General features: G+C 60.5%; 53 protein-coding genes. 22 read left to right on the top strand and 31 right to left on the bottom strand.

Going from position 1 to position 55,626, the window contains the following annotated elements; all coding sequences use genetic code 11:
• The first annotated feature begins 49 nt into the window (after positions 1-49).
• Entirely contained in the window at positions 50-916 is an 867-nt protein-coding gene (surE, locus tag I5L79_RS08225) for a 5'/3'-nucleotidase SurE (protein ID WP_196954559.1), read from the top strand.
• 26 nt (positions 917-942) lie between these two features.
• On the opposite strand, the gene I5L79_RS08220 is transcribed toward surE, so the two are convergent.
• From I5L79_RS08220 to I5L79_RS08205, 4 genes are all read right to left on the bottom strand, one after another.
• The gene (locus tag I5L79_RS08220; protein WP_196954558.1) at positions 943-1,152 is read right to left on the bottom strand and encodes a hypothetical protein; all 210 of its coding nucleotides are present in this window, start codon (positions 1,150-1,152) and stop codon (positions 943-945) included.
• Positions 1,153-1,221: 69 nt separating this feature from the next.
• A complete protein-coding gene (locus I5L79_RS23635) occupies positions 1,222-2,562 on the bottom strand; it encodes a sensor histidine kinase (protein ID WP_196954557.1) in 1,341 nt (446 codons plus the stop codon).
• A 97-nt stretch (positions 2,563-2,659) separates the two neighbouring features.
• Positions 2,660-4,255 carry a serine hydrolase gene (locus I5L79_RS08210; RefSeq protein WP_196954556.1) on the bottom strand — a complete coding sequence of 532 codons (1,596 nt, stop codon included), beginning with the start codon at positions 4,253-4,255 and terminating at the stop codon, positions 2,660-2,662.
• 220 nt (positions 4,256-4,475) lie between these two features.
• Entirely contained in the window at positions 4,476-5,159 is a 684-nt protein-coding gene (locus I5L79_RS08205) for a response regulator transcription factor (RefSeq protein ID WP_196954555.1), read from the bottom strand.
• Positions 5,160-5,306: 147 nt separating this feature from the next.
• On the opposite strand from I5L79_RS08205, the gene I5L79_RS08200 reads away from it, so the two are divergent.
• From I5L79_RS08200 to I5L79_RS08180, 5 genes are all read left to right on the top strand, one after another.
• Complete coding sequence (locus I5L79_RS08200) at positions 5,307-6,311, top strand: DUF1028 domain-containing protein (protein WP_196954554.1); 1,005 nt, start codon at positions 5,307-5,309, stop codon at positions 6,309-6,311.
• Positions 6,312-6,319: 8 nt separating this feature from the next.
• On the top strand, positions 6,320-6,865 hold the full coding sequence (locus tag I5L79_RS08195) for a histidine phosphatase family protein (protein ID WP_196954553.1): 546 nt from the start codon (positions 6,320-6,322) through the stop codon (positions 6,863-6,865).
• Positions 6,866-6,955: 90 nt separating this feature from the next.
• Entirely contained in the window at positions 6,956-8,341 is a 1,386-nt protein-coding gene (locus I5L79_RS08190) for a M28 family peptidase (RefSeq protein ID WP_196954842.1), read from the top strand.
• Between the two features lie 106 nt (positions 8,342-8,447).
• The gene (locus I5L79_RS08185; RefSeq protein WP_196954552.1) at positions 8,448-8,921 is read left to right on the top strand and encodes a hypothetical protein; all 474 of its coding nucleotides are present in this window, start codon (positions 8,448-8,450) and stop codon (positions 8,919-8,921) included.
• A 5-nt stretch (positions 8,922-8,926) separates the two neighbouring features.
• Positions 8,927-9,490 carry a 2'-5' RNA ligase family protein gene (locus tag I5L79_RS08180; protein WP_196954551.1) on the top strand — a complete coding sequence of 188 codons (564 nt, stop codon included), beginning with the start codon at positions 8,927-8,929 and terminating at the stop codon, positions 9,488-9,490.
• Positions 9,491-9,622: 132 nt separating this feature from the next.
• Here the strand turns inward: I5L79_RS08180 and I5L79_RS08175 are convergent, their stop codons facing one another.
• Together I5L79_RS08175 and I5L79_RS08170 are read right to left on the bottom strand one after the other, a co-directional pair.
• Positions 9,623-9,859 (bottom strand): hypothetical protein, encoded by a 237-nt coding sequence (locus I5L79_RS08175; RefSeq protein WP_196954550.1) that lies wholly within the window; start codon positions 9,857-9,859, stop codon positions 9,623-9,625.
• Between the two features lie 324 nt (positions 9,860-10,183).
• Positions 10,184-11,017 carry an OmpA family protein gene (locus I5L79_RS08170; protein WP_196954549.1) on the bottom strand — a complete coding sequence of 278 codons (834 nt, stop codon included), beginning with the start codon at positions 11,015-11,017 and terminating at the stop codon, positions 10,184-10,186.
• 211 nt (positions 11,018-11,228) lie between these two features.
• On the opposite strand from I5L79_RS08170, the gene I5L79_RS08165 reads away from it, so the two are divergent.
• The 3 genes from I5L79_RS08165 to I5L79_RS08155 all read left to right on the top strand — a co-directional run bounded on the left by I5L79_RS08165 (position 11,229) and on the right by I5L79_RS08155 (position 14,379).
• The gene (locus I5L79_RS08165; RefSeq protein ID WP_196954548.1) at positions 11,229-12,896 is read left to right on the top strand and encodes a S8 family serine peptidase; all 1,668 of its coding nucleotides are present in this window, start codon (positions 11,229-11,231) and stop codon (positions 12,894-12,896) included.
• On the top strand, positions 12,893-13,603 hold the full coding sequence (locus I5L79_RS08160; RefSeq protein WP_196954547.1) for a hypothetical protein: 711 nt from the start codon (positions 12,893-12,895) through the stop codon (positions 13,601-13,603). Before I5L79_RS08165 ends, I5L79_RS08160 begins: the two co-directional genes overlap by 4 nt.
• Positions 13,604-13,779: 176 nt before the next feature.
• Positions 13,780-14,379 (top strand): hypothetical protein, encoded by a 600-nt coding sequence (locus tag I5L79_RS08155; RefSeq protein ID WP_196954546.1) that lies wholly within the window; start codon positions 13,780-13,782, stop codon positions 14,377-14,379.
• Between the two features lie 205 nt (positions 14,380-14,584).
• On the opposite strand, the gene I5L79_RS08150 is transcribed toward I5L79_RS08155, so the two are convergent.
• A complete protein-coding gene (locus tag I5L79_RS08150) occupies positions 14,585-15,931 on the bottom strand; it encodes a M23 family metallopeptidase (RefSeq protein ID WP_196954545.1) in 1,347 nt (448 codons plus the stop codon).
• A 163-nt stretch (positions 15,932-16,094) separates the two neighbouring features.
• Between I5L79_RS08150 and I5L79_RS08145 the strand changes: the two genes are divergently transcribed.
• The 5 genes from I5L79_RS08145 to I5L79_RS08125 all read left to right on the top strand — a co-directional run bounded on the left by I5L79_RS08145 (position 16,095) and on the right by I5L79_RS08125 (position 20,237).
• Complete coding sequence (locus I5L79_RS08145) at positions 16,095-16,862, top strand: helix-turn-helix domain-containing protein (protein WP_196954544.1); 768 nt, start codon at positions 16,095-16,097, stop codon at positions 16,860-16,862.
• A gap of 124 nt (positions 16,863-16,986) precedes the next feature.
• Positions 16,987-17,964: a hypothetical protein gene (locus tag I5L79_RS08140; protein WP_196954543.1), complete on the top strand. Its 978-nt coding sequence runs from the start codon at positions 16,987-16,989 to the stop codon at positions 17,962-17,964.
• A gap of 72 nt (positions 17,965-18,036) precedes the next feature.
• A complete protein-coding gene (locus I5L79_RS08135) occupies positions 18,037-18,888 on the top strand; it encodes a hydroxymethylglutaryl-CoA lyase (protein WP_196954542.1) in 852 nt (283 codons plus the stop codon).
• Positions 18,888-19,472 carry a DUF3592 domain-containing protein gene (locus I5L79_RS08130; RefSeq protein WP_196954541.1) on the top strand — a complete coding sequence of 195 codons (585 nt, stop codon included), beginning with the start codon at positions 18,888-18,890 and terminating at the stop codon, positions 19,470-19,472. Before I5L79_RS08135 ends, I5L79_RS08130 begins: the two co-directional genes overlap by 1 nt.
• Positions 19,473-19,499: 27 nt before the next feature.
• Complete coding sequence (locus I5L79_RS08125; protein WP_196954540.1) at positions 19,500-20,237, top strand: (Fe-S)-binding protein; 738 nt, start codon at positions 19,500-19,502, stop codon at positions 20,235-20,237.
• A 129-nt stretch (positions 20,238-20,366) separates the two neighbouring features.
• Here the strand turns inward: I5L79_RS08125 and dapA are convergent, their stop codons facing one another.
• Positions 20,367-21,233: a 4-hydroxy-tetrahydrodipicolinate synthase gene (gene dapA, locus I5L79_RS08120; RefSeq protein WP_196954539.1), complete on the bottom strand. Its 867-nt coding sequence runs from the start codon at positions 21,231-21,233 to the stop codon at positions 20,367-20,369.
• A gap of 129 nt (positions 21,234-21,362) precedes the next feature.
• Between dapA and I5L79_RS08115 the strand changes: the two genes are divergently transcribed.
• Complete coding sequence (locus I5L79_RS08115; protein ID WP_196954538.1) at positions 21,363-22,280, top strand: polysaccharide deacetylase family protein; 918 nt, start codon at positions 21,363-21,365, stop codon at positions 22,278-22,280.
• 260 nt (positions 22,281-22,540) lie between these two features.
• On the opposite strand, the gene I5L79_RS08110 is transcribed toward I5L79_RS08115, so the two are convergent.
• From I5L79_RS08110 to I5L79_RS08095, 4 genes are all read right to left on the bottom strand, one after another.
• Entirely contained in the window at positions 22,541-22,936 is a 396-nt protein-coding gene (locus I5L79_RS08110) for a rhodanese-like domain-containing protein (RefSeq protein WP_196954537.1), read from the bottom strand.
• A 49-nt stretch (positions 22,937-22,985) separates the two neighbouring features.
• Entirely contained in the window at positions 22,986-25,130 is a 2,145-nt protein-coding gene (gene ligA, locus I5L79_RS08105; protein WP_196954536.1) for an NAD-dependent DNA ligase LigA, read from the bottom strand.
• A gap of 154 nt (positions 25,131-25,284) precedes the next feature.
• Positions 25,285-25,797: a DUF4920 domain-containing protein gene (locus I5L79_RS08100; RefSeq protein ID WP_196954535.1), complete on the bottom strand. Its 513-nt coding sequence runs from the start codon at positions 25,795-25,797 to the stop codon at positions 25,285-25,287.
• 63 nt (positions 25,798-25,860) lie between these two features.
• Positions 25,861-26,697 carry a TapB family protein gene (locus tag I5L79_RS08095; RefSeq protein ID WP_196954534.1) on the bottom strand — a complete coding sequence of 279 codons (837 nt, stop codon included), beginning with the start codon at positions 26,695-26,697 and terminating at the stop codon, positions 25,861-25,863.
• Positions 26,698-26,883: 186 nt separating this feature from the next.
• Here I5L79_RS08095 and I5L79_RS08090 point away from each other — a divergent pair, with 186 nt between their 5' ends.
• The 3 genes from I5L79_RS08090 (at position 26,884) to I5L79_RS08080 (ending at position 28,264) form a co-directional block, all read left to right on the top strand.
• Entirely contained in the window at positions 26,884-27,123 is a 240-nt protein-coding gene (locus I5L79_RS08090) for a hypothetical protein (protein ID WP_196954533.1), read from the top strand.
• Positions 27,116-27,454: a hypothetical protein gene (locus I5L79_RS08085; protein ID WP_196954532.1), complete on the top strand. Its 339-nt coding sequence runs from the start codon at positions 27,116-27,118 to the stop codon at positions 27,452-27,454. Before I5L79_RS08090 ends, I5L79_RS08085 begins: the two co-directional genes overlap by 8 nt.
• Positions 27,455-27,592: 138 nt before the next feature.
• Entirely contained in the window at positions 27,593-28,264 is a 672-nt protein-coding gene (locus I5L79_RS08080; RefSeq protein WP_196954531.1) for a cytochrome c oxidase subunit 3, read from the top strand.
• Between the two features lie 85 nt (positions 28,265-28,349).
• Here I5L79_RS08080 and I5L79_RS08075 read toward each other — a convergent pair whose 3' ends face one another.
• The gene (locus I5L79_RS08075; RefSeq protein WP_196954530.1) at positions 28,350-30,575 is read right to left on the bottom strand and encodes a gliding motility-associated C-terminal domain-containing protein; all 2,226 of its coding nucleotides are present in this window, start codon (positions 30,573-30,575) and stop codon (positions 28,350-28,352) included.
• A 138-nt stretch (positions 30,576-30,713) separates the two neighbouring features.
• Here I5L79_RS08075 and I5L79_RS08070 point away from each other — a divergent pair, with 138 nt between their 5' ends.
• Positions 30,714-32,729: a M1 family aminopeptidase gene (locus I5L79_RS08070; RefSeq protein ID WP_196954529.1), complete on the top strand. Its 2,016-nt coding sequence runs from the start codon at positions 30,714-30,716 to the stop codon at positions 32,727-32,729.
• Between the two features lie 65 nt (positions 32,730-32,794).
• Here the strand turns inward: I5L79_RS08070 and I5L79_RS08065 are convergent, their stop codons facing one another.
• Entirely contained in the window at positions 32,795-33,418 is a 624-nt protein-coding gene (locus tag I5L79_RS08065; protein ID WP_196954528.1) for a hypothetical protein, read from the bottom strand.
• A 121-nt stretch (positions 33,419-33,539) separates the two neighbouring features.
• Between I5L79_RS08065 and I5L79_RS08060 the strand changes: the two genes are divergently transcribed.
• Positions 33,540-34,013, top strand: a complete 474-nt coding sequence (locus I5L79_RS08060) for a hypothetical protein (protein ID WP_196954527.1) — start codon at positions 33,540-33,542, stop codon at positions 34,011-34,013.
• A 10-nt stretch (positions 34,014-34,023) separates the two neighbouring features.
• Here the strand turns inward: I5L79_RS08060 and I5L79_RS08055 are convergent, their stop codons facing one another.
• The 3 genes from I5L79_RS08055 to I5L79_RS08045 form a co-directional block, all read right to left on the bottom strand.
• Entirely contained in the window at positions 34,024-34,458 is a 435-nt protein-coding gene (locus I5L79_RS08055) for a DUF2147 domain-containing protein (protein ID WP_317191368.1), read from the bottom strand.
• A gap of 106 nt (positions 34,459-34,564) precedes the next feature.
• The gene (locus I5L79_RS08050) at positions 34,565-35,005 is read right to left on the bottom strand and encodes a DUF2147 domain-containing protein (RefSeq protein ID WP_196954526.1); all 441 of its coding nucleotides are present in this window, start codon (positions 35,003-35,005) and stop codon (positions 34,565-34,567) included.
• Between the two features lie 672 nt (positions 35,006-35,677).
• Positions 35,678-36,283, bottom strand: coding sequence for a C40 family peptidase (locus I5L79_RS08045; RefSeq protein WP_196954525.1), 606 nt, complete (start codon positions 36,281-36,283; stop codon positions 35,678-35,680).
• Between the two features lie 182 nt (positions 36,284-36,465).
• Between I5L79_RS08045 and I5L79_RS08040 the strand changes: the two genes are divergently transcribed.
• Positions 36,466-38,271, top strand: coding sequence for a M61 family metallopeptidase (locus I5L79_RS08040; protein WP_231402978.1), 1,806 nt, complete (start codon positions 36,466-36,468; stop codon positions 38,269-38,271).
• Positions 38,272-38,364: 93 nt separating this feature from the next.
• On the opposite strand, the gene I5L79_RS08035 is transcribed toward I5L79_RS08040, so the two are convergent.
• From I5L79_RS08035 to I5L79_RS07985, 11 genes are all read right to left on the bottom strand, one after another.
• Positions 38,365-40,302, bottom strand: a complete 1,938-nt coding sequence (locus I5L79_RS08035; protein ID WP_196954524.1) for a KUP/HAK/KT family potassium transporter — start codon at positions 40,300-40,302, stop codon at positions 38,365-38,367.
• 100 nt (positions 40,303-40,402) lie between these two features.
• A complete protein-coding gene (locus tag I5L79_RS08030; protein WP_196954523.1) occupies positions 40,403-40,915 on the bottom strand; it encodes a hypothetical protein in 513 nt (170 codons plus the stop codon).
• A gap of 83 nt (positions 40,916-40,998) precedes the next feature.
• Positions 40,999-41,634, bottom strand: coding sequence for an FKBP-type peptidyl-prolyl cis-trans isomerase (locus tag I5L79_RS08025; protein ID WP_196954522.1), 636 nt, complete (start codon positions 41,632-41,634; stop codon positions 40,999-41,001).
• A gap of 248 nt (positions 41,635-41,882) precedes the next feature.
• Positions 41,883-42,020, bottom strand: a complete 138-nt coding sequence (locus I5L79_RS08020; protein ID WP_196954521.1) for a hypothetical protein — start codon at positions 42,018-42,020, stop codon at positions 41,883-41,885.
• 164 nt (positions 42,021-42,184) lie between these two features.
• The gene (locus I5L79_RS08015) at positions 42,185-43,309 is read right to left on the bottom strand and encodes an OmpA family protein (RefSeq protein WP_196954520.1); all 1,125 of its coding nucleotides are present in this window, start codon (positions 43,307-43,309) and stop codon (positions 42,185-42,187) included.
• A 56-nt stretch (positions 43,310-43,365) separates the two neighbouring features.
• Positions 43,366-45,186: a peptidoglycan D,D-transpeptidase FtsI family protein gene (locus I5L79_RS08010; RefSeq protein ID WP_196954519.1), complete on the bottom strand. Its 1,821-nt coding sequence runs from the start codon at positions 45,184-45,186 to the stop codon at positions 43,366-43,368.
• Between the two features lie 141 nt (positions 45,187-45,327).
• Positions 45,328-45,783 (bottom strand): DinB family protein, encoded by a 456-nt coding sequence (locus I5L79_RS08005; RefSeq protein WP_196954518.1) that lies wholly within the window; start codon positions 45,781-45,783, stop codon positions 45,328-45,330.
• Positions 45,784-45,833: 50 nt separating this feature from the next.
• Complete coding sequence (locus I5L79_RS08000) at positions 45,834-46,904, bottom strand: DUF3667 domain-containing protein (protein WP_196954517.1); 1,071 nt, start codon at positions 46,902-46,904, stop codon at positions 45,834-45,836.
• Positions 46,905-46,991: 87 nt separating this feature from the next.
• On the bottom strand, positions 46,992-47,945 hold the full coding sequence (locus I5L79_RS07995; protein ID WP_196954516.1) for a hypothetical protein: 954 nt from the start codon (positions 47,943-47,945) through the stop codon (positions 46,992-46,994).
• Positions 47,946-48,303: 358 nt separating this feature from the next.
• Positions 48,304-48,903: a hypothetical protein gene (locus I5L79_RS07990; RefSeq protein WP_196954515.1), complete on the bottom strand. Its 600-nt coding sequence runs from the start codon at positions 48,901-48,903 to the stop codon at positions 48,304-48,306.
• Between the two features lie 171 nt (positions 48,904-49,074).
• On the bottom strand, positions 49,075-49,608 hold the full coding sequence (locus tag I5L79_RS07985; protein ID WP_196954514.1) for a GNAT family N-acetyltransferase: 534 nt from the start codon (positions 49,606-49,608) through the stop codon (positions 49,075-49,077).
• A 319-nt stretch (positions 49,609-49,927) separates the two neighbouring features.
• Between I5L79_RS07985 and I5L79_RS07980 the strand changes: the two genes are divergently transcribed.
• Complete coding sequence (locus I5L79_RS07980) at positions 49,928-50,818, top strand: hypothetical protein (RefSeq protein WP_196954513.1); 891 nt, start codon at positions 49,928-49,930, stop codon at positions 50,816-50,818.
• Positions 50,819-50,990: 172 nt separating this feature from the next.
• Here I5L79_RS07980 and I5L79_RS07975 read toward each other — a convergent pair whose 3' ends face one another.
• The 3 genes from I5L79_RS07975 to I5L79_RS07965 all read right to left on the bottom strand — a co-directional run bounded on the left by I5L79_RS07975 (position 50,991) and on the right by I5L79_RS07965 (position 55,327).
• Positions 50,991-51,485, bottom strand: a complete 495-nt coding sequence (locus I5L79_RS07975) for a DUF1493 family protein (RefSeq protein WP_196954512.1) — start codon at positions 51,483-51,485, stop codon at positions 50,991-50,993.
• A gap of 66 nt (positions 51,486-51,551) precedes the next feature.
• Positions 51,552-55,022 (bottom strand): methylmalonyl-CoA mutase family protein, encoded by a 3,471-nt coding sequence (locus I5L79_RS07970; RefSeq protein WP_196954511.1) that lies wholly within the window; start codon positions 55,020-55,022, stop codon positions 51,552-51,554.
• A gap of 77 nt (positions 55,023-55,099) precedes the next feature.
• Positions 55,100-55,327, bottom strand: coding sequence for a hypothetical protein (locus I5L79_RS07965; RefSeq protein WP_196954510.1), 228 nt, complete (start codon positions 55,325-55,327; stop codon positions 55,100-55,102).
• Positions 55,328-55,626: the final 299 nt, after the last annotated feature.

Below are 55,626 nucleotides of genomic sequence, written 5' to 3'. Positions count from 1 at the left end.
CCGCGGCTGCTACCTTTGCGGCGCTTCCGCTTTCCTCAACGTTCCCTGTATGCCTGATTCCGCTGCTGCCCGCCCCCTTATCCTTATCACCAACGACGACGGCATCACGGCCCCCGGCATTGCCACGCTGGTGGGCGTGATGCGCCACCTGGGCGAAGTAGTGGTGGTGGCCCCCAACTCCCCGCAGTCGGGTATGGGCCACGCCATCACCATCGGCCACCCCCTGCGCCTCGACCGCAGCAGCATCTTCGAAGGCATTGAGGCCTACGCGTGCAGCGGCACCCCCGCCGACTGCGTGAAGCTGGCCAAGCACTACGTGCTCAAGGACCGCCGCCCCGATCTGGTGGTCTCGGGCATCAACCACGGCTCCAACTCCTCAGTGAACGTGCTGTACTCGGGCACGATGTCGGCGGCTATTGAGGCGGCCATTGAGGGGCTGCCGGCCATTGGCTTTTCGCTTTGCGAGTACGGTCACGACGCCCACTTTGCCCACACCGAGGAGTGGGTAGAGCACATTGCCCGGCAGGCGCTGACCCAAGGTATTCCGGCGGGCGTGGCGCTTAACGTGAACATTCCTAAGCTCTCCGAAACACCCATTGCAGGCATCCGGCTGTGCCGGCAGGCCCGGGCCAAGTGGCAGGAAGAGTTCGACCTGCGCCACGACCCGTATAACCGCCCGTACTACTGGCTGCGCGGGGAGTTTGTGAACTTCGACCAGGGAGAAGACACCGACGAATGGGCACTGGCGCACAACTTCGTATCGGTGGTGCCCTGCCAGTTCGACCTTACCGCCTACCGGGGGCTGGCTCAACTAGAGGACAGCTGGCAGCTGCACCTGCCCGGCCACCCCGAGCCGGCTACCGTGCCGCCCGCCCGCCCCATCGAGCCGGAAGATTACGGCATCGTGAACCCATAAGCGGAAATTTATAGCCAAAAAACAGGCTATGATGCGCTATGGGGCCGGCGCACGTGCTTGACGGTGTCGGGCGCGCCGTGGTGCTTGCGCACGACGGGGACATGGCGGCGGGAGTGCCAGGTAGCCAGGGTGCCAGGCGGCCGGGCATATTCGAGGCAAAGGGCGAAACCCAGCAGAACAATCAGCAGCAGGGCGGGGGCCAACAGCAGTAAGGGCGACTTATAGGAGCGGGGCATGGGCGGGCTGAAGCGTGGAGAAACCAAGCTACTACCGGCCAGATGAATACGGTGTGAAGTCCCGCGCCGTTACTCCTCCGCCCCGAACCGCAGCATAAACGTAGAGCCTTCGCCCACCACCGATTCGGCCGTGAGCGTGGCCTCATGGAAGGTGGCAATGGTGCGGGCAATGGGCAGCCCCAGGCCGTAGCCCTCGGGTGCGCCAGTGCCGCCCGCAAAGCGCCGGAACCGGTCGAAAAGGTGGGGCAGGTTTTCGGGCGCGATGCCCGGGCCGGTGTCCTGCACCCGTACTTCGTAGCCCCCATCGGCCGCGGGGCGGCCCTGCACCAGTATGCGGCCCCCCTGGCGGTTGTATTTCACGGCATTGCTCAGCAGGTTGAGCAGCAGCGTAAAGAGCAAGGTGCGGTTGGCGCGGGGCACCACGTACTCCGGCTGCAGGTCCACGGTCAGGGTGATGTCGCGCTGCTGGAGCCGGTCCTCCAGCTCCTCAGCTACCTCGGCCAGCACCGAAGCCAGGGGCACGGCCTCGTCGCGCAGGTAGCGGGCATTTTCGATGTTGGCAATCAGCAGCAGGGTTTTTACCGTATTGCGCAGCCGGTACAGCGTCTTCTGCGACTCCACAATCTTGAGGGAATGAGGCTCGGGAAGCGTGGCATCCTGGAGCATATTCTCGAAGCGTGACTGCAGCACGCTCACGGGCGTGAGCAGCTCGTGCGACACGTTCGACATAAACTCCCGCTCCTTGGCAAACGCCGATTCCAGGGCCCGCATCATATCGGTGAGGCTGTCGTCGAGCCGCCGGAAGTCGTTCGTGGTCGTATCGACGGGCTCGTAAGTGAAGGCTGAGGGGTGGCGCACCCCGCGCAGCTTGCGCGTAATCAGGTCGCGGAGGGGGCGCAGCAGGTAATGGGCAAATACGGCATCGGTACCCACGGTGAGCAGGGCCCCCACCACCAGCACCCACAGCGCCATGCGGCGCAGGGTAGCCGTGAGCAGCTCCACCGTGGCCAGGCTGCTTCCGATTTCAAGACGGTAGGGCCGCTGGTCGGGCCCGCGGAAGGTATAGCTCAGGATGCGGAAGTCCTCGATTTCCTGCTCCACCTGGCGGAGCTCATCGAAAATCCGCTCCCTGGGCACCGCTTTGGCGCCGGGCTCGGGGGTGATGGAAATGTACTCCTGCTTGAGAATGTTGTAGTCGGCGTAGGCTTCGCTCTGCTTTTCGCGCACGAAGGCCACCAGCCCGTCGCGGCGGATGAGGGCCAGCATTTCCTCTTTTTTCTGGTGCAGGTGATGGTCGGTGTGGGCCGTGGCTACGCGCCCCACAATGGGCGGAATCACCAGGGCCCCGAGCACCACCAGCAGCAGCTTCGAAAGGGCATTAAATAAAGCCAGCTTCGCTTCTAAGCGCACGGGGGAGTGAGGATGTGTAGAGGTGGTAAGATTGTCAGGCCGTCATGCTTCGACAAGCTCAGCATGACAGTACACGGAGGAAATCAATCCAGAACTCCTACGGTTTAGTGGTAGTCTCCACACGCTGCAAATCCAGGTCCTGGAAGTCGTAGCTGAAGTCGGTGAGCTGGGAAACGGGCTTCATCTTGAAGCCCGTGGCGCGGCCCTGCTCGTCGAAGGTGAAGGAGGCAAAGGCGTCGGCATTGAAGCTGCGCTCTTTCCAGCGCACCACGTAGGTGTTGCCACGGTAGGGCAGCACCTGGCCCAGCAGGCGCGGAGCCCGCACGGAGCGCAGCCACAGTTGATTTCCCTGGGCCGTGAGGGTCACGTCGCCGAGCCAGGCATCGTGGTAGCGGCCGGCCAGCGGGGCAAAGTCGGGGCGTTTGGGGGCGGCTTTCTGAGCAGCGGCCACTTGCTTCCACACGGCAGCAGTGGTTTGGTCGTCGGCGCCTTTCATCTTGCTCATGCGGTCCACCATTTCCTGCACGCGGTCCAGGCCCTGCACGCCCAGGTAGTGGTCTTCGATGTGGTTGCTGATAGCGGTGAAGGCCGCGCCGCTTTCCTGGTTGGTGAGTACAATGATGCCCAGCCGCAGCTCCGGTATTAGCAGCACTTTCGTTACCATCCCAATCTCGCCGCCGGTGTGCGACACTTCCTTGTAGCCGCGCACGTCGCGCAGAAACCAGCCCAGGCCGTAAGCCGCGAAGTGCGTGTTGTAGGGCGAAGGCGTCGGGCTGACGGGCAGAATCGTCTGGGGCGTCCACAACTCGCGCTGAGTGGCCGGCTTGAGGAGCGAGGCCGGGGCGCCGGGGCCGCCCAGCAGCATCAGGGCCCACTTGCTTAAGTCACTGACGCTGCTGTACATGCCACCGGCGGGCCCGATAAGCGTGTTCAGGTCGCGCCGCACTACCTGTACCTTGCCCTCCACCGGTCCGTGTCCGTCGATGACGTTGGTGCGGTCGGGCAGGCGGGCGTAGAGGGTGGCGCTGCGGCTCATGCCCAGGGGCTTAAGCAGGCGGCTTTCCACGAAATCGGCCCAGGGCTGCCCGGATACGCGGGCTACGATTTCGCCGGCTACCAGATAGAGGTTGTTGTCGTAGTCGTACTTGCTGCGAAACGACGACACCGGCTTGAAGTAGCGCAGGTTGTGAATCACATCTTTAATGGTGAAGTCGGCCGAGTCGGGAAACATCATCAGGTCCCCGGCGCCCAGGCCCAGGCCGCTGCGATGCGTGAGCAGGTCGCGCACCGTAAACTCGGCCGTCACGTAGGGGTCGTACATGCGGAACTCCGGGATGTGGTCGGTTACCTTGTCATCCCAGCGCAGCTTGCCTTCTTCCACCAGCAGCCCCAGCGCCGCCGCCGTAAAGGCCTTGGTGTTGGAGGCAATGCCAAACAGCGTGTTGGCGTCCATCGGTGATTTGGTAGCCAGCGAACTGACGCCGTAGCCTTTAGCTAGCACCACCTGCCCGTCCTTCACCACTGCCACGGCTATACCAGGCACGTCGAAAGCCTTGAGGGTTCGGGCCACCACGGCATCCAGGGCGGCCTGGTCGAGGGGTGGAGTAGCGGGAGCGGAAGGAGACTGGGCACCTACCGGCCGCGTAAGTAAAAGCAGGCCCAGCAAAGAGCCGAGCAAGGAAAGACGACGCATCGTAAAGAGCAGAAAAGGGTGGGAGAGTCCCCGGAAACCCGAGCCGGCAAAGTAGCGGGTTTTTCGCCAGCGTAAGAACTCTCCCGTCCGCTGAAGGGATGCGACACTTCGCGTCTCGTCGTTGAACGACTCTGTTGAACGACAATCGTTGGAACTGCTCGGACGACGAGACGCGAAGTATCGCGTCTCTACAGCGGCCTTACGGAACTCACCCATTCACTCATTCACTCTTGGCCCGGTAACCGATGCCGCGCACGGTTTCCAGGAAGTCGGTGGGGGAGTAATGGGCCAGCTTCTTGCGCAGGTTCTTGATGTGCACGTCGATGTAGTTGGAGTCGGAGTCATCTTCCAGCACGTTGCCCCACAGATGCTCGCCCAGCTGCAGGCGGGTGAGCACACGGCCCCGGTGCAGGAGCAGGTAGTGCAGCAGGTCGAACTCCTTTTTGGTGAGGTTGATTTCCTGGTCCTGGTAGCGCAGGGTGCGGCCGGTGGCATCGAGCACGAAGCCGGGGCCAAAGGTCAACTCCTGGCGCTTGAGCCCGAACTTGCGGCGCACAATGGCCTGCATGCGGCTGGTGAGTTCCAACAGGGAAAAGGGCTTGGGCAGGTAGTCGTCGGCACCCAAGTCGAGGCCCCGAATCCGGTCGTCGAGGGCGCCGCGGGCCGTGAGAATGATGAAGGCCGCTTCCTGCCGCTCGTTCTGGCGGGCTTCGCGCAGCAGCTGCAGCCCGTCCCCGTCGGGCAAGCCCAGGTCCAGCAGCACGAAGTCGTAGCTATTGACGTAGATTTTCTCCGAAGCCTCGGCGTAAGTGTAAGCCGAATCGACCAGGTATTGGGCCTCGCGCAGAAACTGGCGCACTTCGTTGTGGAGGCTTTTTTCGTCTTCGACGAGCAGAACGTGCATGGGGTACAGGCTAGGGGGCGGGTGGATAACGGCCGGGCAACTCCTGCAACATACGCACCCCATGCGTGAAATGTAGATGAAGCCCCGACCCGAAAGTGCCGCCGAAGGCTTTATCTTCCCGCCCCACATTTCCTGTACTCCGTTCTTATGCGCATTCTTCGATGGGTTCTGGCCGTAGCCCTGCTGGGTGGCCCTGCGGCTCTGCGGCCCGCGGCCGCCCAGGTCTACACTCAAACCGACCCGCTGGCCCACACGTTTTCCATCGTGGCCCGCGACCCCAAATCCGGCGACCTGGCTGTGGCCGTGCAAAGCCACTGGTTTTCGGTGGGCACCAGCGTGTCCTGGGCCGAGGCCGGGGTAGGGGCCATTGCCACCCAATCCTTCACCAACAAATCCTTTGGCCCCCGTGGGCTGGCCTTGTTAAAAAGCGGCAAAACGGCCCAGCAAACCCTGGATGAGCTACTGCGCACCGACGAAGGCCGCGACGTGCGCCAGGTGGCCGTGGTCGACAGCAAGGGCAACGTGGCCGTGCACACCGGGGCTAAGTGCATTGATATGGCCGGACAGCAAACCGGCGCGCAGTTCTCGGTGCAGGCCAATATGATGCTCACCAACCAAGTGCCCGCCGCCATGGCCCGCGCCTACGAGCAGGGTGCCGCGCTGCCCTTCCCCGAGCGGGTACTGGCGGCCCTCGACGCGGCCCAGGCCGCGGGCGGCGACGTGCGCGGGCGGCAGTCGGCGGCGCTGCTGGTCGTGCGCGCCCAGACCAGTGCCGCGCCCTGGGACGACCGACTCATCGACCTGCGGGTGGACGATGCTGCCGAACCTCTCAAGGAACTGCGCCGCCTTTTGCAGTTGCACCGCGCCTACGAGCACATGAATGCCGGCGACCTGGCCGTGGAAAAGAACGACGTGCCCGGTGCCATCCGCGAGTACGAAGCCGCCGAAAAGCTTTTCCCCGACAACCTGGAAATGCGCTACTGGCACGCCATCAGCCTGGCCAACAAGCAGCAGATGCCGGCCGCCCTCAAGCTACTGCGCCCCATTTTCCGGCAGGACCCCAACTGGCGCACCCTCACCCAGCGCCTGCCCAAAGTCGGCCTGCTGACCGTGAGTGAGGCGGAGCTCAAGCAAATCCTGACCCTGAAATAACCCTGCCGATGCTACCCAAGAACGTTCTCACTTTGCTGACGGGCCTGCTGCTGGCGGGCTGCGCCACCTCGCAAACCGCGCCGCCCCCGGCCGCCGCGCCTACCGTCGTATACATCGTGCGCCACGGCGAAAAAGACCTCACGCCCGGCCTCACCGACCCGCCCCTGACGCCGGCCGGCCAGCAGCGCGCTCAGGCCCTGCACGACACGCTGGCAGCGCGGGGCATCAAAGCCGTATTCAGCACGAATACTTCTCGCACGAAAAATACCGTGCAACCCCTGGCCACTCAGCTGAAACTGCCGATTCAGCTGTACGATGCCAGCCAGCTGCCTGCCCTGGCCACTCGCATCCGCCACGAATATCGGGGCAGCCGCGTGGTGGTAGCGGGCCACTCCAATACCATCCTCGAAACCGCCGAAGCCTTGGGAGCCCGCCGCCCCGTGCCCACCATCGGCGACGACGAGTACAACTACCTGCTGCAAGTCACGCTGCCGGCCGATACCACCAAGGCACCCAGCGCCGAAGCGCGGCGATACGGGGCCGGCCGGCCTTAAAGCGCCGTTCGGATTAACTTCTGCGCGCAACACTTAACCTCCGGTAGTTACTTTAGGCCACGACTTCCTCTTCTTTTATACTTTCCTTTGATGCACTTTTTACGCTCCTCCCTGGCCGCCGGCCTGCTGCTGGCGGGCCTGACCCTGCCTGCCGCTGCCCAAACCAACAGCTCCAAAACCGACTCCCTCAACATCCGCAAGCTCTACGACGAAGCCCTGCTGCGCGGGCAGAGCTACGAGAACCTGCGCTACCTTACCGGGCAGATTGGCGGCCGCCTAAGCGGCTCCCCTCAGGCCGAGCAGGCGGTGCAGTGGGGCAAGCAGGTGATGGAGAAAATGGGCCTCGACCGGGTATATCTGCAGGAAGTGATGGTGCCGCACTGGGAGCGGGGTGCCAAGGAGAAAGCCGAAGCGAAGCCTGCGAAAGGCAAGCCCGTGAGCTTCAACGTGTGCGCCCTGGGTGGCTCGGTGGGCGGTAAGCTGAAGGCGCAGGTGGTGGAAGTGCAGAGCATTCAGGAGCTGCGCGCCCTGCCCGCCGAGCAGGTGAAGGGCAAAATCGTGTTCTTCAATCGGCCCATGAATCCCACCTACATCGAAACCGGCCGGGCCTACGGGGAAGCCGGTGACCAGCGCCGCAGCGGGGCCGCCGAGGCTGCCAGGCGCGGGGCCATCGGGGCCTTGGTGCGCAGCCTGTCCCTGGCCCACGACGACTTCCCGCACACGGGCACCATGCGCTACGAAGACGGCGTGACCCGCGTGCCGGCCGCCGCCCTCAGCACCAACGGCGCCGACCAGCTCAGCGCCTTGCTCAAAGCCAGCCCCACGCTTACCTTCGAGCTGGAAATGAGCTGCCGGGAACTGCCCGACGTGAAAAGCTACAATGTGGTAGGCGAAATCAAGGGCTCGAAGTACCCCAACGAAATCATTGCCGTAGGCGGCCACCTCGACTCCTGGGACCTGGCCCAGGGCGCCCACGATGATGGCACGGGCTGCGTGCAGAGCATGGAAGTGCTGCGTCTGCTGAAGGCCACGGGCCTGCGGCCCGAGCGGACGGTGCGCGCCGTGCTCTTCATGAACGAGGAAAACGGTCTACGCGGCGGCCTCAAATACGCCGAGCTGGCCAAAGCGGCCGGTGAGCAACACCTGGCTGCTATGGAGTCGGATGGGGGCGGGTTTACGCCGCGCGGATTCGGTATTGAAGGCTCTCCAGCCATGCTGGGGCAGATCCGGCGCTGGCAGCCCCTGTTTCAGCCCTACGGCAGCTGCGACATTGCACCCGGCCACGGCGGCTCCGACATCGGCCCGCTCAAGGACCAGGCCCGGGTGCTTATCGGCTACGAGTGTGATTCCCAGCGCTATTTCGACATCCACCACACCGCCGCCGACACCTTTGATAAGGTAAACCGCCGTGAGCTTGAGCTGGGCAACGCCAGCATGGCCGCGCTGGTGTATTTGCTCGGCAAGTACGGGCTGTAAATGTTGAGTAGTTGGCTCCAAAACTCAGCCTACTGCTAAGCAACTAAATTATCGAACATCCTGTCGGAAGCTGCTTTCGGCAGGATGTTTTACTTTTACTTTGACTATGATGGAGCACTATTCTTATCTTACAATGCATGAGCATCTGGACGCTTTCCTAACTGCATTTCTTACAAAGCGCGCCAGGGGCGTTGCACTAAGCGAAGAGTCGAAGAAAGCAGCTAAGCGCCGGTTGCGGGCAGAACGGTTAGGAATAAACCCGATGCTGGGAATGGATAACCTGTGGGCCTCGCTGGACCTGCGCTACTGCACACAGCTACCGAAGGGAAGCGGGGAACAAGACCGGGCCTTCGTTCGGCAGCGTGTTGCCAGGTTTAACCTGCAAACGTGTTACGTCATGTCTGCTGATGAGGCGCTACATCAGCTAATATTATCGGTTGAGGAGGCTGTAACTGCAGTTGTTGGCTCGAGCACAGCCTCAATTATTTCCTTCATCCCAGGCAAAGTTGCCTATTTCGAAGGCCATTCGGTGGGGGACCGGTGGCTCTGTATTCGTGAGGAAAATGCATACCCGCACTAAATAACGTGGCCATTAGTACCAACGCAACCTCTCTCTACTTACTGGCCATTGTGCCGCCGGAGCCTGTGCTGGGGCAGGTGTGGGCCCTCAAGCAGGAAGTTCATGCCCGCACGGGTAGCCGCAACGCAGTCCGGCTGCGGCCGCACATCACGCTGTGGCCGCCCGTGCATCGTCCGGTGGAGTTTGCCCGGCAGGCGGCGGAAGTGCTGGCCGAGTTTGCTGCCTCCGAAACGGAGTTTACGGTGGGTTTGCAGGACTTTGCGTGGTTCGGCAGCCGCACGTTATTTATTTCCGTTAATTCCCCCGAAACATTAAAGAATTTTAACCAGCGCCTGGCGCAGTGGTGCCGCCTGCATCAGCTGGATATTCCCCTCGAAAACCGGCCATTTACCCCGCACATGACGCTGGCTACGCGCGACCTTCCCGCCGATAAAGTGCCGGAGCTTCAAAAAATATTTGCCGGCCGGAATTATGCCGCGCAGTTTTCGGTGCAGCAGCTTACGTTGTTTGAGCATCGGGGCACGGCCTGGGAAGTAGCCGCCGAATTTTGCTTGTCGGGCAACAACTAACCGCGCTAAATTAATAAAAGCTGCTCACGGCAAAGAATAATTTGCTGATAATCGACTGACTGGAAACAGAATTGCCGGTAAAACACTTTGTTTCACCGGCAATTCTGTTGCTCCAATAAAATAGTAGCGTGGCTACGCAGCGGCTTCCGATTTGCGGGGTCGGCCAGGGCGCTTGCCGGTGCCGGTAGAAGCGGCGCGGGGCTTACGCTCTTTGGCAGCAGGCTTGTAGCCGGGCTCCAGCATCGTGTTGATTTCGGCAATCAGATCGGCCACCTTCGTCATGTTCTTGCGAATCTGACCGATTACGGCTTCGTTTTCTTCGGCATTGGCCAGAATCTGTTGCAGCTTATTGAGGTCGGCAGTTGCCATGTGCTGGGGAGTTTGTTGTGAGGTTGAAAGAAATGAAATAAAACTCGGCTCAAAGGTGGAATAAAAAATTCCGTCAGACAACTGCTTATTCGATAAGCAGCTTATTTAGTTTTAATTATTCGAATTTCTTTTTCGCGGCCTTTTGGCAATAGACAGTCGATTTCAGGCGCGGCCCGGCTGCGAGGTGCACAATTGCGGCCGGTAATTTACAGGTACCTTGCGGCTCGCCACAGCAAATCAGGTAGGAAAATACGCTGAGTGCCAGAGGAAAATGCTTGCTATAAGTTGTGGTAAAATACGGCGCAGTCCGTTCAGACAAGCGGGTTAATTCTGCTCCAGAATCTGGAATAACTCATCCAGTTTAGGTGTGAGAATAATTTCCGTTCGGCGGTTCAGTGATTTATTGGCCGGCGTATCATTCTGGGCTACGGGCGCATATTGGGCCCGCCCCGAAGGCGTTACCTGGGTGCTGCTCAGCCCAGCCTGCGTGAGGATGCGGGTAATTTCGGTGGCGCGCAGTACGCTCAAATCCCAGTTGTCCTGCAGGCCGGCGGTACCCTTCAGAATGGGCACGTTATCGGTATGGCCTTCCACCAGCACGTTCACGTCCTGGTTGCCTTGCAGCGCCGTGGCCAGCTTTTTCAGGGCTTCCTGGCCTTTGGGGTCAACTTTGGTGGAGCCCGATTTAAACAGCAGCTGCTCCGAGAGCGACACGTACACTTTGCCATTGCGCAGGTTCACCTGCAGGTCGTTGGCGTTGAAGCCCAGCAGCGCGTCGGCCACTTTCTGGCGCAGCGCCTTCACGGCCTGGTCCTTCTGCTCCAGAATGCGCTGCATTTCGGCAATGCGGGCTTCTTTCGAGCGCAGATCGGCCGAGAGCTGTGAGTTGGTTTGCTGGGCCCCGCTCAGGTTTTCATTGAGCTGGTTTACCTGCTGATTTTTGCTGAGCAGGCTGGTGCGCAGGGCTTCTTCGGTGCGCGTCTTATCCTGCTCCAGTGCCTGCTTGCTGGCCTGCAGCTGGTCGCGCGACTGGGTGAGGGCCTGGTATTGCTGCTGCAGCTCGGTGTATTTTTTCTGCGATACGCAGGAGGTAGCGCCTTGCAGGCTGGCCAGGCCAAGCAGCGCCAGGAAAGGAGTACGAAGCAATGAATGAGGCATGATTCAGGAAAGTCAGTTGGAAAACAAATGAACTGCTGCCTGAAACGGGCCGGGAAGCCGGGCAGTTACCAGGCCTTCGGGGCCCTTGGTTGCGCTGCCCGCCCCGAACCTGTACCTTCGCGGCCCCGCCGTGCCCCGGGCGGAGCTTGTATTCTCTATGCAGTGTTGTCTGGCCTTCAGCCGCCAAATCCGAAAAAACATACGCTTACTTGTGCTGGCCAGCTTCGCCGGCCCGACCCTGGCGGCCCCCGGCCCGCCGCCCGCCGCTCCGTACTGGGTGCTGCTGCGCAACAAGAAGGGAAGCACGCTCGATGCGGCTGCGTATTTCACGCCGGCTGCCCAGCAGCGCCGCCTGCGCCAGCACCTGCCGCCCGCCGACAGCACCGATTTTCCCGTGCCCCCGGCCTATGTGCAGGCCATCCGGCAGCATGCCGACACCGTCACGTTTGTGAGCCGTTGGTGCAACGCCGTGGCCTGCCATGCTACGCCTGCCCAGGCGGCGGCCCTGCGCCTCCTGCCGGGCGTGGAGGCCGTGGTTGCGCGCACCTCCGCCTCCACGCCCGATGCCCGGCCGGCTGCTTCGGCTTCTCATTCAACAGCTGAAAGCACACTTTCCGAAACCGACCAGCTGCTGGCCCGCCAGCAGACGGGCGCCCTGGGTGCCGCGCAGCTGCGGCGGGCCCGCCTCACGGGCCGGGGCCTGCGCATTGCCATCTTCGACGTAGGTTTTCTGGGTACCGATGTGCATCCGGCCTTCGGGCACTTGCGCGCTGGCCAAAAGGTGGCGGCCACCTGGGACTTTATCCGCCAGCGGCCTTTTGTATATGGCTACGGCACCCACGGCACCCAGGTACTTTCCTGCCTGGCCGGCCGCCTGCCCGATAGCACTGCCCTGGGCCTGGCCCCGGAAGCGGAGTTTCTGCTGGCCCGCACCGAGCGCGAAGTAAGTGAGCGGTACAGCGAGGAAGAAGCCTGGCTGGCCGCCGTGGAGTGGGCTGACCGCAATGGGGCCGACATCATCAACTCATCTTTGGGCTACACCGAGCGGCGCTATTTTCGGGAGCAGATGAACGGCCGCACCAGCCTGGTAGCCCGCGCCGCCGCGCTGGCCGTGCGCAAAGGCATCCTGGTGGTGTGCGCGGCCGGCAACGACGGCGAGGACAGCCGCTGGGGCATCGTGGGCACGCCCGCCGACCAGGATTCCGTGCTTTCCGTAGGCGGTATCGACCCGGCAACCTGGCTGCCGGAAAGCTTTTCCTCGCGCGGGCCCACTGCCGACCGGCGCCTGAAGCCCAATGTGGCTGCCTTTGGCGAAGCTATTACGGCCGTGCCCGGTGGCTACGAGCGGACGGAGGGTACGTCGTTTGCCAGCCCGCTGGTGGCCGGGCTGGCCGCCTGCTTCTGGCAGCAGCAGCGTCAGTTCACCGTTATGCAGCTGTTTCAGGCCCTGCAGCAAGCTGGCAGCCTATACCCGTACTTCGATTACGCCCAGGGCTACGGGGTGCCCGGCGCCGCCCGTTTCCTGGCCGCGCCGGCTGTTAACCCAGAACCTACGTTCGATTTCGTGCGCACCGATTCCACCCTGTCGATAGTCGTGCGCCAACCGGCGGGTGACTTGCCGCCGCTACCTGAAAACTCGGAGCCTGCACCCGCCGTGGGGCAGCTGCTCGACGATGATACCCCGACGGCGGCCGTGGGGCAAGCTCCGGGCTACCTGTACCTGCACGTAGCCGATGTGCGCGGGGTGCTGCGTACCTATGAAATCCGGGAAGTAAAACAGCGCCTGGTGGCCCGTTTTCCCTTGGCGCAGCTGCGGCCCCATGATACCGTGCGGGCTTCGCTGAACGGCTACACCCAGGCTTATACCGTGCAGCCATGAAGAAAAGCCTACTGTTGAGCACGGTTGTGGGCCTTGGGAGCTGCCTGCCCGTGGCCGCGCAGCGCGTGCTGTTTCAGGGAGATGTAGCCGCCGATACGGCCGTGCAGCGCTCCGGCCCCAACCGCGTCCGCTACGGACATGGGTACATTGGCTACGCGCCGGTGGTGGGGGCCAGTGCAGTTGCTATGCCGCTACGCTACGGTGCCTCGGGGGAGCTGTTCCTGGGCTGGCGCCAGAAGTGGCGGCTAAGCCAGCCGCTGGCACTGGGACTGAATGGGCAGTACTGCCGCCTTACTTACCGGCTCGACCAGGGCGGTTCCAAGCAGCTGCCCACTGCCGCCCAGTACGACCAGGAAAGCCTAACCTGGCAGCAGGTACAGGTCGAACCTTTTCTGCGCCTGAACGTGGGCCGGCGCGGCAACGTCATCGGCCGCTACGTGGATGTGGGCGGCTGGGGCGGCTGGGTTTTTTCCACGCTGCACAGCTACAAAGACCGCCCTGCCGCCGGCCCTAAGGTGGTGAAAGTAACTGAGCGGGGCCTGCCGTACGCTGCCCGGTGGTCCTATGGAGTTAGTGCCCGTCTGGGCTCCGACCGGTACGCCGTGGTAGCCCGACGGCGCTTTTCCACCAGCTGGCAGGGTGCCGAAACCACCGGTTGGGCGGAGCCGCCACGCTGGACAGTAGGCCTGGAGCTGGGCTGGTTCTGACAACGGGCCGGCAAAGGCTAACTTCCAACATCCTTTGCCGTATGTGCCCCTACATTGCCCTCTTATTGCACTTTTGTCGGGCCGTTTACTGCATCCGGCGGCCCGCTGCCGCTTCGCCAACCGGCGTAGCGGCTTTATCCCGGTTTCTTTTTGCCCGACACCGTTTCGCTCTTCCCATGAAAAAACTGCTGCTCCCCGTGTCCTTCGGCTTCTTATTGATGCAGGCTTCCTGTATCACTACCGAGCGCGAATCGGCCACGTCCAAGAATGCTGACCGGGTATTTACTCCCACCCCCGAAGGCCAGCGTGCCCGCCTCACGCCCACCAGCGTGCTGAATGCCGTGCGCACCAGCCATGAATTCTCCGACCCCAAGTCGAAAGACCAGTTTGTATTGTTGCTGCAAGGCACCAAGATCATCAACAGCCAGGCCCGCTTCCTGATCATCAACAGCAAAGGCGACACCCTCCGCAACGAGGTAATGCCGGCCACAGCGCTGCTGGACGAGCGGGAGCTGGAAGATCCTCAGGCTGCTACCGTGCGCGACAAGGAAATTGCCATTCTCAAGTCTATGAACGGCTTCTTCCAGGCCGATAAGTTCACCTCTCCGGCCGTACCGCGCAGCATGCAGGCAACCACTGTAGCTGACCAGGACGCCTGGCAGGCCGTGCGCGAAGACAACCGCTCCGTGGGCTTCGACTATACAACCAGTGACGGCCGGGAGCGGCGCATTGCCTATGCCCGCAAGCTGAATAAGGCGGTGATAGTAGCTGAATAGAAGAAAGTTAAATGACCGAATCAAAAGAAAAGCTCCAGTCAGAATATGGCTGGAGCTTTTGTATGAATAAGGAGAGCAAACGACTGGTTTGGCATCGGAAATACGGGGCAGCTCTCAGCAACCGGAACTGCCCCATACCACTTCCAATTCACCGCAGCTAAGCTAGCGCAGTCGCGTGAAGACACGGTGAAGAAGCAAGGAAGAGTTACGATTTTTGGCCGGCCGGCAGCCAGCCCAGCCCGCCGCCGCTTTCCCGCACCAGCCGGTAGCCCGCAAACTCGCCCAGGACCGCTACGGTACTGCGCGCAGGCAAAGAACCGAGCTGGGGCGCGTCTAGTTGGGGTAAAGCAAAAAGCCTGGCTTCGGCCGGCAGCGTTTCGCGACACAGGGGCTCGGCGGCGGGAGTTACGGCACGTGTAGGGAGGTAGCCAATTCGTCCATCGGGCTGCTCAACGCGGTACCACTCGGCCTGGGCGCCAACTACGTACAGGGCCGTGTGGCGGGGCAGGCTGGCTAGTTTCCCGGCTTTGGCAGCGGGGCTGCGGCGCAGGTCGGTGGCTTTGTCGCGCACGCGCACCCACTGGCCCAGCCGGGCGGGCAGGCTGCGCGGGGCATTGGGCGCGGCATCGGCGCGGCGCACGAAGGGGTAGGGGTCTACGGCTCCGCGGCCGGCGCGGTACACGCCGAAGTGCAGGTGGGGCTGGGTGGTGCGGGCGTTACCCGTATTGCCTACCAGCCCCAGGGTATCCCCGATGTGTACCTGCTGGCCGGGCTGCACCAGCTGCCGGTCGAGGTGGGCGTAGTAAATGTGCTGGCCGTGGGCGGCGTCGGCCAGCCAGACCACTTTGCCTCCGCGTGGGGTTTCATTTACCCGGGTGATGTAGCCGGCCGCGGCGGCCACCACCGGCGTACCGCGCCTGGCAAAGATGTCGATGCCCTCGTGCAGGCGGGCGCCATGGTCGCGCTCAGCCCCCCAGAACGAGCCCACGGCCACGTCGTTTTTGCCCTGCACCGGAAAGGAAAGCGAAGGCGTGCGCTGAATGCGCAGGGTGTAGCGGCCGGTGCGCAGCAGCTCGGGCTGCACGCGCAGCAGGTGCTGCCGGTCATCTTCCACCACGTAGCTAAAGGAAAGGGTAGTAGTGTCCGCGGAAGCCAAGTGGGTGGGTGCGGCGCGGTCGGGCTGGAGCTCGAAGGCATCGAGAAACACATGGGCCTGGGTGCCGGGCGCCAATTCTAGACTCACCCGCACGGTTTCGCCTGACCGTACGGCGTAGCGGTAAGAAGCAGCGGTAGCCCGCTCGGCCCGGAAGTAGCCGGTTTCCTCGAAGGGCAGCGTCACGACCAGCGAATCACGTAGGGCCTTGTCGGCGGCATTCAGCCAGTCCCGGCCCAGGGCGGTGCCGTCGAGGCCAGCCTGGCGCAGGCGGCGGGCGTAGATTTCGTGGGGCGTGGTGGGCTGGTGAAAGATGCCCTGCAGGGTTTGCTGCTTGCCGCAGGCTGTCAGCACAAGGAAAACAAACAGATAAAGCGCGGGGCGCAGAGAAATCGACATAGAAGAAGTGGAATTCCAGATAAAACCCCGAAATGGGCGCGGTAGTTCGCCGGGAAAGCAGCCTGGTAAAAGGACAGATTTATCCGAAAATGCCACCCCGAATTCAGAGCGCGGCGGCGGAAAGCTGTATCATTGCCCTGTTTTCGTTGTTTCGTTTTCGCTTATGTTTTCTGCTGCCCGCATCCTTGCCCTCCGCAAAAGCAAAGGTCTTTCCCAGGAAATGCTGGCCGAGCAGTCGGGCGTGAGCCTGCGCACCATCCAGCGAGTAGAGCAGGGCGAAACCGTGCCCCGGGGCCACACCCTGCAGGCGCTGGCGGCCGCACTGGGCGTGTCGTTGGCGGACTTCCGGGCGGAGCCTGAGCCCGTAGCAGCTCCGGTACCGGTCGGTGCTTCAGTGGCATCAACACCCTTTACGGCTGCCCCGGAAATACCCGAGCCCTTGGCCGGGCCAGGTCAGGCGCTAAGCCGGGCCGATGAGCAGGCGCTGACGAGTACCCCGGAACCAGCTCCGCAAACCGCATTGGTAGCTGCCCCGCCCGAGCCGGTCGTCACGCACTACAGCCCGCTGCGGCCCGACCCGGAGTTTCTGCAGCTGCTCAACCTGAGTGCCCTGAGCCTGCTGGTGCTGCCGCTGCTCAACATCATCGTGCCGTTTGTGCTCTGGCGGCGGCGACGCCACACCATCCTGCACGCGGCCGAAGTAGGCCGGCGGGTGCTGGGCTTTCAGATTCTGTGGCAGGTGGGCTGCTTCTTTGCTTACATAGTGCTGATGGTGGGCTACCAAGTAGCGCATGCGCTGCACCTGACGCTGTGGCGGGGCGGGTATCTGGCGGTGTTTATCGGGTCGTATCTGCTCAATGTGCTGACGGTTGTCTACTACGCCGGGCAGCTTCGGCGTGGTAATCTGAATATTTATCGGATTCGGCTGTAAGGGCAAGTATCTGCTAAAAAGCGGGTTGCGAGAAATGGCGGGGAAATGGCGGCAAAATGACGCAGGGGCCGGAGACGAATGCGGCTAGGTTTGCCTCCGTCTTCTAACCCTCTCTTTTCCCGCTATGAAAACGCTTGCCAAAATCCTGCTTTCCGTTCTGCTGCTCCTCGTGCTGAGCGGTATTGGTGGCTACTTCTACATGAAGCAGAAGTTTGCCCCACCCGCCAACCAACTGACTGTAGCGGGCCTGCCCGCCTCCGGCGACCTGCGCTGGTGGGCCGATACCACGGCCAAGCCTGCTGTACCCCACGCCGGGCTCTTGGTACCCGTGCGGCTGCCCAACTGCCCCCGCACCTGCTACCTGCAGGTAGACACCGGTGCCCCGTACACCGTGCTCTACGCCAACCAACTGGACACGCTTACCCGTCATTATCCCAGCCTGGGTACCAGCCTGAAGCTCCAGGGAAACCTAGTGCCCGAGTTTCGCTTTGCTTTGGGCGGCGCCCAGGTAGCCGTTGGCAACACGAAGGTGATTATCAACGGAACGGGTACTATGCCCGCCGACTCCCTCGCGCCCTATATCATCGGCTCCCTGGGAACCGATGCCCTGGATGGCCGCGTGCTGGTGCTCGACTACGCCGCCGGCCGCTTCACCCTGGGCAACGAAGTGCCGGCGGCGCTGGCCTCCCGTGCCACGTTTGCTCCGCTGGCTTTCAAAGAGCGTCGCGTATTGCTCGATGCCACCCTGGATGGTCAGCCCCGCCAACTGTTGTTCGACTCGGGAGCCAGTGCCTACAACCTGCTCACCAGCCAGGATAACTGGCAGGAAATGGCCACGCCCGGGGCTCCCACCCGCACCGATACCACCAACTCCTGGGGGAAAAAACTGCTGCTGTACACCGCACCTACTGCCTCCCGGTTCCGCTTCGGTACTGCCGAAGTACCGCTGGGCACCGTCACGTACATGACCGGCATGAACCTGATGCAGGAAACGCTGATGCGCTTTTCGGGCATGGATGGCATGCTGGGCAACGAGCCTTTCGTAGGCGGCGCGCTGATTCTGGACGTGAAAGGTGGCCGCTACGGCATCGTGCGCAGCTAGCTGCTAAGGCAGGGGCTGGTGGTTTGTCGGGGCAGGATTCTACCTTTACGTTCCACCCATTTCCCGCCGCCTATGAAACTCGTTGAATGCCCCCGCGACGCCATGCAGGGCTGGACCACGTTCATTCCCACCACCCAGAAAACCGCTTACCTCAATGCCCTGCTACGGGTAGGGTTTGACACCCTGGACTTCGGCTCGTTCGTTTCGCCCAAAGCCATTCCGCAGCTCGCCGACACCGCCGAGGTGCTGGAAGGGCTGGACCTGAGCCAGTCGGGCACGCGGCTGCTGGCCATCGTAGCCAACCTGCGCGGGGCCGAAACCGCCGCCCAGCACCCCCAGATTCGCTACATCGGCTTCCCACTCTCGGTTTCCGAGACGTTTCAGCAGCGAAATACCAACAAAAGCATAGCCCAGGCCCTCGACGACGTGGCCCGCATGCAGGAGCTGTGCGCCCGCACCGGCCAGGAGCAGGTGGTATACCTGAGCATGGGCTTCGGCAACCCCTACGGCGACGCCTGGAGCCCCGTCGTGCTGGGCGAGTTCACCCAGAAGCTCGATGCGCTGGGCGTCGGTATTGTGGCGTTGTCGGATACCATTGGGGCGAGTACGCCGGCTACCATTGCCCCGCCGTTCCGGGAGCTGTCGGCAGCGTTTCCGCACATTGAATTTGGGGCCCACCTGCACACCACGCCCGAAAGCTGGCGCGAGAAAGTGCAGGCCGCGTACGAGGCTGGCTGCCGCCGTTTTGACGGCGCCTTGGGCGGCTACGGCGGCTGTCCCATGGCTGCCGATGCCCTCACCGGGAACATGCCCACCGAGCGGCTCATCGAATATGCCGCCCAAGCGGGAGAGGAGCTGCACCTGAACCTGGAGGCCCTGGCCGAAGCGGAGAGGCTGAATCAGCAGATTTTTGCCGGGCACTAATGCCTACGCGACCAGCAAAGCCCGCATACCAGCAGCGGCAGCAGGAACGCCGCCAGCGTTATGCTGCCGCTCAGAAAGCGCAGCCTAAAGTAGGCCAGGCGCTTATCTGGATACTCGTGTTGGTAGTGGGAATGCTGGCCGGCGCGGGCTTGCTTTGGTACCGGTCTACGCGCCCGATGGACGATCTGACGCGCCTTGATGGGGTACTGGAACAAGTAGCAGTGCAGCGCGCCAGCAGCCGCACCGAGCCGTACACGCTGCGGTTTACTCTGGCCGGTCAGCCTGAGCCGTTGGAAGTCTACCTGGGCCAGAGCGGGGAGCTGGCGGTTGACTACCGCCGGCTGTTGCACGTGGGCGACTCGGTGCGCGTGTACTACAACCGCGAGTCGGCGCCGGACCGGGCACAAGTGTATCAGTTGGAAAAACAGGGGCAAGTACTGCTTTCCTACAACCATACCCGCACGGAAAACCAAATGGGCGCGGTAGCTTTTGGGTTGCTGGGGCTGCTGCCCATTGCCCTGTTACTTGCCAACCGGCACGTACGAACGGCGCTGAAGCCGTACTTTCGCCGGCGCACTGCTTAATCTGTTTCGCGCTTTCCGCCGCCAGCCATGCCCATTGCCGTCGACCTGTTCATTCCCTGCTTTGTAGACCAGATTTTCCCGCACACAGCCATGAACATGGTGAAAGTGCTGGAAGCCGTGGGCTGCGAAGTGCACTACAACGCCAACCAGACCTGCTGCGGCCAGCCCGCCTACAATGCCGGCTATAAAACCGAAGCCTGCACCGTAGCCCGCAAGTTCCTGCACGACTTCCCAGCCGGCGCGTCTGACCGCTATGTGGTGAGCCCCTCGGCTTCCTGCGTGGGCATGGTGCGCAACGCCTACGCCGAGTTGTTTGAGGGCACCGACGACCAGCCCCGCTACTACGGCCTGCAGCGCCGCATCTTCGAGCTAACCGAATTTCTGGTAGACGTGCTGGGCATCACCGAAATCCCCGGCTCCGCGCTGGCGGGACAGTATACCTACCACGACTCCTGCTCGGCCCTGCGCGAGTGCGGCATCAAGGAAGCACCACGGCTGTTGCTGGATGCTGTAACTGGTTTGGAGCGAGTGGAAATGGCTGACAACGAAACCTGTTGTGGATTCGGCGGCACCTTTGCCGTCAAGTTCGAGGCTATTTCGGTGGCCATGGCCCAGCAGAAGGTGGAGCATGCCTTGGCTACCGGTGCCCAGTACATTATCAGCACCGACACGAGCTGTCTCATGCACCTCGACGCCTATATCCGCCGCGAAAATAAGCCCATCAAAACCCTGCACGTAGCCGATGCCCTAGCCAGCGGATGGTAGAATTGCCTTGTTTCGGCTTACTTGAAAAGTAACCGGAAAGACCAAACACAACAACGCCTCAGCTAGATAGCCGAGGCGTTGTTGTGTTTACAAACTCATGCAATACGGGCTAGCACAATCCATTAGCGACTAGAGCAGCTTCTGCACGCGCTCCTTTAGGCCTTCTGTGGCTTCTACCAGTGGCAGGCGCACGGCGGGGGAGCAGAGGCCCAAGCTGGCCAGTGCGGCCTTCACGCCTACGGGGTTGCTTTCCTCGTACATCAGCGGGTTGATTTCGAGGAAGTCGAAGAGCAGCTTGCTGGCCTTGGGGAAGTCACCGGCCAGGGCGGCGCGGGTCATGTCGCAGAACCGTTTGGGAAAGGCATTAGCCAGTACCGAAATCACTCCGACTGCCCCGAAAGAAACCAAGGCGGTGGTCATCAGGTCGTCGCCGCTGATGAGCAGGAAGCCGTGAGGCTTGCCCTTGGCAATGGCCATGCATTGCTCCAGATTTCCGCTGGCCTCCTTGATACCCAGGATGTTGGGGTGTTGGGCCAGGCGCAGGGTGGTAGCCGCCGTCATATTGGACATGGTGCGGCCCGGCACATTGTAGAGGATGATGGGCAGGGGTGAGGCTTCGGCTAGGCGCAGGTAGTGCTGAATGATGCCCGCCTGACTGGGCTTGTTGTAGGCTGGACTCACCGACAGAATAGCCGAGACGCCCGCTAGATCAGTGGTGCGCAGCTGCTGCTCCACGGTTGCCGTATCGTTACCCCCAATGCCGTAGACCAGTGGCACGCGCCCCTTAGTCTGCTGGCGTACCACATCCAGAATACCTTTGCGCTCCTCAGCCGTGAGCGTGGGCGACTCGGCCGTGGTGCCATTGATGACTAGGTACTCGGCCCCGCCCTCAATAATAAAATCTACGAGCCGACGCAGAGCCGGGTAGTCAATGGCGTGGTCGGAGGCGGTGAACGGGGTAACCAGGGCCACGCCGGTACCGTGTAGTTTGTCCATACGGAGAATAAGCTGTTGTTTTGTAGAGGGGGACGAGCCGCCGCGAAGGTACGCAAAGCCCGGCTTCCCGCCATTTCTCCCTTTTCGCCTGACGAGTGGCTATGCCCCGCCGCTCGTCGAACTTTGTCCATGATTCGCTTCCGCACCCCGCTTACCCTGGCTTCGGCCTCCCTGGCCGCCGGCCTGTTGCTTTCCAGCTGCGAAACCAAGCCCGCTACTACTTCGGAAAACCCCACGGCCGCGGCTGTACCCACCGACTCCGCCGCATCCACTGCTGCTCCCGCCGCCCCGATTGACGCCACTGCCAAGGCCCCCAGCCCCAGTGAAATTCCGGCTGCCCAGCGCGCCGATGCTGCCGCTATCCTGGCGCGGCCGCAGGTGCCCATCCTGTGCTACCACCAGATTCGTGACTGGCGCGCCAAAGACTCAAAAGGTGCTAAGGATTACATTGTTCCGGTAGCCCAGTTCAAGGCGCAGATGAAGATGTTGGCCGATTCTGGCTACCACACCATCCTGCCCGATCAGCTCTACGCCTACCTCACCACCGGGGCCAAGCTGCCGAGCAAGCCCATCATGCTCACCTTCGATGATACCGACCTCGACCAGTTCACGGTAGCCCGGCCCACGCTGGAGCAGTACGGCTACAAGGCCGTGTACTTTGTGATGACGGTGAGCCTGGGCCGACCCAACTACATGAGCAAGGCGCAGGTAAAGCAGCTTTCCGACGAAGGCAACGTCATCGGCTCCCACACCTGGGACCACCACAACGTGAAGAAGTACGAAGGACAGGACTGGGTGACGCAGATTGAAAAGCCCACCAAGACGCTGGAGGAAATTACAGGCAAAAAGATTAACTACTTCGCCTTTCCCTTCGGTTTGTGGCGGCCTGAGTCCATTCCGGAGCTGAAAAAGCGGGGCATGGATGCAGCCTTTATCCTGGCTGAGAAGCGCGACCAGCAGGACCCGCTCTACACCATCCGCCGCATTATTGCCAGCGGCTACTGGAGCCCCCGCACCCTGCACAATAGCATCGTTCAGAGCTTCTAAACCAGTGACTGCGGAACCACGGATTCTTGCGGATTAATCTGATTCCACGGATTTTGGGAACGGCGCAATTCCTAGGTTGAATACTAAGCATAAAAAAGCCTCGCATTGTGCAAGGCTTTTTTTATGAACTCAATTATCATCCTGAATGCAGTGAAGGGCCTGCTCACGTTGCACCAACTCGTGCTGGCGTGAGCAGGTCCTTCACGGCGTTCAGGATGACAGATATTATGTAGGTGAAACGTCCAATCTGCGAAGTCCTACTACTCCACGCGAAGCCGTGGTTTTGCCGCTTGCAGGTCTTTCAGCGCGCCAGCGTTTACCACCTTCCGTACACCCTGCTGGCGTAGAACGACGGCGGCTTTGCTGCTGCGGTTACCGCTAGCGCAGTAAAGGAGGTATGTTTTCGTTGTATCAAGCGTCGCCACCTGCTGGGCAAAGTCGGCGGCTTTGAAGTTAACATTGCGGGCGCCCGCAAGGTGGCTGGCGGCATATTCCTCGGGTGTGCGCACGTCTAGCACCACTACCTGTTGTTTACGGATGAGTTTGGCCGCCTTGGCCGGGGTTACATCGGGAGGCGGCGGGGTTGGAGCCTGCGCCAGCGCCCCTGTAAGGAAGGCTGACAGCGCCCAAAGTAGTCCGACTCGAAGAAGTTTCATAAGGTAAATGCGAGGTGAAAGAAGCCTAGTTGCAGAACTGCTTCACCACCTAAAACAGTGAAGTCTGTCCGTTGGTGCCAATCGAGGGCTGTGTGTCGTGTTGAGCGGCCTCTGAGCCGGTCGTAAGGCTGTTGGTAGGCTCGTGAGCTGAGGCTGCAGGTTCCTCGCCCGTGGGCAGCATGGCCAGCAGCTCAGCTTCCGAAATGATGGGCACCTTCAGCTCGGTGGCTTTTTCGCGCTTGGCGGGGCCCATCTTGTCGCCGGCTACCAGGAAGGACAGCTTCTTGCTAATAGAGCCCGTGATTTTGCCGCCGTGCAGCTGGATTAGTTCCTGTAGCTCTTCCCGACTGTGCTCGGCAAATACGCCCGAAAGCACAAACGTCTGCCCGGCTAGCCGGTCGCTTTTCGCCTGAGGTACTTCGCCGGTGAGAGCCAGCTGCACCCCGGCTGCCCGCAGCCGCTCCAGCAGGTCGCGGTTTTCGGGCTGCCCAAACCACGCAGCCACCGACTCGGCAATGACGCCCCCTACTTCCGGCACAGCGGCCAGTTCGGCCCCTGAAGCAGCCGCCAGCGCGTCGATAGTGCGGTAATGGTAGGCCAGCTTCTCTGCCACAGTTTCGCCTACGTAGCGGATGCCCAGCCCATAAAGCACTCTATCAAACGGCACCTGCCGGCTTTGCTCCAGCCCAGCCACCAGCCGCTGCACCGATTTTTCGCCCAGGCGCTCCAGCTGCGCCAGCTCGGTGGCCTTGGAAGGGAGGTCATAAAGGGAAGCTGCATCCGTCACCAACCCCAGGTCGAAAAAGCGGCCGACGGTTTCGGCGCCCAGGCCGTCGATGTTCAGAGCCTTGCGCGACACGTAGTGCTCCAGCTTGGCTTTCAGCTGGGGCGGGCAGCCCCGGTCGTTGGGGCAGCGGAAGTGTGCTTCGCCCTCGGGCCGCACCAGCGGCGTGCCGCAGGCCGGGCACTCCGTGGGGTAAATAATAGGTTCGGCGTGGGCAGGCCGGGCCGCTACATCTACACCTGTGATTTTGGGAATGATTTCCCCGCCTTTTTCCACGAACACCGTGTCGCCCACGCGTAAGTCGAGGGCTGCAATCTGGTTGGCGTTATGCACCGAAGCGCGCTTGACGATGGTGCCGGCCAGGGGGACGGGTGTGAGCAGGGCCACCGGCGTGACGGCCCCGGTGCGGCCTACCTGGTACTGGATGCCCAGCAACTGGGAGCGGGCAGCCTCGGCCGGGTACTTGTAAGCAATGGCCCAGCGCGGGCTTTTGGAAGTGAAGCCCAGCACTTCCTGCTGCTGCAGATCATCCACCTTTATCACGATTCCGTCGGTAGCTACGGGCAACTCAAATCGTGCTTTTTCCCACTGATGGATAAAGGTCAGTACTTCTTCGATGGACCCGCACAAGCGCCAGGTATCGGATACCGGCAGGCCCCACTGTTTGAGGGCGGCGAGGGCGGCGCTGTGGGTGGGAAAATCGGTGCGGCGCGGGCTGAGGTAGCTGTAGGCGTAGAAGCGCAGCCGCCGGTTGGCTACCTGGGCCGAGTCCTGCAGCTTGAGCGTGCCCGAGGCGGCGTTGCGCGGGTTAGCCAGCAGGGCTTCGCCGTTCTGCTCGCGCTCCGCATTCAGGTCATTGAAAACCGACAATGGCATGAATATTTCACCACGCACCTCAAAATCCTGGGGCTGGCCGGGCATGGGGCGCAGGTGCAGAGGCAGGGTGTTGATGGTGCGCACGTTGCTGGTTACCACGTCGCCACGGGTACCGTCGCCGCGCGTGACGCCGCGCGTGAGCTGGCCGTCTTCGTAGGTGAGGCTCATGGCCACCCCATCGAACTTAAGCTCGCACACATACTGGTAGGCGGCGCCTTCTAGGCCCCGGCGCACCCGCTCATCAAACTCCCGCAGATCAGTCTCAGAGTAGGTATTGGCCAAGCTGAGCATAGGAAAGCGGTGCTCTACCGTTGGGAACTGCTTGGTGATGGTGCCGCCCACACGCTGGGTAGGCGAGTTGGGCAAAGCCAACTCGGGGTATTGGCGCTCCAGCTCCTGCAGCTCGCGCAGCAAGGCGTCAAACTCCTGGTCCGACACCTCAGACAGGTCATTCTGGTAGTACTGGTAGTTGAGGTGGTGCAGGCGGGCCGTAAGGTCGGCTATCTGCTGCTGGATCTGGCTCAGGTCGGGCATATCAAGGGAAAGGCAAAGCCGGGTGGTTCGATGACGCAAGTTCGGGAATGGGCAGCTACTAGCCCAAAAAAGAAGGCTTCCTCTACAGGAAGCCTTTATGTTATCTGACGGAGGCTCAAAGGCATCAACCATTCAGCCAGAAAGCCGTAGCATCCTATTGCACCAGCACTCCGTCGGCCATAAAGCTGAGCTGGGTTTCGGGTTTGGTAATAGCGGCAATTTCCTTGGCCGATTTGCCGCCGTCCTTGGCGTAGTGCTGCAGCTCATCCACGGGTACTTCGCGGCGGTGCGCCCAGCCCTCCACTACCACCGTTTTGCCGGCTATGTCTTTGGGTACAAAAAAGGCGTAGTCCCGAAACCGTACGCGCATGGTCTGATCTTCGGGCAGCTGCATGGTCAGCCAGCAGCCTTTGGCTTGGCACACGGCCTCAGTGGTGCCCACCAGTTTCACCCGGGCCGAGTCGCGGGCGCCCAGCAGCTTGGGCAGCTCCGCCACGGCCACGGCTCCATCCGGCGAAATAGTTTCCCCAAAGGAATTGTCGGGCTTGGCTGGCTGGGTAGCCGCTGGCGTGGCCGGGGCGGCAGCCGTATCCTGGGCCTTAGAAGTGGGCCCCGACTGACAGGAAGCCAGCAGCAGGCCGGCGGCAAAAAGGGAAGCGTATTTCATAGCAAACAGGCAGTGAACTGATGACGGGCAGCAAGTTAGCGGAAAAGCAGCTGCCGCGCCACCCTACGGCGTGCGCCGCGTCAGCACACTGGTGCTCTGCAGCTTGTTGCTTTTGTCGTAGACCTCCGTGCGCACCACGCCCACACCGGGGCTGTAGAAGTCGATTACCCGCTGGGAGGTGCGCCGAACGATGTCGGGTTTGGGCTGCACCACGGCTTCGCGCTCGGCCTCTATTTTGTAGCAGGCAAACGTGCCCGCGGGCACCGTCACGTCCTGGGGGCCGCTCACTACGCGGCGGTTCTGCAGCTGGGTCGATACTTTGGCAATGTCCACGGCCGAGCTGCGCACGTCGGTTACCACGCCGCCGGAGGGCAGGCGGGAGCCGGCGGCGGGCTGATGCGGCCAAGCCAGGGGCGTGGGTACGTCGGTGAAGTACCGGTCGCGGAAAGAGCGAAGGTTGTCGAACTCCATTTCCACCATGCCGTCGGTGAAGGCTGTATCCTGGCGGCAACGGAAAGTAAGATCCTGCTGATGAAGGAGCTTGCCCGCCGCGTCGTAGCGGCCGCTTTTTAGCAGTACCGTGGTAGTCTTAATAGTGCCTCTCTTGTTCGACTCCTCGCCGAAGCCCACCACCCGTTGGCGCAGTTCACCCAGGGGCTTGCCGTTGGCATCGGTGAGCGTGTAAAGCAGTTCGCCGCTGGAAGTTAGCCCGAACGGATGAGCACAATCGGGCGGAGAAGCCGGGGAAGCGGCCGGCGCAGCCGCTACGGGTGCCGACGGAGCAACGGCCGCGCCCGATTCGGGGCGGGCTGAGCTGGCCGTGGAGGTGCAGCCGCCCAGACCAGCTAGGGCGAAGGCCGTACCGGTCAGCAGAGAAAAAGAGGCAGGGGAGAAGTGCATAAGGAAAATCAATGAAGAAGCCCCGGCCAGGCCGGGCAGCCCCACATACGCAAACCAGGGTATTTGGATAAAGCTCCACCGCCGGCCACAACTTCCGCCGGCTCGGTTGCGTTTGCCGGGCAGAGGCGCTAGTTTGCGCCCCGGCCGCTTTGGCTTGGCCGTTCCACCCCGTTTTCCCTACTTGTTATGGCAGAGTCTTCCGCAAACTGGGCCGATATGGCCGCTTCCTTACTTTCTAAACTGTCGGGCGGCGTAGAGCTCGGCTGCACCTTCGACCAGATGGAAGTGCAGGTACCCAATGCCCAGAACCCCCAGGGCCCGGCCAGCACCTGGCGCATCAACGGCTCGGTGCGCATCCGCACCCGCGGCGAAAACCCGCCGGCTCCCGCTCAGCCCGCCGCGCCCAAGCCCGCGCAACTTGGCTAAGGGCCTCGACATCGAGGCCCGGCTGGTTATTTCCCGCGGCCGCGACGATATCCAGATAGCCGCTTCGGGGGCCTACCTCATCGTGAACATTCCCAGCCAGCGGGTGCTTGATGAACTGACGGCCGACGACAAAACCGCGGCACCCAAACCGCCCAAGCCACCCGGCACGCCCAACGCTTTGCAGCAGCTGAATATGCTGGCGTTGCGCCTGGGGCTGGTGCTGGATTTGCGGGTAGCCGGCAAAACCTACGTAACGTTTGGCACGGGCCGCAGCCCCAAGATTACCCTCAATGCGGTGATGGGTAAAATAGGCTCGTTTTTTCGTAGCTAATAACCAAAAAATACCATAGCTGCCGGCTGGTTTTTTGCGTACCTTGGAAGGTGAGCCCACGCTGGCAAAAAAAGGTTTTGGCTTGAATCAAAACCCTGGCTGGTCGGGTTTATTCCCTGTACCCCGCCTTGCCCCCCCATGAGCCCCGATCAGCCCGATAAGCAGCGTTTCAATACCATAGGAGCCGGGCAGCCAGCTTCCGGCTTTGCCCGCATGGAGCGCGTGCCGCCGCTCCTGCTCATGGTGTACCTGAGTGTAGGCGCGGTGGGCATCCTGTTCGTGGTGCTGTTGGGGGCCTACCTGTACACCCGCCTGCGCAACGGCGTACCCCTTGGCCTGTACGCGCTGCCCCAGGTGTTTTCGCTAAGCACCATTGTGCTGCTTGTCAGCAGCTATACCCTCAGTCAGGCCCCGCGCCTGTACCGCTCCGATGATCTGCCGGGTTTGGTGCGCTGCCTGAGCGCCACCCTGCTGCTGGGGCTGCTGTTTTCCGGCCTGCAGGTGCTGGGCTGGAAGCAGTTGTTGCTGGATGGTAGTTTGCTGAGCGGTGCTGTCACGCTCACGGGTAAGGCCAGCGCCACGTACATCTACCTGCTTTCGGCTTTGCACGTGGTGCATCTGCTGGGGGGCGTCCTGTTTCTGATGGCGCTGCTCTGGCGCACACATCACGCCAGCCGCGACGGTATTCGGAGCCTCTTTTTCATCCGCAATCCGTACCGCCGCATGCAGCTGCGCATGCTGAGTGTCTACTGGCATTTCATCGACGGGCTGTGGGTGGTGATGTTCGCGTTGTTCCTGTTTTTTTACTAAAACAGTGGTTTCATTTTTCTCAAGGAAGCCCCGGCCGCTGTGGTAGCAACCGGGGCTTTTTCGTCATAGACTGTAGTGGCGAAGCTTAGCGGGCAATGGTGATGGTGCCCTTGAACTTCTGCCGGTTGCTGTACTCAATCAGGTAGTAGTACACGCCCTCGGGGAGGCCGCCGCCGTCCCAGCTGAAGCTGCGGTTGGTGGAGCGGTACACCTGCCTACCCCAGCGGTTGAAGATTTTGATGTCGCCGAAACGCTGGGTGCAGTACTCGGGCGGCAGCACGCTGGCCAGCTCAAAGCGGGCATTCTTGCTGTCGGCGTTGGGGGTGAAGATGTTGGGTGGCAGGAAAGCCGGCGTTTCGGGCAGCAGCACGGCAAAGCGCACGGTTTGCTGCCGGGGCTGAGGCCGGCAGGTGCTTTCCTGCAGCGTAAAGGTTACTTCCAGCGGCTGGCGCTGCAGGGCCTCACAATTGGCTTCCCAGCGGAACGTGCCGGCGGCCTTGCCCAGGCCATCCTGGTGGGTAAACGTCATGCCCACCATTGCCAGGTCTATTTCCTTGCCGGCGGCCGTCAGGGTAAGCTCATTCGGGTCGGCGTCGGTGCCGGCCAGGGTGGCTTCGTATACGCCTCCCATGGGTAAGGTGATAAGAATGGGTGGCGCATCGGGGGCTGGTGGGGCTTCCGAAAAGCTGGTTTGCAGCAAGGGCGCCACGTTTTCATACTCCACCTGAATAGGCACTACTACCCGCTGCGTCTGGGCGTCGTGGCATTCGTTGCTGGAGGTAACCAGAAACTCAAACTCGTGCAGGCCCCGGTCAATGGCGGCGCAGGGCACGGTCCAGGCAAAGTCGGCCCGCCGCTCGGTAGCCGTGGCGGGCCGCATGGTGAGCGTAGAGCTCAGCGAAGGCGCATCAAAGCCCAGACCGCGCATCGTTATAGTCAGGGCGTCGCCGTCAAGATCCTGGCCGATAACTTCAAAGTTGACTGCTTCGCCGGGATGCACGCGCAGAGGAAGCTGGGCCGTGGTGCTGATGGATGGCGGCAGATCGGGTGGAGCCGTGGCCGTGAAGGCGACCCGCACAGTGTCGCGTTTCGGGAGGCTGCATCCGTTGTCGGCCACAATAAATTCCAGCTCATAGGTTTTTCCCTGGGTATCGAAGCAGTTGGGAAAACATACGGTAGATACCAGCACATCGGGGTTGCCGGCCGAGCGCACGGTACCCGTGGTGATGCTGGGTGTAGGCAGCGTAGCCTCGAAATTGACGGCCCGCAGGTAGAGCTTGAGCCGGGAGGCAGCATCGGCGTCAGTAAACCGCAGCTGAAAGCAGCGGGCCTCGCCGGCGGCAAACGCCAGCGTGCCGGTAGGGACGTGCGGCAGCGAGTGGCCCTGGGCCTCTACCTGCAGCTGGGGCTTTTGGTTGCGCGCGCAGTTGATGACCAGCATCTGAAAGTCGCGGCGCACCTCTCCGATTTTCACCCCGTTGCGGTACTCCGAGCACTTGATGCCGAAAACAAACAGCCCCAGCTCCGTGGGCAGCACCTCCAGGCGGCCCGTCCGGGCATCGATGCGCAGGGTAGGCTTGCCCGGTATCTGTTGAGAAACGCTTAAATCGGCGCGCCAGCGAACCTGGGAATATGGAGCCGAGGCCGGACGGTCGGGCTTGGAGTCCGATGTGGTGCTGTGGCCGTTAAGCGGGGTCACCAGCTCATACACCAGTTGGTCGCCGTCGGGGTCCTGACCGCCGAAGTCATAGTAAAACAGCTCACCCTGGCAGGCGTAGTCGCTGAGTGGCGGAAACAAACTGGGGCTGGAATTGCGGAATGCCTGCCCATTGGCCTGCACTACCGCCGGAAACTCCACCAGAAAAGCCTGTCCGGCTCCCCCGGGGTTCTGAATATTGGCAATGCCCCGGTTGCGGCAGCACCGCTCCACTACCGCGTAGTAGCCGGACGGGCTGCGGTACTGCATCCGGCGCAGCACCAGGTTGCGCGTGTACACCAGGCGGCGGGTAATGAGCTTGGCATTGGAGCAGGCAGGGTCAGTGTAGTCTACCAGCGTGTTTTGCTGGAGGGGCAGTACCACGTCCTCCACAAAGCGGTTGGTGCCTTTCTCGTAGATAGCGGCCGTCAGGCTGCCGTCCAGGGCACCCGGGTCACCAGTCACGCCGTCGAAATACACAATCAGGTTCAGCGCGTAGGTGCTGTCGCGCAGGTGCTGCATCCCCATTTCGCCCCCTACAATGTGGGTGGCCTGGCTGCGCTCCGCACTCAGGAGCAGGCCGCAGAAAAACAGCAGGAATAAAAGTCGGGGCATTGCCGGAAAAAGCTTAGGGCGAGTGGGGTACAAGATACACGGTTCCAGGGAGCCAACCTCATCTGCTGCCCGGGTAATGAGTGGTCGATAGTGTGTATTTTGGGCGGTAATTTCCACCCACTACTCACTTTACTTTCGATGACCCGAAAACTACTGCTTTGGTTGGCTGCCTTACTGCCCGCGCCGGCAGCCCTGGCTCAGCTGCCGGCTGTTACGGCCCGCCCCACCGAATACTTTGCCCCGGCCGAGCCCTGCGCCGAAGCTCACATCCGTCAGGCCCTGCGGCAGCCGGCAACCACCGTGGCCCACCGCCGGCAAATGGACCGCTACGACGTGAAATACTACAAGCTTGATCTGGCGCTGGAAAACAACTCCCGCGCGGTGGCCGGCCACGTGTGGATGAAAGCCCGTAACGGCAAAACTAAGCTGGAGTCGTTGGCTTTCGAGCTGTTTTCCACCTACGTAATTGATTCGGTAGTCGTCGACCGGCGCAAGGTTACTGCCATAAGCCGCACGGACGGCGACGTGACGGCCACGCTGGCCGCTGCCATAGTGCCCGACGCCCTGTTCGATGCGCGCATCTACTACCACGGCACGGCGCCCAATACCACCACCCAGGTACTGGCCAGCAATGCCCTGGACACCCGCCTGAGCCCGGCCAATACCAACGTGACCTGGAGCCTGAGTGAGCCATTCGGCGCGTACGAGTGGTTTCCGTGCAAGCAGGTGCTCACCGACAAAGCCGACTCCTCCGACGTGTGGGTAACCACCGATAAGATTAATAAAGTGGGTTCCAACGGCGTGCTGCGGGCTGTTACCAGCGTTTCGGCCACCAAGCACCGCTACGAGTGGAAGTCGCGCCACCCCATTGCCTACTACCTGATTTCGGTAGCCGTTTCGCCGTATGTGGAGTACATGAACTATGCGCACCTGGCTGGGGGCCGGGAGGTGCCTATCCTCAACTACGTGTACACCCAGAGTTTTCTGGATGCCAACAAAGCCGGGATAGATTTTACGCCCGGCTTTCTGGAAAACTTCTCCTCGCTGATTGTGGATTATCCTTTCGCTGACGAAAAGTATGGGCACTCAATGGCGCCCATCGGCGGTGGCATGGAGCACCAGACCATGACCACCCAGGACCGGTTTAATCTGCCCTTCAACCTCACGGCCCACGAGCTGTTTCACCAGTGGTTTGGCGACAACGTGACCTGTGCTTCCTGGGAAGATATCTGGCTGAATGAAAGTTTTGCCTCGTACGGCGAGTACCTCTCCCTGCAGAAATTCAACGTGGCCGGGGCCCGTCCCTGGATGGATGATACGCACGCCCGGGCCATGTCGGCGCCAGACGGCAGTGTGCGGGTGCCCCCTGCCGATACTACCAATTCCAGTCGTATTTTCAGTTCGCGCCTGAGCTACAAGAAAGGAGCCGCCGTGGTGCATATGCTGCGCTACCTGCTCAACGACGACACCAAGTTCTTCCAGGCCCTGCGCACGTACCAGACTACCTACGCCAACAGCACGGCCCGCACCCGTGATCTGCAGCGCATATTCGAGCAGCAGGCTGGCCGCTCGCTCACGTATTTCTTCGACCAGTGGTACGCGGGCGAAGGCTTCCCTACCTTCAACGTGGAGTGGAAGCAGGCCGGCAATACCCTGCAGCTGCGTACCACCGAAACCGTATCCATGCCCGGCGTCACCCCGTTTTTTGATACGGACCTGGACTACCGCATCACCACCAGCACGGGCACTCAAACGGTGCGCCTCCACCAGGGCCAGTCCGTGAGTGAGTTCAGCGTGCCCGTTACAGGTAACGTAACGGCAATTGCCCTGGACCCTGACCAGTGGATTCTCAACGGCGCCGGCACCGTAACCCGCAACGACGGGCTAGTGCTGGCTGCCCGTCCGGCGGGCAGCGCGCTGCCGCTGCAGGTGTTCCCCAACCCGTGCGAGGCTACTCTGCACCTGGGTGCGCTGCCCGCCGGCCGCTGGCAGGCCGTAATTACCGATATGCTGGGCCGTACGGTAATACGCCAAGCCGTATCGGCTACGGCGGCCACGCTCAACACCCAGGCGCTGGCACCGGGCCTGTATCAGGTTGAACTCACGACGGAAGGCAGCAGCCAGTCGCGCCACGCTCGGTTTGTGCGGCGCTAAGCTAGTGCCGCTTCTAACGACAACGGCCGGCGCTACCCAGGGTGGCGCCGGCCGTTGTCGTTTAGTTAAGCCCTGGTGTAGCGCAGGCGGTGCTGCTGGGCGGTTTCGTCGGCCGGGGGCTGGTTGAATATCCTGTCCAGGAGTTCCTCAAAAGCCCGGGGCTTGGTAAAGATGTCGTCCTGAAAAGGATTGCTGAAAAACCGGATAAAGCCGGGCTGGCCATTAATCAGCACCAGATCTACCGTCACGTTGCCGTAGAATTGCTGGCAGCGGCCGGTGTGGGTGCAGCTGCGGGGCAGGGGCTTCAGAAAGTGCTTGAGAATCGTCTCCGTGTACTTTGGGTGGCGCAGGGTGCGCTGGTCGGAGGTGGACGCGTTGTAGCCCAGCGCTATGGTTTGCTCGGCAATGTAATCGAACAGGTGACGGAAGTTGCCCGGCCCGATGGAAGGGTCATAAAACAGCACCGCGCCCTGGCGACCTTCTTCCTGCAGGGGCTGCACGCGCAGCCCGCCCGCGTTCAGTTGGGCTTTGCGGTAATGGTAGGCTTTGAAATACGGCCCCAGCCAGTTCAGGTACACCCGGTCGGCTACCCACTGGGCATGGCGCCGCCCGGCGCGGGCCGTGCGCCGGAGCGGCTGCCAGGAGCAGGAGGCCGCAGGAGAAAAAAGACGGTGCAGAAAACGCAGCAAGGGGTGGGACGTTGTGTAGCGCAAAAACACCGGGTGGCCCAAATAGTTTCTGGGTGTGGGCTGTAACCTCCGGCAGCGGCACCCGTTTGAACTTCTTCAACTTTTTCCTGAGGAAGTTTTTATGGCAACAACCGTACTCTCCCGGCAGCAGCTGAAACAGGCCCTGCTGGCTGAATGTCTGCAGCTGCAGCAGCAAAAAGTGCATCATGCCCGGCAGGCGATGGAGCAGGTGCAGGAAAGCGCCAATGAGCAGCCCGCTTCCGGCGAAGATAAGTTCGAGTCATTTCGGGAGGCCTGCCATATTCAGCGCGAGCTGTTTGCGCGGCGCCTGGAAGAAGCCCAGCGGGAATTGCAGTTGCTGCAGCGCCTGCCCGACCGGTTTGGGGTGGGCGGAACTATGGGGCCGGGGTCGGTGGTCGTCACCAACCGCTACACCTATTTTATTGCTATCAGCTTGGGCGAAATCGAGCTGGACGGGCAGAAATACTGCGCTATGTCGGCCTTTTCGCCGTTGTTCCTGGCAATGGCCTCCCACCGCGTCGGCGACACCTTCTCGTTCCGGGGGCAGCAGTATACTATCGAAGAGGTATTCTAAGGCAGCCAGCCTACTGCACGCGTTTCCAGCGGTGGGCACTGCCGATAAACGGGAAGCCGATGTAGCCCTTCACTTCCAGCACGTCTTTCTGCAGCATCCGCAGGTAGCAGGAATACGTGCGCCCGTTGCTGGGGTCGTAGATACTGCCTTCGGTCCAGCGTTCATCATCGGCGTAGCGAAAGTGCTGCATAATGACGAGGCCCAGCAACGGTTGGGTGCGGCGGGCGGGGTCGGGGTTATGCAGATCCGTCTGGAGCTGGCCGGTGGGTGTGTTGGGACTACGCAGCCATACCAGTCGCCCGCAAAGCTCAGCGCCGCAGCGGTAGAGCTCTACGTGGGCTTCACCCCGGTCATCGGCCCAGGTGCCCAAGGGCGAGAACTGCTGCCCGGCAGCCGGCAATGCTGCCGCCAGCCACAGAAGCATATAAAACAGGGCTTTTTTCACAGAAAGACGACGGGCTGCTGGGAAGATAAACTTCTGACCGGGCATAAAAATAGCGACGCCCGGTGGAGAGCGTCGCTACGAAATCAACCAGACGAATGTTGCCAGGTTATTTTACCCGCGTCCAGTTCTGGGAGCGGCCAATGAGGGAGAAGCCGATGTAGCCTTTCACTTCCATTGAGTTGGCATTATTCATCTTCATATAGCAGGAATACGTTTTGCCGCTTTCCGGATCGTAGATCTTGCCATCATCCCACTTGTTGTCGTCGTCGTACTCGAAGCCCTGCATGAACACGAGGCCCAGGCGGGTGCGGTTACGCAGCTTGGGGTCGGGGTTCTGGCTGTCGGTTTTGGGCTTGCCGGTTTTAGGGTCGTTGGGCACCGTCAGGCTCACAATCTTACCGCAGAGCTTGTTGCCGCACTGGTAAATTTCGAAGGTGGCCTTTTTCTCCTCGTTGGTCCAGATTCCCAGAGGAGAGAGTTTCTGCGCTGACGCCAGGGAGGACAAGCCCAGCACCAGGGCCAGACAGAGGAAGAGTACTTTTTTCATGATAATGGGAAATGTGGGTTTTGGGGGAAAATATAGACAAACTTGGCTGGATGGCAAGCCAGTCGGGTCAGCTTTGTTTGACCAGCCGATGGCAAGTTTGGGACCAACTTCTCGGCCCTGTAATTCATCCGAAAAAAAAGGCGCTGATCCTCAGCTTGCTGAGGATAAAATTGTACTACTGCACTAAAAAAAGGCTATTTCGTTTTGAACCTTCAATTGGGTTTTTAACTTTACCAACCAGTAGTGAGTACTACGGCTCCGGCCAAGTGGCCCTAAGGTGCTGGGAAGCGCGGTCGGAGAGATGTCGAACGTAAAGAAAGGAGGTACAAAATGTCTAGTAGTCCCAAACAAATCCTGCCAAGCCTGTCGAATGTAGTCCGCCTCACCGCCGGACGCGCTTAACAACAGCTTTCGCGCGGAGCCCGCTCAATTTTGGTTGGCTCCCGCATTCTGGCAAGGTCTTACCCTCCCCAGGGAGCAGATGACGGGGCTGTACCCCAGACTCGCCGCTTGGTAAGATTTGAAGGATTAGATGCCCGGTTTGCCCAGCAGCCCTCCCGTAGGAACTGCACAGGCGAGCCGGGCATCGTTCTTTTCTTGGAAATGGTTGACTGATTGAACGGTTGCTTCGTGCTACTCGCCGTGGTAACATCTAGCAATAGAGTCATGCACCTATTGCAACACCCGGCGGATGGCCATAAAGCGCCGCTCGTAGTCCGTATTCTCCACTTCGCTGATCTTAACGCCCGATTCACGACGCGCCGAGGATGCATGTACGAAGCGGATAGGCTCCCCGGGCTTGGACAATACAATACCGGCATGGCCCGGGGTAGTGGAGGTTGCGGCTGTGCCCGTGAACACTACAATATCTCCCGGTCGAGCCTCGGCGCGCGGAACTTCCCGCCCCGTCGAAATCAGTAGCGCTGTGGAATGGGGCACAGCAATGCCGTAGTGCCCGAACACGTAGCTTACAAAGCCTGAGCAGTCGAAGCCGGTTTCGGGAGAAATGCCGGCGTACAGGTAGTTGGTGCCCAACTGGCGTAGCGCAAACCGCACGAGGCTGTCGGCCCGGGCAGCGGAATCTACTGCCACGGGTTTGCGGGGCGGCCTGGCAATGAAATAGGCCATTGAGGTGGCGGCAGACTGATCGGCCACGGCCCGCACGGGCACCATTTCCACCGCTGTTGACGCCGTAACGGGCGCCGGCTGCCGCTGATACAGCCAGCTGCCTAAAATGGCCACCACCAGCAGCAGAAAAACACTCCACACAATACGCATTGGGTTGCCGCAGCCGGGAAGGTAGCCGCCTGCTTTGGGTACTAACGGCGCAGCTTTACTGCGGGTTCAGCCCGCGCGCCGATTACGGCTGCTGGTTGAGCGCAAGGGTTTTTCCGGCAACTTTGCAACTTTGCCTGCGCTGGCCCGTCCGCTAGCCAGTCTTTTTCACTTACCTGCTGTTCATGCTGCACCACTGTTTTCGTTTCGCTTTCTTTTTGTTACTGGGCCTGCTGGCTCCGGTAGCCGCCGCGCTGGCGGCCCCCACACTGCGCTATACGTTGGCAATGCCCGCGCCGCAAACTCATTATTTCGAGGTAGATGCGCAGCTGGGCGGTTTCACCAAAGCCTACACCGATGTGAAGCTGCCCGTGTGGGCGCCTGGCTCGTACCTGGTGCGCGAATTTGCCAAAAACGTAGAGGGCTTTGAAGCCCGGGCCGGGGCGGCCAAGCTCACCGTCGAGAAAATCAACAAAAACACCTGGCGCGTTTTCCACCCCAAGGCTAAGGACTTCACCGTGCACTACCGCGTGTACGCCTACGAGCTGTCGGTGCGCACCAGTTTTCTGGATGCCTCGCACGGTTATGTGAATGGCAGCAGCGTATTCATGTACCCGGCCGAAAACAAGGACCTGGCCAGCACCCTCACCGTGCAGCCTGCCCCCGGCTGGACGCAGGTGAGCACCAGCTTGCTGCCCGCCGGGGGCGGCGCGCCCTTCACCTTTCGCTCGTCATCCTACGATGAGCTGGCCGACTCGCCCATTGAAATCGGAACGCACCGGGTGCTGCAGTTTGAAGCCAACGGCACGCCCCACACGGTGGCCATGTACGGCCAGACGCAGTACGACGAAGGCCGCCTGCTCACGGACATGAAGCGTGTGTGCGAGGAAGCCCATCGGGTGGTAGGCCAGAACCCGCTGGACCGCTACGTGTTCATCGTGCACAATATTGAGCGCGGCACCGGCGGGCTGGAGCACCTGTATTCCACCACGCTGTCGGTTTCGCGCAATGCCTATGCTACCGAGGCCGGCTACAAGGGCTTTCTGGGGCTGCTGGCGCACGAGTACTTCCACCTCTGGAATGTAAAGCGCATCCGCCCCGTCGCCCTCGGCCCGTTTGATTATGACCGCGAAAACTACACGCACATGCTGTGGGTAAGCGAAGGATTCACCGAGTATTTCTCCAACCTGATTGTGCAGCGGGCCGGCTATGCCACGCCTCAGGTATACTTGGGCGACCTGTCGAACAGCATCACGCGGGTGGAGAATACGCCCGGCAACAAAGTGCAGCCCGTGTCGGAGTCGAGCTTTGATGCCTGGATCAAGTACTACCGGCGCAGCGAAAACTCCAACAACTCCGAAATCAGCTACTATGACAAGGGCGAGTTGGTGGGCGCCATGCTGGATCTGATGATCATTCAGGAAACCAAAGCCCAGAAAAGCCTCGACGACGTGATGCGCTACCTCTACGCCCGCTATTACCAGCAGCTCAAGCGCGGCTTTACCGATGCCGAATTTCAGGATGCCGTAGCGAAAGTAGCCGGCCGGCGGTTCGATGAATTCTTCCGCACCCGCGTCTACGACGTGCAGACGCTCGACTACCAGACGGCTCTGGGCTACGCCGGCCTCAAGCTGGTGACCACGCCCGTAAGCCAGGATGCTGCCTTGGGCGCCGATTTCAGCACCACAGGCGGCAAAGTCACCGTGCGGGGTGTGCAGCGCGACGGCAGCGCCTGGCAGGGCGGCCTGAACGTGAACGACGAAGTGCTGGCTCTCGACGGCGGCCGCATCAGCGAAGACCCCAATAAGCTACTGGCCGGTCGTGCTCCGGGCACCCCGGTGAAGCTGCTGGTGGTGCGCGAAGGCCGCGTGCAGGAAGTAACGTTCCCGCTGCTGCCCAGCGCCGCCCAGCGCTACCGCATCGAGCAAGCGGCCAATCCTACCCCGGAGCAGCAGGTGGTGCTGGCCAAGTGGCTGCCCGTAAAGAGCTAACGACCATTAACTAAAAAGTCAAAGGGCCCGACAGTTATGTCGGGCCCTTTTGTTTGTCTTCGGGCAGGCGGCTTGCCGCTTCGCCAGCTGGCGCTACTGCACGCGCTGCAGGGCTACCTCGCGCACCGGCGTAATCACCAGCGGCACCTTTTCCACCTTCACCGACGAGGTGTCGAGGCCGAAGTACTTGTCTTCGGAGGCAATGAACTGCTTGATGTAGAAGTAAGCCTGCATCACCAGCTTTTCCACCCACGGAAACTCGTTTTCCACCGATAGGAATTTCTCCAGCACCACAAAGCGGAAGTCGCCGGTCACGTGCTGCTTGCTCAGGCTCTCGTAGCGGGAGGTGATGTCCACTTCCTTGTTGCGCACGAGGTCTTCCACCACTTTGCGGAAGTACAGGTTGATGCGCTGCTCCACCCGGAAGCCCAGCCGGAACGTGATGCGGAACACATCGTCGGGGGCCAGCTCGGTTACTTTGTACTCCATCGTATACGGCTCATCGGTGGTATCCACGTGCACGAACCAGTAGATATCGGCCCGCTTGGGGCGCTTCTGGAAGATGGAGTAGATGATCTTCGACTCGATTTCCGACTGCCGCTCAGCCGACGACATAAACACCAGATGGGTGGCGTACTTGGAAATGGATTCGTCGTTGCTAAGCTCCTTCAGCGCGTCGATGTAGGGCTCAATCTTCACGAACTCCGTGAGGCGGCGCTTGATGAAGTAAGCCCGCAGCCACACGTACATCACCGAAATCAAACAGAGGCTGATAGCCACCGACACCCAGCCCCCGTGCGGAAACTTGATCAGGTTGGCCACCAGAAAAGAACCCTCAATCAGCCCGTACACCACCAGAAACAGCACCACCAGCGGCAGCGGCACCCGCTTGGTGCGCAGCCACATGGAGAGTAGCAGCGTCGTCATAAGCATGGTGATGGTGATGGCCAGGCCGTAGGCCGCTTCCATGTGCTCAGAGCGTTTGAAGTACAACACCACCGCAATGCAGCCCAGCAGTAGCAGACGGTTCATGCTGGGCACGTAGAGCTGGCCCTTCACGTTGGTGGGGTAGTTGAGCTTTACCTTGGGCCACATGTTCAGGCGGATAGCCTCCGCTACCAGCGTGAAGGAGCCCGTTATCAGCGCCTGCGAGGCAATAATGGCGGCAATAGTCGCAATGCCGATGCCGATGAGGAGAAACCACTCCGGCATGAGCGAGTAGAAGGGGTTGCGACCAGCCAGCTTTTCGCCTGCGTGGGCCATCAGCCAGCCACCCTGCCCGAAGTAGTTGAGCAGCAGGCAGAGCTTCACAAACATCCAGCTGATGCGGATATTGCCCTTGCCGCAGTGGCCCAAATCGGAGTACAGGGCCTCAGCCCCGGTGGTACACAGAAACACAGCTCCCAGCAGCCAGAATCCGCCCGGCGTGTTCACCAGCAGGTTGTAGGCATAATAGGGGTTGGCCGCTTTCAGAATTTCCGGGTGATGCACAATACCGTAAACGCCCAGTACCGCCAGCATCGAAAACCACAGAAACATAATCGGCCCGAAGGCCTTGCCCACAATCTGGGTGCCGAAGCTCTGCAGCAGAAACAGCCCGCACAGAATGGCAATGACGATGTACATCGTCGGGATGCCGGGATACACGGCTTCCAGCCCTTCAATGGCTGAGGAAACGGAAATAGGTGGGGTAATCACGCCATCGGCCAGCAGCGCCGCGCCGCCCACAATAGCCACCGCCGACAGCCAGGCCCCGCGCCGCCGTACCAGGGCATAAAGCGAGAAAATGCCGCCTTCCCCGTTGTTGTCCGCGTTCAGCGTAAGCAGCACATATTTGATGGTGGTTTGCAGCGTCAGGGTCCAGAGCACGCAGGAAATGCCGCCGTACACCAGATCTTGGGTGATGACGTCGGGCACAATGGCCTTCATCACGTACAGGGGCGAGGTGCCGATGTCGCCGTAAATAATGCCCAGGGCAATAAGCAAGCCCGCCGTGGATATGGCGGAGTGTCCGTGTTTGTCGGTGTTCATACGGCGCGAAAAGAGAAATCGGGGCTACGCGAAAAAGCGCCCAAAGGTAGGCATGGAACCCACAGTGGCGCGTTAACTTATTCGGAAAGGAAAAGGAAGATTACTCACCCAAATCGGGTGGGGGAGGAAGCGTAGCCAGACGGGCGGCTTCTTCGGCGGCCCAAGCCTCGGCAGCTGCCTGCGCAGCCCCATCGTGGCGGTCCTGGATGCGGCGGTTCAGCTCACCGGTAAGCTGGTACCAGGGCTCTGCGGCACCAGGCAAGGCAAAGTGAGCGGCTTCGCGGCCCAGCCGATACAGCCGCAGCCGGTTGGTGCCCCGCTGGCCCACAATAAACAGCAGCGCCCCTATCACCAGGCCAATAACCGCCGGCGTAGTACGCAGCCAGAAGTTTAGGTAGCCCAGCGCCACAAACGTGAAGACCAGGCCACCCAGCAGGTACCACAGCAGCCAGCGCACGGGCTTCAGCTCGGCGCGCTCCAGTTCCAGGAGCCCAAACGTTTGGTTGTGGATGCGTACCCGGTCGTGGCTGAGCGTGAGGCGGCCGTCGGGGCTATGCAGGTCCGGGGCGCGGTGCGGCGGCGGGGGCGTAGCGGGAATTTCCGGCTCGGGCATGACACGTATAGGCCCCGGTTGGGCAGTGCTGGTCGTTGTCCAGCGTGGCGGAGGACCGCCTGAGCCAACCGGGGCCGAATACATTAGTTGTTTACTTTCAGCAGCTCTACGTCGAAGATGAGCGCAGAGTCGGGGCCAATGTCGCGGCCGGCGCCCCGCTTGCCGTAGGCCAGATCCGAGGGAATGTACAGGCGCCACTTCGAGCCTTCGGGCATCAGTTGCAGCGCCTCTGTCCAGCCCGCAATTACCTGGTTCACGCCGAACGTAGCCGGCTGTCCGCGCTGGTACGATGAATCGAACACGCGGCCGTTGATGAGGGTGCCGTGGTAGTGTGTGGTCACCTGGGAGCGGGGACCGGGCTTCTTGCCCGAGCCCTCAGTCAGCACTTCGTACTGCAGGCCGCTGGGCAGGGTGGTGATGCCCGGCTTGTTCTGGTTTTCGGCGAGGAAAGCTTCGCCTTCGGCTTTGTTGTTTTGCATGGCAGTGGGGTCTTGATGGTCTTCTTCCTCTTCTTCGCCGCCGCCGAACTGCGCCTGCAGCTGCTGCATGGCGGCCTGAATTTGCTCGGGGCTGAGCTGGCTTGGCTGGCCGGCCAGGGCACTCTTCATGCTGGCTGCCAGCACGTCGATGTTCAGATCGAGGCCCTGCTCGGAGAAATTGCGGGCCATATCGCGCCCGATGATGTAGCTGATTTGCTCTTTCAAGCCGGTCAGGTCCATAGAATCAATGGTTTGGTGACACGTGGCCGCCTGCGGTTTGCCGGACGGCCGTGCCCCGATGAACAGAATACAAACGGCAAGCTCCGCGTGAGCTTCCTGGCGGTGAAGTACCGAAAACCGGCCGGAATGGATACGGTTTTTTTCGGGCGACAGGGGTAAGTGCCTGAAAGTGAAGCCGCGTTTGTTTGCCCCTGAACGCAACAAACCCCGCCCGAAGGCGAGGTTTGCGGTATTCAACCGAAAAGGGCTTAGCAGAAGTGCAGCTCTTCCTCGTCGCGCAGGTCAAAAAACAGGTTCAGGTCGCGCACGTGGGCGGCCAGCAGGCTGAGCGACCCAAGGCTCCCCAGCAGCAACAGCGAAGAAACGGCAGCAGTGCTCTTTTTCATGGTAAATCAGGTAGTATGAAGCAAATCAGTTTATTGACTGCAAAGATAGTACGCACTAGTTGAAAAATTGTTATGCAAGCATACTTAATTTCGTGGCTTACTCATACACTACTCTTGATTAATACAAAAATGATACGGGCAGGAACATGCCATTTCCTGGCGGGCTATGGTACCTGCTCCACCTCCACGCGGCGGTTGCGGGCATCGGGTGAGGAGTAAATTGGGCGGGTGTCGCCGTAGCCGGTGGTGCTGAGGCGCTCGGCCGCAACGCCGGCACTTACCAGGTAGCTTTTTACCGCTTCGGCCCGCTGCTCCGAGAGTAGCAGGTTTTTCTGCGGCTCACCCACGCGGTCGGTGTGGCCCGCAATGCGCAGCCGCAGCGCGGGGCGGGCTTTCAGCTCCGAGGCCAGGGCGTTGAGGGCCGGTAGCCCGTCGGGCAGCAACTCGGCCGTGCCCAGGCGAAACAACACGGTAGGCAGCACCACGGGCGTCGGAGAAAGCACCTGGGGCGGGGGTAGCAGGGACGGGGTGCGGGCGGTATCGGGCGGGGGCAGGATGAGGGTACGTCTGGCCGTATCCAGCGGCGGCAGGGCGGGGGTGGGCCGGGCAGCTACGGGCGGCGTGGGCCGCGGTGCCGGCGGGCTGCCCGCCACCTGAACCGTAATAGGCACTACGGCGCTTTCGCGGCTGGGGTAGTAGCCCTGGGTGAGGTAGAAGGTGGTGGTTTTGCTGAGGCGGGTGCGGTAGGTGTTGCCCGCAGCCACGGGTTTCTGCAGCTCGGGGTCCAGGTACCAGCGCACACTGCGGCCCGATACGCGAATAGTGGTTTCGACTCCAGCCGCTACTTTCGCCGCCGATTTCAGCCTGACCCGGTATAGGGTGAAGGCCCCCACGTCGCAGTCGCCGACGGGGCGGTAGGTGGCCTGGCCGGTGAGCTTTTCCTGGGCCGGGTCGTAGGTGAAGGTGATGGCACCGTCGCACCAGTAAGTGAAGGGCGTGCTGCCGGTTTCATCGAGCTTGCGCACATGTTTCAGCAGAAAGCCCTTGGCCGTGGGCGTGCCCTGAATCTGAAAAGTGACGGACGTGCCCGCCTGCCCGCCCACTTCCTGGTAGAGAATGCCGAACAAGCCGTTACCGCTGCTTTTCTGGAGGCGCAGAACCGCCGGCCACACCCGCTGGCCTTCGCCGGTATCGGTTTCCACGCCCTGCCATATTCCCGCCAACGACTGCGCCCGCCCGGCTCCCGCCAGCAGCAGCGCCACGATAGTAAGCCAAATGCTGCGTTTCATAAGGCGAAAATACACGGGGCCGGCGGTATTTGTAAAGCCAGAGCCAGCTACACCGTTTACTCCTGCTTTGCCCGGCGCTGGATGCGCGCTTCCCAGCGTTTGCGCTTGGGCGCGATGTAGCCGCGCAGGTGCTTTTCCATTACCAGCACGGCGCAGGGCGCGGCGGCGGTGGCCCCGAAGCCGGCGTTTTCGAGGTACACGGCTACGGCAATTTTGGGGTTGTTGGCGGGCGCAAAGCCCACGAAGGCGGCGTGGTCGTCGCCCTCGTCGTTTTCCACGGTGCCGGTTTTGCCCGCTACCGTGATGCCTACGTCGGCAAGGCTGGAGGCATCGGCGGTGCCACCGCGCTGCATCACGGCTGTCATACCAGGAATGAGGGCCGCGAAGTTTGCGCTGTCTATAAGCGTACGGTGCTTTTTGGTGAAGCGAGCCAGCGAGCCGCCCGCTCCGATGCCGCGCACCAGGTGGGGCGGGTAGTACCAGCCGCGGTTGGCAATGATGGCAGCCATGTTGGCCATCTGCAGGCCCGTGAGGTTTATTTCGCCTTGCCCGATGCTAAGCGAGTAGATGGAACGGTAGGTCCAGGCGCGGGTACGGCGGGCTTTGTCGTAGTAGGCGGGGGTGGGTAGAAAGCCGGGGGCTTCGCGGGGCACATCCACGCCGAGCACTGAATCGAGCCCGAAGGAGCGGGCATAGCGGCGCCATTGGGCCAGGTTGACGTGGCGGGCCGCTACGGTATCCTGCACCAGCGAGTCGGGCACGTGGTTGATGACGTTCTGCAGCACCTGGTAGAAGTAGGGGTTGCAGCTGTACTTGAGGCCGGCGGTGAGGCTGCTGGCTTTGGGGTGGTCGTGCACGCAGCTTACCAACGACTGGTCGCAGCGGAAGCCGGTGCCAGGGCGAATAGCGCCCAACTGCAGGGCTATGGCGGCATTCACCAGCTTGAAAACCGAGCCGGGCGGGTTGGCCAGCATAGCGGGGCGGTTCAGCAAAGGCATGTCCTCGTGCTCCAGCAGTTCGGCCCGCACCCCGGCCTGGTCGGGGGCGGTGAGGGTGGAAGCCTGGTATACTGGGGCTGAGACGTAAGCCAGGATTTCGCCGGTGCGCGGGTCGAGGGCCACAAGGTAGCCGCGGCGGCCCCCGAGCAGCTTTTCGGCGTAGGCCTGCAGCTTCACATCGAGGGTGAGGTGCAGGTCCTGGCCCTGCTGGAAGAGGGTGTCTTTGGCCCAGCTGCCGTGCTGGCGGCCTTGCTTATCTACTAAGGGATGCAGGTAGCCGCGGTGGCCGTTGAGCAGGCCGTTGTAATACGTTTCCAGCCCGCCGTTGCGCAGGCGGTAGAAGCGGCCGCGGCTGGTGCGGCGGGCCTGGCGCAGGAAAGGCTGGGCCTCGGCGTAGGTGTAGCCCAGCACCGGGGCACCCGCCGGGGTAGTGTACACGCGCTGGCGGCGCTGGCTGAGGGTGAGCGTGGGCCAGGCGGCGCTGTCCTGGCGCACCCGGGCTACTTCGGCGGCGGTGAGGCGGAGCTGTACTCCATAGCTGGGGCGGGCTCCGGGATAGGGTAGGGCCTCTAGTATGCGGCGGCGCACAGTGGTGGAGTCCCAGCCCAGCAGCAGGCCCAGCTTCAGGGTATCAAGCGGGGAGCGGCGCGGCAGCTGCAGCAGAAACTGCAGGCGGGTGGCTACCAGCACGGAGTCGTTCCGGTCGAGGAGGCGGGCGCGCTGGGGCAGCTCGGGCAGCACCACGCGGCGGGCCGAGTAGCGCACGCGCACGTCCTGGGTTTGGGTGGGGGCCTCGGTAGCGTCGGGGGAGGAGCACGCGGCCAGCCCCGCCAGCAGAGCCATTAGCCGAATTTTACCCCAGTTGAAAGCCGTACGCATGGGGTAAAGCTAGGCAATTGCGGGAAGTAGGGGCCGGGCTTTTCGATGAAGGCCGGTGGGAGCCACTCCAACCAAGCGGGTGTGGCTTTCAGTTTTGCGACGGGACGCACGCTGCGCGGAGTGTTGGCGAGGCCGGCCGGGCTATGGCGCGGTGAAGTCGAGCAGGCGGCGGTGGTAGTTGATCTGCCCCAGATGATAGGCAAGGTGCGTAGCCAGATGAACCAGCAGGTATTCGGTGGAGGTCTTCTGCTCGAACACCAGCAGGGGGTACTCCTGGGCCAGCCTCTCAGGGGGTAGCGCGCGTAGCGACTCATCCACAATGTCGCGCGTTTCGGCTACCTTCTCCAGCAACTCCTGACGAGGTACGTTCTTAAGCGAGAATTCCAACTCCCGGTGCCGGGTGTACGCCACGCCGCCCAATTCGGCGCCGATATAGGTTCGCAGGTTGCCGACAAGGTGCAGGCTAAGGTTGCCGGCCGAGTTGGCAATAGCTTTTTCTACCTGCCAGATGGTTTCTTCGTCTCGGTACTGGGTAAGCTCCTGCTGTACCCGGTTCAGGTCGCGGCGGAAAAGCAGGCGGAGGGTATCGGGTAGCATACGAGCAGAGAAGCGGGAGGGAGGCTATGAAATAATACGACTCAGTTTCCCTACACCAGCACCATGCTCAAGCCCAGCGCCCCTACCAGTCCAAAGGCAATAATAAGGCTATAGAGTCCGAGCAGGAAAACGAATTTCAACGCGGTTTTCAGCCAGTTCTGCTGGTAGGCTTTGCGCAGGGCTACGGCCAGGTAAACAGCTAACAGGGGCAGCACCAGCAAGACGGCCTTAGAGGGCACGTGGGCAAACAGGCTCAGCACCATCATCAGGGAAAACAGCAGGAAGGCAAAGCAGTGCACATGAATGGCAAACATCAAATGAGCCAGGTAGTACTGCTTGCGGCGCACGTACAGCAGCTTCAACAGAAGGGCAAACACGGGCATGAGCACGAACATCATCAGCGAAATACCGCGCACAAACTGATGGGAAATATCCTGCTCCGACGACTGCATCACGCGCCGGCCCTGCCGCGCTATAAAACGCCCCAGAAACGACGGTTCCTGGCCGTGGCGGCGCAGCACCTCATCAAGTTGGGCGGAGGAATATCCTGGCAACTCCCGCCATTCCTGCGGGGTGTAGAGCACCCCATTCCACCGGCGGTAGTCCACGGTGTCGCTGTTCACATCGGTATTCACGATGCCGTTGAGCACCGATACGTGCCGGGTATTGCGCAGCATGCGCTTGACCCGAACGGAATCGGCAGTGGCTAGCTGGCCTGCCAAGCGGATGGAATCGGCCCGGTACTGGATGCTGGTCTGCCGGACTCGTTGGCCCAACGTGCGCATTTCGCCGTGCTCGGGAGCGTGCAGGGCCACCGAAAGCAACAGGAAAAACACAAAGCTGATGAACACATACAGGCGCACGGGCGGCACGTAGGCCACGCGCTTGCCTTCCCAGAAATGACGCGTGAGGGCCCCCGGCGCAAACAGCAGCTGCCGCAGGGTGCGGAACACCTTGCCATCGAAGTGGAAAAGGCCTTCGAGCACTTCCTCGGCTACGTGCCCAAAGGAGAGGTCGAGGGGGTGGTTTTGCTGGCCGCAGTCGGGGCAGTAGTTTTCGGCCGCCTTGAAGTCGTGGCCGCAATTGGCGCAGGAGGGTAGCTTATGGGCGGAGTGCGCCATTGCAGAGAGAGGTAAGGAAGTCGGTGCGGTAGGGCGGCGCAAAGTAAGCATCCGGCCACCGGATTCAAGCCGTGCGCAAAGACTGGACTACTCCTCGGTATCAGCCGATGCTTTGGGGCCGCCCCCGAACATGAGTGCCATGGCTTGCACGCCAATCTGCATAGCGTCTTTGGCATAATCGAGCACGGGTGCCGTGGTAGCTACTTTTAGCTCCTGATCGGTGACGGGTCGGACCTGCACGGTGGCAAACTCATACCGCAGCTGCTGCTTACGCTCCTTATCGAAGTACACCACCAGCCGGGTGATGCCGTGGGCCTGGTTGACGTACACCGGGTGGGCAAAATTCAGGCTCTGCGGAATCTGCGGGGAGGTCCACACATCTAGGGCAACGGGCTTGTTCCCCAACTGGCCGGGGCCATCCGGCTTGGCTCCCTCGGCGCCGGGCTTCAGCGTGTACGTTGTCTTCTGACTGGGGTAGCCCGCTACCAGCACCGTTTCGGGCGTGGTACGCAGGGTGTAGTCCACATCCGTAACGACAATGCTCTGCCAGGTTTTTTCTACCGAGGCGGCATCGTAGGTGTAGTTTACGTTTTGGGGCGTCGACTGCGAGACCATCCGCAGCAGGCCTTTGTTGGTAGTGAGGTTGAAGTAGTTTTCGAGGTGGTAGGTGAGGGCATCGGTGGTGGCGCGGGCTTCCTTGCCCCGGCAGTAGATAGTGCCCTTGCGCGGCAGCATCATGGCCCCGATGGTCATAGCCGGGCTGAGGGTGGCCGCCGCGGCTTGAAGCTGCTGTTGTTCCGCCGCCGTGAGGCGCCCGGCCAGCTGCTGCAGCTGCGCCTGGATGTTGCCCTTAGCCGGATCTACCTGGCTGAGCAGCTTATCATAGGGGTTGCCGGGCAACGATACGCGGGTGGTGATAACGCCCTGGGTGAAATTAGCCACCGGAGCGGAGGCAGCGGTAGGAGCGGGGCCGTAGCCCGCCGCCGCCAGCAGCACCGTGAACGGAAGAAGAGACCAGGCAAACGGACGAGTAAGGCGCATAGGGTAGATGATAGGTTCTGATTCCCTCAAAACTATAGATAAAATCAAGGTATAGTCCCGTAGCAAGTTTTAAACCGCAGTAGCAGGACGGGTGGGAAAGGCAATGGAGAAGACGCAGGGAAGCCTGCATAGTTAGGGAAGGAAGAGAATGAAGCCGGCCCGTACCTCGGAGAGAGGGGCGGGCCGGTTTGGTTCTAGGGTCTTATAAGATAGAATGGGTACCACGCTGCCCAAACGACTACGCGCGGCGCGGTACCGGCCTGCCGCCGGGGCGGTAGGGGGAGGCTGGGGCTTTGGGGCAAGGCTGGTCACGAGTTCCGTTGCGGCAGATGGAGCCAGACCCAGGATAGTTGGGGTGCTATTGCTCGGCGTACGTGCGCTCCAGCTGGTGGCGGACGATGCTTAGAAATTCCTCCGGCGTCAGGTAGCGGCTGAAGAAGTCTTCCAGGGTACCCACCGGGGTTATTTCCTGAAAAAAGGCCTCATGGTCGGTGCCGTAGACGGAGGGATTTTCGGGCGTTGGGTCGTGCAGACACACGAAATAGTGGTCGGGGAAGCCGTAAGAGTAAGCAATGCACATAAACTCCAGCGGTTCGCCCGCCACGATTGTCCGAAGCTCCTCGGGGGACACCAGGCCGTCTAGTTCGCCATAATCAGGGGTGCCCGCAGTAAATGGGGTGAACAGGAAGTTGCGAAAGAAATCCTGTCCATAAGGAAGCTGGTGGTCGGAGAAAAAGTGATGCAGCAGCGCAGCGTAAAAATCGTCTGGGCTGCGGGCGTACAACTCTCTGTGTTGCCGATAAAACTCGTCGAGCCCAAAGAAGTTGTCGGCATAGCTCTTGGGATAGAGCGGATGCGGGAAAACGGTGTGTTGCAGAACTTCCCGCAGGCACGCTTCTGGCCCGGCGGTAGTGCGGCCACCTAAACGGTGAATCTGCTGTTGGATCCGAATATTCATGGGCAGAAGTTGGATGGCCCAAGATAATCAGCGCCGCCCAGACGACTCCGCGCGGCGCGGTATCGGCTGGCCGCTGGGGCGGTTATGGGCGGCTGGGGCTTCCCGTCAGGAACGGGTAGGAATTACGCATCTAGCGCGGGGCAAAATTGTGCTAAACCTCCCCGTTGAATGTCATGCTGAGCGCAGGTTAGCTGTTAATTTGAATAGTATAAGATTTTCGTCGGAAATAGTTTGTCTATTGAAATTCAATTTTTCTAGAAGTCTTGTTGATTCCTGATTTTCGAAGTGCGTATGAGCTTCTATAGAGCTTAGCCCAAGGTCATTAAACCCGAAGTCAACTACTTTGGTGGCTGCTTCATGCATTATTCCCTTTCCCTGAAAGTCTGGTAGTAATTCATAGCCAATTTCCGCCGCGGTATTATCTTCGGAAAAGCCAAATAAGCAAATTGTCCCAATTAGTTTCTCATCCTCGCCCAGTGTAATGGCCCAGTAAATGGCATCGTTCCGTTGAACGTTTTCATTGATAGCCCGGATGAAGCCCTGGGCATCCTTCATTGATTCGCTGGGCTTTCTACCAAGGTATTTGTTTACCTGCTCGTTTGAACGCAAGCTAAATATTGCTTCATCATCATTGCTTCTGAGTTGCCTCAAGGTTAGCCTTGCTGTTTTTATAACCGGGAACGGAGTAAAGCTTTTGCCCATCATTGCTTGCTAAGAACTGGTGAGAAAATCAGGTTTGAGGAAGAAAAAGAGCCAAGAGCTTGCGAAGGGTCTTGCTGTGCTCTCGGGTGCCTTTGCCCGACGCAAGTTTAGCGCAGTCTAACTCATGACCGGCCTTACCGGGAGGCTGGGAATCTACCAACAGCACGATTAGCATGCTCGGCCGACTCGGCGCGGCACCTGCTGGACGCTACGGCGGCAGAGGCTTCTTATTGTGGCTACCTGCATCAAGCTTTGATAAAATTGCAGCTGTTAGGAAGAATCTTAATACATTCCTTCTCACCACGTAAAGATTCAATCAGCTATGGAAAACATAGAGCGCTTGGAAATGCTTTTTGCGAAATTAAGGAGTGATAATCCTTTTGATTTCCTTCAAGATCATTCCCAAATGACCTTTATTATTCATGAGATACTCAGGGAATGGCATGCTCGCTCTCCAACAGGACCTTTTTGGATGGAGTTAGTAGAGCCGCTAACACTAAAATTATCATTTGCTTCCAGTTCATTTGAGAGCCTAGTGTTAGGAACAACTCATGGTAGATACTCTGATGACCCTGTACGGTTTCCAGATCTTTCAAGTATTTACACCCTTGGTAGAGCTCAGCTCGAGGCATATTTAACTTTCTTTTATTTATATATACAGCCTAAATCGACGGATGAAAACAAGCTTAGATATTGGCTGTATGTTGTACAAAGCTTAACTGTGCGACAAACATCTGATACAGATATGCTGTCACAAGAAATGCAGAAACGTAAAATAGAAGAAGCCAATAGAATTGAGATGTACAAGAAATATATAGAAGAAAATGCTGTTTTCCAGGGTTACAGTCCTTCTAATAAGGGAAGATTACTTTCAGGCCGAACGGCCAAGGAAGTGGGATGGGAAAAATTAATGGACGCAGCAAAACTAAAGGCTATTAGTATGAAGACTTATGATCTTTATGCCAATCATGCTCACTGTGAATATATGAGCTTGATCCAGCTCAGAGCTGCGTTAACAAAGCCAGAAGAGGCAAGGCCAATGATTGCTACAGCAGTAAAGACGTCATTGATGATACTTAGTTTATTCATAAGGCAGTTATGTGACCTGCTAGAATTGAAAGATGTATATAATAAGCTACCGGAGGAAGCCAAATTGAAGATGAAAATATGGAGTAGTGTTTTATTGGGTGAAAGCGTTGATGCAGAGCTGTAGAATATTTAAGCCAAAGTTTTTTATTATAATACTGTCTCCAGCTTACACATACTGCCCACCAACCTCAAACAGCGCATTTGTAATCTACCCGAGCGAGCAGAACTTCACCGTTTCCATCAACTCCTCGAATAGGTTACCGTTCTGGAAGGCGACTTGCTGAAACTGCTGTGAGCTATACCAGCACGAAGCGTACCCGCTCCCGCTTCACGAAGCGCCCGGCAGCGGCAGAAGCTACAAAGTCGCCGATGGTCAGAATTTCATGCCGAGGTTTGGGTGGTGATGCGAAAGGGTTGCTAATGGGCTTCTTAATGAGGCTTATAGCTGCTTCAGAGTTAAAGGGTAGGTAGACAAGTCCCAGCAATAACTTAGTGGTCCAGGCTACGGCGTAAACCGGTAGAAAGAGAAGGAATAAGATGAGGTGAAGCGGGTTGCCTACAGATTCAGGTGTAATCAAGCCAGTAAAGTCGAATTGGGAAAGGTCGACTGAAAACTGCTCAGAGAATTCAAGAAGTAATTCCTCCGTATCGAGCCCAGTAATGCTCATATCCTCCTCTACGCCTGTGCGCAAGCCGCACTCCGCTTTGCAGCCTAGCCGATCCTCTACAAAGGCAGGCACCTGCTCTGCTGCCCGGCGTAAATCGGTGAATCGAACTTCAATGGTTTCCATAAAAAATAAATAAGGGTGCTACCCCAGGCAAGGTAGCACCCTTATTTATTCAACCAAATAGACTGTCTACATATTCCGACGGTACTGGCCGCCTACTTCGAACAGCGCATTCGTAATCTGGCCCAGGGAGCAGAACTTCACCGTTTCCATCAGCTCTTCGAAGAGGTTGCCGTTCTGGATGGCTACTTGCTGGAGCTGCCGGAGGCGGGTTTCGGTCTGGTCGGCGTTGCGGGTGTGCAGGATGTTGAGCATCTCAATCTGGTACTGCTTTTCCTCTTCCGTGGCCCGGATAACCTCGGCGGGCACCACCGTGGGCGAGCCTTTGGAGGAGAGGAAGGTGTTCACGCCGATGATGGGATACTCGCCCGTGTGCTTGAGCATCTCGTAGTGCATGCTTTCCTCCTGAATCTTACCGCGCTGGTACATGGTTTCCATGGCGCCAAGCACGCCGCCCCGCTCGGTGATGCGGTCAAACTCCATCAGCACGGCCTCTTCCACAAGGTCCGTCAGCTCCTCGATGATGAAGGAGCCTTGGAGCGGGTTTTCGTTTTTGGCTAAGCCCAGTTCCCGGTTGATGATGAGCTGAATAGCCATAGCCCGGCGCACTGATTCCTCGGTGGGGGTGGTAATGGCCTCGTCGTAGGCGTTGGTGTGCAGGGAGTTGCAGTTGTCGTAGATGGCGTAGAGGGCCTGCAGGGTGGTACGGATATCGTTGAAGTCGATTTCCTGGGCGTGCAAGCTCCGGCCGCTGGTCTGGATGTGGTACTTGAGCATCTGGCTCCGGGCATCGGCGCCATACTTGAGCTTCATAGCCTTGGCCCAGATGCGGCGCGCCACGCGGCCAATCACGGCGTACTCGGGGTCGATGCCGTTGGAGAAGAAGAACGACAGGTTGGGGGCGAAGTCGTTCACGCTCATGCCCCGGCTCACGTAGTACTCCACGAAGGTGAAGCCGTTGGAGAGCGTGAGGGCCAGCTGGGTGAGGGGGTTGGCGCCGGCTTCAGCAATGTGGTAGCCGGAAATGGACACCGAGTAGAAGTTGCGAACCTTCTCCTTGATGAAATACTCCTGCACGTCGCCCATGAGGCGCAGGGCAAACTCGGTGGAGAAGATGCAGGTGTTCTGGGCCTGGTCTTCCTTGAGGATGTCGGCCTGCACGGTGCCGCGCACCTGGCTGAGGGTGCGCTTTTTGATGGTTTCGTACACGTCGGCGGGCAGGACTTGGTCGCCGGTGACACCGAGCAGCATCAGGCCCAGGCCGTCATTGCCCTGGGGCAGCTCGCCCTGGTAGCGGGGGCGGTTGAGGCCTTTGTCGGCGTAAATCTGGTTGATCTTGGCTTCCACCTCGGCTTTGAGGCCCTGCTCCTTGATATAGAGCTCACACTGCTGGTCGATGGCGGCGTTCATAAAGAAGGCGGCCAGCGTAGCGGCGGGGCCGTTGATGGTCATCGACACCGAGGTGCTGGGGTTGGCCAGATTGAAGCCCGAGTAGAGCTTCTTAGCGTCGTCGAGGCAGCAGATGCTCACGCCGGCGTTGCCGATTTTGCCGTAGATGTCGGGCCGGTGGTCGGGGTCCTCGCCGTAGAGCGTCACCGAGTCGAAGGCCGTGGAGAGGCGCTTGGCAGGCAGGCCCATGCTCACGTAGTGGAAGCGGCGGTTGGTGCGCTCGGGGCCACCTTCGCCGGCAAACATGCGGGTCGGGTCTTCGCCCTCACGCTTGAACGGGAACACGCCGGCGGTGTAGGGGAACTCGCCGGGCACGTTTTCCTGGAGCTGCCAGCGCAGCAAATCACCCCAGGCGGTGTAGCGCGGCAGGCTGACTTTGGGAATCTGCTGATTGCTCAGGCTGGTGGTGTGGGTCTGGATGCGGATTTCCTTGTCGCGCACCTTAAACACGAACTCCGGAGCCTTGTAGGCGGCTACTTTTTGCGGCCAGGTTTCCAGGAGTTTCCAGTTCTGCCCGTCCAGCCGGAGTTTGACCTCCTCGAAGGTCCTCTCCAGGCCGGCCACGAGGCTTCCGGATTCGGATTGGTGGCCGCCGTGCCCGCTGCCAGGTCCTGCAGCGGCGTTTCCGACACTTTGGACGGCTCCGATGGCTTGCTTGATTCCATAGAGCTGCTGAGCAACGTCAGCTTGTTTTTGAACCCACTGATCATATTGGCGGTTGGTTTCGGCTATTTCGGAAAGGTAGCGGGTGCGGTGGGGCGGAATGATATAAATCTTCTCCGAGTCCTCCTTGCTGGTTTCAAGCTGGGACGCGAAGGGCACGCCCGTTTTAGCTTCCACCGTGGCCAGCACGGCGCGGTAGAGGCGGTTCATACCGGGGTCGTTGAACTGGGAGGCAATGGTGCCGAACACGGGCATCGAGTCCAGGGGCTTATCCCAGTGGCCGTGGTTGCGCTGGTACTGCTTGCGCACGTCGCGCAGGGCGTCGAGGGCCCCGCGCTTGTCGAACTTGTTGAGGGCAATGACGTCGGCGAAGTCGAGCATGTCGATTTTCTCCAGCTGGGTGGCGGCGCCGTACTCGGGCGTCATCACGTAGAGGCTGGCGTCGGAGTGCTCGATGATTTCGGTGTCGGACTGGCCGATACCGGAGGTTTCGAGGATGATGAGGTCGAAGCCCGCGGCGCGCACCACATCCACCGCATCCTGCACGTACTTGCTTAGCGCCAGGTTGCTTTGGCGCGTGGCCAGGCTGCGCATGTACACCCGGGGCGAGTTGATGGAGTTCATCCGGATCCGGTCACCCAGCAGGGCCCCGCCGGTTTTGCGCTTCGAGGGGTCGACGGAGATGATGGCAATGGTCTTCTCGGGGAAGTCCATCAGGAAACGGCGCACCAACTCGTCGACCAAGCTTGATTTACCAGCCCCGCCGGTGCCGGTGATGCCCAGGATTGGGGTTTTGGTAACGGAGGCAGGGAACTCAAGGCGCTGGTCGTTGCTGCCTTCGGCCTGCTGGAAGTCGGCCACCAGTTGGGCTTTCACCCGATCAAACTCCTCGGGGAAGTTTTCGGCGGCCGAAATCAGGCGGCCAATGCTGCGGGCGTCTTTTTCTTTGACGTGGTTGACCTCGCCGTTTAAGTTCTGGCCGGTGGGGAAGTCGCAGCGCTGGAGCAAGTCGTTGATCATGCCCTGCAGGCCCATGGCGCGGCCGGCGTCGGGGGAGTAGATCTGCTCGATGCCGTAGGCGTGCAGGTCCTCGATTTCGGTTGGCAGAATCACGCCACCCCCGCCGCCGAACAGGCGAATGTGGCCCGCGCCCCGCTCCTTGAGCAGGTCGTGCATGTACTTGAAGTACTCGTTGTGGCCGCCCTGGTAGGAGGTAATAGCAATGGCCTGGGCATCTTCCTGGATGGCGCAGTCCACAATTTCCTGCACCGAGCGGTTGTGACCCAGGTGGATTACTTCGGCGCCGCTGCTCTGGATGATGCGGCGCATGATGTTGATGGCGGCATCGTGGCCGTCGAACAGGGCGGCGGCCGTTACGATGCGGATATGGTTTTTCGGCTTATACGGAGCGGCGGGAGCTGCTTGCATTACGGGTGGAGTTGGGTGGAATTTGGGTGAGCGAAGGTACAAAAAAAGCCCCGGCGGGGAGGCCGGGGCTTTTTTTGTTACCAGGCTTCCTTTAGATAGACGAGCTGCTCGTCCACCGATTTGCCAACGAAAACAGCGTCCTCTTGGACGTTGCCGATGAATGGTAAGGTGTAGATGGCACCAGTAGCTTTTTCGATGGCGCAGGCCTCGCCGATTTCATAAGTGCCGATCAGAAAGAACCCCGGATAATTCTCGGCTGCTTCGTAGTCGTTATTAATGCCGATAAGTTTATCGAGAGGCCACAAAGCCAAGTATTTGCTATTAATAGCCTCGAAGTCAAGGATCTGTTCATGCCCAGCACATCATCATATCCAAATAGCCGAGCGGCAATAGGAAGTCAATCGATTGAAGAAAATTAGTAGCCTCTTGATTGGTCATAAGGTACTTCAACTTGACCTAAATAGAACACCAAAGTAGGAAAGTGAGTAGACATAAGCTTAGAAACACCGCTGAGGGGGAGGCACGCACTAGGAAGTGTTAACAGTAGGTATTATTTTGGAGGATGGACTTTATGCTGACGGACGCGCAATGGGCGCGCATCGCG

Origin of the sequence: Hymenobacter guriensis (assembly GCF_015773195.1) — a bacterium.
Taxonomy (GTDB): domain Bacteria; phylum Bacteroidota; class Bacteroidia; order Cytophagales; family Hymenobacteraceae; genus Hymenobacter; species Hymenobacter guriensis.
The sequence above is the reverse complement of the archived record's forward strand: the minus strand, read 5'-3'. Positions and strand labels throughout refer to the sequence as shown.

Excerpts from the sequence above, each read along its gene's own strand:
- I5L79_RS08200 (WP_196954554.1), top strand. The coding sequence starts at position 5,307 with ATGCGCATTCTTCGATGGGTTCTGGCCGTAGCCCTGCTGGGTGGCCCT.
- I5L79_RS08205 (WP_196954555.1), bottom strand. The coding sequence starts at position 5,159 with ATGCACGTTCTGCTCGTCGAAGACGAAAAAAGCCTCCACAACGAAGTG.
- I5L79_RS08110 (WP_196954537.1), bottom strand. The coding sequence starts at position 22,936 with ATGAAACTTCTTCGAGTCGGACTACTTTGGGCGCTGTCAGCCTTCCTT.
- I5L79_RS07995 (WP_196954516.1), bottom strand. The coding sequence starts at position 47,945 with ATGCGCCTTACTCGTCCGTTTGCCTGGTCTCTTCTTCCGTTCACGGTG.
- I5L79_RS08015 (WP_196954520.1), bottom strand. The coding sequence starts at position 43,309 with ATGAAACGCAGCATTTGGCTTACTATCGTGGCGCTGCTGCTGGCGGGA.
- I5L79_RS08045 (WP_196954525.1), bottom strand. The coding sequence starts at position 36,283 with ATGCGTATTGTGTGGAGTGTTTTTCTGCTGCTGGTGGTGGCCATTTTA.
- I5L79_RS08020 (WP_196954521.1), bottom strand. The coding sequence starts at position 42,020 with ATGAAAAAGAGCACTGCTGCCGTTTCTTCGCTGTTGCTGCTGGGGAGC.
- I5L79_RS08170 (WP_196954549.1), bottom strand. The coding sequence starts at position 11,017 with ATGCCTCATTCATTGCTTCGTACTCCTTTCCTGGCGCTGCTTGGCCTG.
- I5L79_RS08100 (WP_196954535.1), bottom strand. The coding sequence starts at position 25,797 with ATGAAATACGCTTCCCTTTTTGCCGCCGGCCTGCTGCTGGCTTCCTGT.
- I5L79_RS08050 (WP_196954526.1), bottom strand. The coding sequence starts at position 35,005 with ATGAAAAAAGTACTCTTCCTCTGTCTGGCCCTGGTGCTGGGCTTGTCC.
- I5L79_RS08220 (WP_196954558.1), bottom strand. The coding sequence starts at position 1,152 with ATGCCCCGCTCCTATAAGTCGCCCTTACTGCTGTTGGCCCCCGCCCTG.
- I5L79_RS08010 (WP_196954519.1), bottom strand. The coding sequence starts at position 45,186 with ATGCGTACGGCTTTCAACTGGGGTAAAATTCGGCTAATGGCTCTGCTG.
- I5L79_RS08115 (WP_196954538.1), top strand. The coding sequence starts at position 21,363 with ATGATTCGCTTCCGCACCCCGCTTACCCTGGCTTCGGCCTCCCTGGCC.
- I5L79_RS08030 (WP_196954523.1), bottom strand. The coding sequence starts at position 40,915 with ATGCCCGAGCCGGAAATTCCCGCTACGCCCCCGCCGCCGCACCGCGCC.
- I5L79_RS07980 (WP_196954513.1), top strand. The coding sequence starts at position 49,928 with ATGGAAAACATAGAGCGCTTGGAAATGCTTTTTGCGAAATTAAGGAGT.
- I5L79_RS08130 (WP_196954541.1), top strand. The coding sequence starts at position 18,888 with ATGCCTACGCGACCAGCAAAGCCCGCATACCAGCAGCGGCAGCAGGAA.
- I5L79_RS08190 (WP_196954842.1), top strand. The coding sequence starts at position 6,956 with ATGCACTTTTTACGCTCCTCCCTGGCCGCCGGCCTGCTGCTGGCGGGC.
- I5L79_RS08150 (WP_196954545.1), bottom strand. The coding sequence starts at position 15,931 with ATGTCGATTTCTCTGCGCCCCGCGCTTTATCTGTTTGTTTTCCTTGTG.
- I5L79_RS08075 (WP_196954530.1), bottom strand. The coding sequence starts at position 30,575 with ATGCCCCGACTTTTATTCCTGCTGTTTTTCTGCGGCCTGCTCCTGAGT.
- I5L79_RS07985 (WP_196954514.1), bottom strand. The coding sequence starts at position 49,608 with ATGATGGGCAAAAGCTTTACTCCGTTCCCGGTTATAAAAACAGCAAGG.
- I5L79_RS08135 (WP_196954542.1), top strand. The coding sequence starts at position 18,037 with ATGAAACTCGTTGAATGCCCCCGCGACGCCATGCAGGGCTGGACCACG.
- I5L79_RS08040 (WP_231402978.1), top strand. The coding sequence starts at position 36,466 with ATGCTGCACCACTGTTTTCGTTTCGCTTTCTTTTTGTTACTGGGCCTG.
- I5L79_RS08000 (WP_196954517.1), bottom strand. The coding sequence starts at position 46,904 with ATGGCGCACTCCGCCCATAAGCTACCCTCCTGCGCCAATTGCGGCCAC.
- I5L79_RS08080 (WP_196954531.1), top strand. The coding sequence starts at position 27,593 with ATGAGCCCCGATCAGCCCGATAAGCAGCGTTTCAATACCATAGGAGCC.
- I5L79_RS08035 (WP_196954524.1), bottom strand. The coding sequence starts at position 40,302 with ATGAACACCGACAAACACGGACACTCCGCCATATCCACGGCGGGCTTG.
- I5L79_RS08160 (WP_196954547.1), top strand. The coding sequence starts at position 12,893 with ATGAAGAAAAGCCTACTGTTGAGCACGGTTGTGGGCCTTGGGAGCTGC.
- I5L79_RS08140 (WP_196954543.1), top strand. The coding sequence starts at position 16,987 with ATGAAAACGCTTGCCAAAATCCTGCTTTCCGTTCTGCTGCTCCTCGTG.
- I5L79_RS08060 (WP_196954527.1), top strand. The coding sequence starts at position 33,540 with ATGGCAACAACCGTACTCTCCCGGCAGCAGCTGAAACAGGCCCTGCTG.
- I5L79_RS08145 (WP_196954544.1), top strand. The coding sequence starts at position 16,095 with ATGTTTTCTGCTGCCCGCATCCTTGCCCTCCGCAAAAGCAAAGGTCTT.
- I5L79_RS08025 (WP_196954522.1), bottom strand. The coding sequence starts at position 41,634 with ATGGACCTGACCGGCTTGAAAGAGCAAATCAGCTACATCATCGGGCGC.
- I5L79_RS07970 (WP_196954511.1), bottom strand. The coding sequence starts at position 55,022 with ATGCAAGCAGCTCCCGCCGCTCCGTATAAGCCGAAAAACCATATCCGC.
- I5L79_RS08155 (WP_196954546.1), top strand. The coding sequence starts at position 13,780 with ATGAAAAAACTGCTGCTCCCCGTGTCCTTCGGCTTCTTATTGATGCAG.
- dapA (WP_196954539.1), bottom strand. The coding sequence starts at position 21,233 with ATGGACAAACTACACGGTACCGGCGTGGCCCTGGTTACCCCGTTCACC.
- I5L79_RS08195 (WP_196954553.1), top strand. The coding sequence starts at position 6,320 with ATGCTACCCAAGAACGTTCTCACTTTGCTGACGGGCCTGCTGCTGGCG.
- I5L79_RS08185 (WP_196954552.1), top strand. The coding sequence starts at position 8,448 with ATGATGGAGCACTATTCTTATCTTACAATGCATGAGCATCTGGACGCT.
- I5L79_RS08070 (WP_196954529.1), top strand. The coding sequence starts at position 30,714 with ATGACCCGAAAACTACTGCTTTGGTTGGCTGCCTTACTGCCCGCGCCG.
- I5L79_RS08175 (WP_196954550.1), bottom strand. The coding sequence starts at position 9,859 with ATGGCAACTGCCGACCTCAATAAGCTGCAACAGATTCTGGCCAATGCC.
- I5L79_RS07990 (WP_196954515.1), bottom strand. The coding sequence starts at position 48,903 with ATGAATATTCGGATCCAACAGCAGATTCACCGTTTAGGTGGCCGCACT.
- I5L79_RS07975 (WP_196954512.1), bottom strand. The coding sequence starts at position 51,485 with ATGGAAACCATTGAAGTTCGATTCACCGATTTACGCCGGGCAGCAGAG.
- surE (WP_196954559.1), top strand. The coding sequence starts at position 50 with ATGCCTGATTCCGCTGCTGCCCGCCCCCTTATCCTTATCACCAACGAC.
- I5L79_RS08125 (WP_196954540.1), top strand. The coding sequence starts at position 19,500 with ATGCCCATTGCCGTCGACCTGTTCATTCCCTGCTTTGTAGACCAGATT.
- I5L79_RS08005 (WP_196954518.1), bottom strand. The coding sequence starts at position 45,783 with ATGCTACCCGATACCCTCCGCCTGCTTTTCCGCCGCGACCTGAACCGG.
- I5L79_RS08090 (WP_196954533.1), top strand. The coding sequence starts at position 26,884 with ATGGCAGAGTCTTCCGCAAACTGGGCCGATATGGCCGCTTCCTTACTT.
- I5L79_RS08095 (WP_196954534.1), bottom strand. The coding sequence starts at position 26,697 with ATGCACTTCTCCCCTGCCTCTTTTTCTCTGCTGACCGGTACGGCCTTC.
- I5L79_RS08210 (WP_196954556.1), bottom strand. The coding sequence starts at position 4,255 with ATGCGTCGTCTTTCCTTGCTCGGCTCTTTGCTGGGCCTGCTTTTACTT.
- ligA (WP_196954536.1), bottom strand. The coding sequence starts at position 25,130 with ATGCCCGACCTGAGCCAGATCCAGCAGCAGATAGCCGACCTTACGGCC.